General features: G+C 60.9%; 50 protein-coding genes, 2 tRNA genes and 1 pseudogene (2 of these 53 cut by a window edge). 32 read left to right on the top strand and 21 right to left on the bottom strand.

Features of this window, described 5'->3' with window-relative positions:
• Positions 1 to 304: the 3' portion of a thioesterase family protein gene (locus tag CAG44_RS09375; RefSeq protein ID WP_085691992.1), read on the top strand. The gene continues 173 nt to the left of window position 1, outside the view; only the last 304 of its 477 coding nucleotides appear in the window; its start codon lies off the left edge, out of view; the stop codon is at positions 302 to 304.
• A gap of 425 nt (positions 305 to 729) precedes the next feature.
• The gene (locus CAG44_RS09370; RefSeq protein WP_003257487.1) at positions 730 to 987 is read left to right on the top strand and encodes a hypothetical protein; all 258 of its coding nucleotides are present in this window, start codon (positions 730 to 732) and stop codon (positions 985 to 987) included.
• A gap of 121 nt (positions 988 to 1108) precedes the next feature.
• Here the strand turns inward: CAG44_RS09370 and CAG44_RS09365 are convergent, their stop codons facing one another.
• Entirely contained in the window at positions 1109 to 2215 is a 1107-nt protein-coding gene (locus CAG44_RS09365; RefSeq protein ID WP_025337376.1) for a GlxA family transcriptional regulator, read from the bottom strand.
• A gap of 498 nt (positions 2216 to 2713) precedes the next feature.
• On the bottom strand, positions 2714 to 4090 hold the full coding sequence (locus CAG44_RS09360; protein ID WP_025337375.1) for an L-serine ammonia-lyase: 1377 nt from the start codon (positions 4088 to 4090) through the stop codon (positions 2714 to 2716).
• A gap of 453 nt (positions 4091 to 4543) precedes the next feature.
• Here CAG44_RS09360 and CAG44_RS09355 point away from each other — a divergent pair, with 453 nt between their 5' ends.
• The 3 genes from CAG44_RS09355 to choV all read left to right on the top strand — a co-directional run bounded on the left by CAG44_RS09355 (position 4544) and on the right by choV (position 7596).
• Entirely contained in the window at positions 4544 to 5491 is a 948-nt protein-coding gene (locus tag CAG44_RS09355) for a choline ABC transporter substrate-binding protein (RefSeq protein ID WP_085691991.1), read from the top strand.
• 81 nt (positions 5492 to 5572) lie between these two features.
• Positions 5573 to 6421 carry a choline ABC transporter permease subunit gene (gene choW / locus CAG44_RS09350; RefSeq protein ID WP_169774667.1) on the top strand — a complete coding sequence of 283 codons (849 nt, stop codon included), beginning with the start codon at positions 5573 to 5575 and terminating at the stop codon, positions 6419 to 6421.
• On the top strand, positions 6418 to 7596 hold the full coding sequence (gene choV / locus CAG44_RS09345) for a choline ABC transporter ATP-binding protein (RefSeq protein ID WP_075044350.1): 1179 nt from the start codon (positions 6418 to 6420) through the stop codon (positions 7594 to 7596). Before choW ends, choV begins: the two co-directional genes overlap by 4 nt.
• Before the next feature lie 135 nt (positions 7597 to 7731).
• On the opposite strand, the gene hisF is transcribed toward choV, so the two are convergent.
• The 6 genes from hisF to CAG44_RS09315 form a co-directional block, all read right to left on the bottom strand.
• Positions 7732 to 8502 carry an imidazole glycerol phosphate synthase subunit HisF gene (gene hisF, locus CAG44_RS09340; protein WP_025337372.1) on the bottom strand — a complete coding sequence of 257 codons (771 nt, stop codon included), beginning with the start codon at positions 8500 to 8502 and terminating at the stop codon, positions 7732 to 7734.
• Between the two features lie 10 nt (positions 8503 to 8512).
• On the bottom strand, positions 8513 to 9250 hold the full coding sequence (gene hisA, locus CAG44_RS09335; protein ID WP_003257484.1) for a 1-(5-phosphoribosyl)-5-[(5-phosphoribosylamino)methylideneamino]imidazole-4-carboxamide isomerase: 738 nt from the start codon (positions 9248 to 9250) through the stop codon (positions 8513 to 8515).
• Between the two features lie 27 nt (positions 9251 to 9277).
• On the bottom strand, positions 9278 to 9538 hold the full coding sequence (locus tag CAG44_RS09330; protein ID WP_046614499.1) for a DUF2164 domain-containing protein: 261 nt from the start codon (positions 9536 to 9538) through the stop codon (positions 9278 to 9280).
• Positions 9539 to 10177, bottom strand: a complete 639-nt coding sequence (gene hisH, locus CAG44_RS09325; RefSeq protein ID WP_025337371.1) for an imidazole glycerol phosphate synthase subunit HisH — start codon at positions 10175 to 10177, stop codon at positions 9539 to 9541.
• Positions 10178 to 10771 (bottom strand): imidazoleglycerol-phosphate dehydratase HisB, encoded by a 594-nt coding sequence (gene hisB / locus CAG44_RS09320; protein WP_003255736.1) that lies wholly within the window; start codon positions 10769 to 10771, stop codon positions 10178 to 10180.
• A 285-nt stretch (positions 10772 to 11056) separates the two neighbouring features.
• Complete coding sequence (locus tag CAG44_RS09315; protein ID WP_015268635.1) at positions 11057 to 12718, bottom strand: OFA family MFS transporter; 1662 nt, start codon at positions 12716 to 12718, stop codon at positions 11057 to 11059.
• Between the two features lie 387 nt (positions 12719 to 13105).
• Between CAG44_RS09315 and CAG44_RS09310 the strand changes: the two genes are divergently transcribed.
• The 4 genes from CAG44_RS09310 to CAG44_RS09295 all read left to right on the top strand — a co-directional run bounded on the left by CAG44_RS09310 (position 13106) and on the right by CAG44_RS09295 (position 16851).
• Positions 13106 to 15352 carry an AsmA family protein gene (locus CAG44_RS09310; protein ID WP_085691990.1) on the top strand — a complete coding sequence of 749 codons (2247 nt, stop codon included), beginning with the start codon at positions 13106 to 13108 and terminating at the stop codon, positions 15350 to 15352.
• Positions 15349 to 16416, top strand: a complete 1068-nt coding sequence (gene mutY, locus CAG44_RS09305; protein ID WP_013970490.1) for an A/G-specific adenine glycosylase — start codon at positions 15349 to 15351, stop codon at positions 16414 to 16416. Before CAG44_RS09310 ends, mutY begins: the two co-directional genes overlap by 4 nt.
• Positions 16413 to 16685: an oxidative damage protection protein gene (locus CAG44_RS09300; RefSeq protein WP_003257478.1), complete on the top strand. Its 273-nt coding sequence runs from the start codon at positions 16413 to 16415 to the stop codon at positions 16683 to 16685. The genes mutY and CAG44_RS09300 overlap by 4 nt, the downstream gene beginning before the upstream one ends.
• A 90-nt stretch (positions 16686 to 16775) precedes the next feature.
• Positions 16776 to 16851, top strand: a tRNA-Phe gene (locus tag CAG44_RS09295).
• A 140-nt stretch (positions 16852 to 16991) separates the two neighbouring features.
• Here the strand turns inward: CAG44_RS09295 and CAG44_RS09290 are convergent.
• Positions 16992 to 17198 (bottom strand): hypothetical protein, encoded by a 207-nt coding sequence (locus CAG44_RS09290; RefSeq protein ID WP_085591894.1) that lies wholly within the window; start codon positions 17196 to 17198, stop codon positions 16992 to 16994.
• 192 nt (positions 17199 to 17390) lie between these two features.
• On the opposite strand from CAG44_RS09290, the gene ppk2 reads away from it, so the two are divergent.
• Both ppk2 and CAG44_RS09280 read left to right on the top strand, forming a co-directional pair.
• Positions 17391 to 18371 (top strand): polyphosphate kinase 2, encoded by a 981-nt coding sequence (gene ppk2, locus CAG44_RS09285; protein WP_085691989.1) that lies wholly within the window; start codon positions 17391 to 17393, stop codon positions 18369 to 18371.
• 59 nt (positions 18372 to 18430) lie between these two features.
• Positions 18431 to 18874: a hypothetical protein gene (locus CAG44_RS09280; protein ID WP_085691988.1), complete on the top strand. Its 444-nt coding sequence runs from the start codon at positions 18431 to 18433 to the stop codon at positions 18872 to 18874.
• Positions 18875 to 19054: 180 nt separating this feature from the next.
• Here the strand turns inward: CAG44_RS09280 and gabP are convergent, their stop codons facing one another.
• A complete protein-coding gene (gabP, locus tag CAG44_RS09275) occupies positions 19055 to 20440 on the bottom strand; it encodes a GABA permease (RefSeq protein WP_085691987.1) in 1386 nt (461 codons plus the stop codon).
• Positions 20441 to 21104: 664 nt separating this feature from the next.
• Here gabP and CAG44_RS09270 point away from each other — a divergent pair.
• The 5 genes from CAG44_RS09270 (at position 21105) to CAG44_RS09250 (ending at position 25412) form a co-directional block, all read left to right on the top strand.
• Entirely contained in the window at positions 21105 to 21878 is a 774-nt protein-coding gene (locus tag CAG44_RS09270) for an ABC transporter ATP-binding protein (RefSeq protein WP_003257472.1), read from the top strand.
• Positions 21879 to 21889: 11 nt separating this feature from the next.
• Positions 21890 to 22642, top strand: a complete 753-nt coding sequence (locus CAG44_RS09265) for an ABC transporter substrate-binding protein (protein WP_013970486.1) — start codon at positions 21890 to 21892, stop codon at positions 22640 to 22642.
• Between the two features lie 54 nt (positions 22643 to 22696).
• A complete protein-coding gene (locus CAG44_RS09260; RefSeq protein WP_025337363.1) occupies positions 22697 to 23389 on the top strand; it encodes an ABC transporter permease in 693 nt (230 codons plus the stop codon).
• A complete protein-coding gene (locus tag CAG44_RS09255; RefSeq protein WP_015268628.1) occupies positions 23389 to 24078 on the top strand; it encodes an ABC transporter permease in 690 nt (229 codons plus the stop codon). The genes CAG44_RS09260 and CAG44_RS09255 overlap by 1 nt, the downstream gene beginning before the upstream one ends.
• Positions 24079 to 24206: 128 nt before the next feature.
• Positions 24207 to 25412, top strand: coding sequence for a methyltransferase (locus tag CAG44_RS09250; RefSeq protein ID WP_085691986.1), 1206 nt, complete (start codon positions 24207 to 24209; stop codon positions 25410 to 25412).
• Between the two features lie 388 nt (positions 25413 to 25800).
• On the opposite strand, the gene CAG44_RS09245 is transcribed toward CAG44_RS09250, so the two are convergent.
• On the bottom strand, positions 25801 to 26076 hold the full coding sequence (locus CAG44_RS09245) for a DUF3077 domain-containing protein (protein WP_013970482.1): 276 nt from the start codon (positions 26074 to 26076) through the stop codon (positions 25801 to 25803).
• A 563-nt stretch (positions 26077 to 26639) separates the two neighbouring features.
• On the opposite strand from CAG44_RS09245, the gene CAG44_RS09240 reads away from it, so the two are divergent.
• From CAG44_RS09240 to CAG44_RS09215, 5 genes are all read left to right on the top strand, one after another.
• Positions 26640 to 26894 carry a hypothetical protein gene (locus CAG44_RS09240; protein WP_085691985.1) on the top strand — a complete coding sequence of 85 codons (255 nt, stop codon included), beginning with the start codon at positions 26640 to 26642 and terminating at the stop codon, positions 26892 to 26894.
• Positions 26895 to 26992: 98 nt separating this feature from the next.
• Positions 26993 to 27068: transfer RNA gene (locus CAG44_RS09235), tRNA-Thr, on the top strand.
• Between the two features lie 164 nt (positions 27069 to 27232).
• A complete protein-coding gene (locus tag CAG44_RS09230) occupies positions 27233 to 28561 on the top strand; it encodes an integrase arm-type DNA-binding domain-containing protein (protein WP_085691984.1) in 1329 nt (442 codons plus the stop codon).
• Positions 28562 to 29455: 894 nt separating this feature from the next.
• Positions 29456 to 30436: an integrase domain-containing protein gene (locus CAG44_RS09220; RefSeq protein WP_085691983.1), complete on the top strand. Its 981-nt coding sequence runs from the start codon at positions 29456 to 29458 to the stop codon at positions 30434 to 30436.
• Entirely contained in the window at positions 30433 to 30708 is a 276-nt protein-coding gene (locus CAG44_RS09215) for a hypothetical protein (RefSeq protein WP_085691982.1), read from the top strand. Before CAG44_RS09220 ends, CAG44_RS09215 begins: the two co-directional genes overlap by 4 nt.
• Positions 30709 to 30867: 159 nt before the next feature.
• Here the strand turns inward: CAG44_RS09215 and CAG44_RS09210 are convergent, their stop codons facing one another.
• From CAG44_RS09210 to CAG44_RS09195, 4 genes are all read right to left on the bottom strand, one after another.
• The gene (locus tag CAG44_RS09210; protein ID WP_085691981.1) at positions 30868 to 32190 is read right to left on the bottom strand and encodes a hypothetical protein; all 1323 of its coding nucleotides are present in this window, start codon (positions 32188 to 32190) and stop codon (positions 30868 to 30870) included.
• 479 nt (positions 32191 to 32669) lie between these two features.
• Positions 32670 to 33314: an HNH endonuclease gene (locus tag CAG44_RS27735; protein ID WP_143493848.1), complete on the bottom strand. Its 645-nt coding sequence runs from the start codon at positions 33312 to 33314 to the stop codon at positions 32670 to 32672.
• Positions 33311 to 34795 carry an AAA family ATPase gene (locus tag CAG44_RS09200; RefSeq protein ID WP_158091146.1) on the bottom strand — a complete coding sequence of 495 codons (1485 nt, stop codon included), beginning with the start codon at positions 34793 to 34795 and terminating at the stop codon, positions 33311 to 33313. The genes CAG44_RS27735 and CAG44_RS09200 overlap by 4 nt, the downstream gene beginning before the upstream one ends.
• 299 nt (positions 34796 to 35094) lie before the next feature.
• On the bottom strand, positions 35095 to 36888 hold the full coding sequence (locus CAG44_RS09195) for an ATP-dependent endonuclease (protein ID WP_085691978.1): 1794 nt from the start codon (positions 36886 to 36888) through the stop codon (positions 35095 to 35097).
• Between the two features lie 747 nt (positions 36889 to 37635).
• Between CAG44_RS09195 and CAG44_RS09190 the strand changes: the two are divergent.
• The 3 genes and pseudogenes from CAG44_RS09190 to CAG44_RS09180 all read left to right on the top strand — a co-directional run.
• Positions 37636 to 37824 (top strand): annotated as a pseudogene (locus CAG44_RS09190) (XRE family transcriptional regulator); the annotation flags it as partial.
• Between the two features lie 147 nt (positions 37825 to 37971).
• Positions 37972 to 38466 (top strand): hypothetical protein, encoded by a 495-nt coding sequence (locus CAG44_RS09185; protein WP_085691977.1) that lies wholly within the window; start codon positions 37972 to 37974, stop codon positions 38464 to 38466.
• Between the two features lie 121 nt (positions 38467 to 38587).
• Positions 38588 to 38794, top strand: coding sequence for a DUF3079 domain-containing protein (locus CAG44_RS09180; protein ID WP_085691976.1), 207 nt, complete (start codon positions 38588 to 38590; stop codon positions 38792 to 38794).
• Between the two features lie 594 nt (positions 38795 to 39388).
• Here CAG44_RS09180 and CAG44_RS09175 read toward each other — a convergent pair.
• A complete protein-coding gene (locus CAG44_RS09175; protein ID WP_085691975.1) occupies positions 39389 to 41686 on the bottom strand; it encodes a TonB-dependent siderophore receptor in 2298 nt (765 codons plus the stop codon).
• Positions 41687 to 41826: 140 nt separating this feature from the next.
• Between CAG44_RS09175 and CAG44_RS09170 the strand changes: the two genes are divergently transcribed.
• The 3 genes from CAG44_RS09170 (at position 41827) to CAG44_RS09160 (ending at position 45820) form a co-directional block, all read left to right on the top strand.
• Complete coding sequence (locus CAG44_RS09170) at positions 41827 to 42546, top strand: response regulator (RefSeq protein ID WP_025337347.1); 720 nt, start codon at positions 41827 to 41829, stop codon at positions 42544 to 42546.
• A 1-nt stretch (position 42547) separates the two neighbouring features.
• Positions 42548 to 43915, top strand: coding sequence for an ATP-binding protein (locus CAG44_RS09165; protein ID WP_085691974.1), 1368 nt, complete (start codon positions 42548 to 42550; stop codon positions 43913 to 43915).
• Between the two features lie 240 nt (positions 43916 to 44155).
• Positions 44156 to 45820, top strand: a complete 1665-nt coding sequence (locus CAG44_RS09160; protein WP_085691973.1) for an FMN-binding glutamate synthase family protein — start codon at positions 44156 to 44158, stop codon at positions 45818 to 45820.
• Positions 45821 to 45947: 127 nt separating this feature from the next.
• Here the strand turns inward: CAG44_RS09160 and CAG44_RS09155 are convergent, their stop codons facing one another.
• Positions 45948 to 47267 (bottom strand): OprD family porin, encoded by a 1320-nt coding sequence (locus tag CAG44_RS09155; protein ID WP_085591856.1) that lies wholly within the window; start codon positions 47265 to 47267, stop codon positions 45948 to 45950.
• A 504-nt stretch (positions 47268 to 47771) separates the two neighbouring features.
• On the opposite strand from CAG44_RS09155, the gene CAG44_RS09150 reads away from it, so the two are divergent.
• A complete protein-coding gene (locus CAG44_RS09150; RefSeq protein ID WP_085691972.1) occupies positions 47772 to 49850 on the top strand; it encodes a TonB-dependent siderophore receptor in 2079 nt (692 codons plus the stop codon).
• Positions 49851 to 49983: 133 nt separating this feature from the next.
• Here the strand turns inward: CAG44_RS09150 and CAG44_RS29090 are convergent, their stop codons facing one another.
• Both CAG44_RS29090 and aguA read right to left on the bottom strand, forming a co-directional pair.
• The gene (locus tag CAG44_RS29090; RefSeq protein ID WP_075044327.1) at positions 49984 to 50181 is read right to left on the bottom strand and encodes a hypothetical protein; all 198 of its coding nucleotides are present in this window, start codon (positions 50179 to 50181) and stop codon (positions 49984 to 49986) included.
• A 186-nt stretch (positions 50182 to 50367) separates the two neighbouring features.
• Positions 50368 to 51474: an agmatine deiminase gene (aguA, locus tag CAG44_RS09140; RefSeq protein ID WP_025337343.1), complete on the bottom strand. Its 1107-nt coding sequence runs from the start codon at positions 51472 to 51474 to the stop codon at positions 50368 to 50370.
• 279 nt (positions 51475 to 51753) lie between these two features.
• Here aguA and rfbC point away from each other — a divergent pair, with 279 nt between their 5' ends.
• Genes rfbC through CAG44_RS09120 form a run of 4 tightly spaced genes read left to right on the top strand, consistent with a single transcriptional unit; the run spans position 51754 to position 56014 of the window.
• Entirely contained in the window at positions 51754 to 52299 is a 546-nt protein-coding gene (gene rfbC, locus CAG44_RS09135) for a dTDP-4-dehydrorhamnose 3,5-epimerase (RefSeq protein WP_085691971.1), read from the top strand.
• Positions 52300 to 52341: 42 nt separating this feature from the next.
• Positions 52342 to 54156 carry an ATP-binding protein gene (locus CAG44_RS09130; RefSeq protein ID WP_025337341.1) on the top strand — a complete coding sequence of 605 codons (1815 nt, stop codon included), beginning with the start codon at positions 52342 to 52344 and terminating at the stop codon, positions 54154 to 54156.
• A complete protein-coding gene (locus tag CAG44_RS09125; protein ID WP_025337340.1) occupies positions 54153 to 55559 on the top strand; it encodes a sigma-54 dependent transcriptional regulator in 1407 nt (468 codons plus the stop codon). Before CAG44_RS09130 ends, CAG44_RS09125 begins: the two co-directional genes overlap by 4 nt.
• Positions 55559 to 56014, top strand: a complete 456-nt coding sequence (locus CAG44_RS09120; protein WP_085691970.1) for a YiiD C-terminal domain-containing protein — start codon at positions 55559 to 55561, stop codon at positions 56012 to 56014. The genes CAG44_RS09125 and CAG44_RS09120 overlap by 1 nt, the downstream gene beginning before the upstream one ends.
• A 189-nt stretch (positions 56015 to 56203) precedes the next feature.
• Here CAG44_RS09120 and cysQ read toward each other — a convergent pair whose 3' ends face one another.
• Together cysQ and nudE are read right to left on the bottom strand one after the other, a co-directional pair.
• The gene (gene cysQ / locus CAG44_RS09115) at positions 56204 to 57022 is read right to left on the bottom strand and encodes a 3'(2'),5'-bisphosphate nucleotidase CysQ (protein WP_085691969.1); all 819 of its coding nucleotides are present in this window, start codon (positions 57020 to 57022) and stop codon (positions 56204 to 56206) included.
• Positions 57019 to 57166 carry the 3' end of an ADP compounds hydrolase NudE gene (gene nudE / locus CAG44_RS09110; protein WP_015268611.1) on the bottom strand. The gene runs 419 nt beyond the window's last position, so the window shows 148 of its 567 coding nt (coding positions 420–567); its start codon lies off the right edge, out of view; it ends in the stop codon at positions 57019 to 57021. The genes cysQ and nudE overlap by 4 nt, the downstream gene beginning before the upstream one ends.

Below are 57166 nucleotides of genomic sequence, written 5' to 3'. Positions count from 1 at the left end.
CCTGGAGGCGCACATCAACTACCTGCACGAAGTGAAGCTGGGTAGCGAGGTGTGGGTGCAGACACAGATCATCGGCCTCGATCGCAAGCGCCTGCATGTCTACCACAGCCTGCACCGGGCAGGGTTCGACGAAGCGTTGGCGGCCAGTGAGCAGATGCTGCTGCATGTGGACCTGACAGGGCCGAAGTCGGCGCCGTTCAGTGAGCGTAGTGTCGGGTTGCTGCAAGGGTTGGTGGATGAGCAGCAGGACGTGCCCCCGGCTGAGTTCGTCGGCCGGGTGATGGGTTTGAACACCCGATCCTGAACAAAACTGCGTACCCTGTGGGAGCGGGTTCACCCGCGAATGCGATGGTGAAGCTACCGACGCATTCGCGGGTGAACCCGCTCCCACAGAGGGCATGCATGCCTGCAAGTATTGAGCAAGCAAGACAGTGTGCCAACAGCGGCGGCGGTGTTGCTCCGGGCAAAAAAATAACCCCGGAAAGCCGTGAGCATCCGGGGCCAAGAGCGAGCAACATCCACTGTGCACGAACGAGGGTGACCAAACCCTCCGTTGCGGTAGATGGCTTGAGTTTGCGCACTTCCCGGCAGGTGGATTTAGCCGGGAACGACCTGTTCTTAGCCAAAGCAGCCATGGCGCCATTCTGTTGTTGCGGGCATGTCGCCGGCGTCACAGAATCGGTCGTAAATCACAGCAGCACTCTCTTAGCGATAAAAGGGACAACAGCCATGATGCATGCGGATTTGATTGACCAGGACGATCTGGCAGGCCACCTGCGCGCGCGCGGGTTCGAGATTCCGGCCGGCGCTACTGCCGAGCAGGCGTGCGAAGCGGTGGTGCGTGGGCTGACCGAGCCCAATGCACGGGCGCTGAAGGGGATGGTGGAGCAGATGTATACCGGTAGCGCGACGATCCTGCCGGCGGTGCGCCAGGCCATCGACAAACAGCTGTTGCCGGCGTTGGCGCAGTTCAACAAGCGCGGCTGACAGAGTTTTCCTGCACCGGCCTCTTCGCGGGCTTGCCCGCTCCCACAGGGATTGCACAGATTTTCAAACACTGTGCAGCTCCTGTGGGAGCGGGCAACCCCGCGAAGAGGCCGGCTCCGTTTCAGAGCCTTACACTGGCAAAGGTCGACTCGTTGCGCGCCTGGCTCAGGGCCGCCATCGGCCCGCTGTGCGGCGACAGGGTCATGGCCTGAGGGATCGGCATCATCGCCACCTGCTGCGCAGTGTTGGAGCCCACGCGCTCGTCACGCGGCGGAATGCCGAAGTATTCGCGGTAGCACTTGGAGAAGTGCGGGGTAGACACGAAGCCGCACACCGACGCCACTTCGATGATCGACATCGGCGTCTGCTTCAGCAGCTGCCGGGCGCGGATCAGGCGCAGCTTCAGGTAGTAACGCGACGGCGAACAGTGCAGGTACTTCTGGAACAGGCGCTCGAGCTGCCGACGCGATACCGACACGTATACCGCCAGTTCATCCAGGTCGATCGGCTCTTCGAGGTTGGCCTCCATCAGCGCGACGATTTCCTGCAGCTTCGGCTGGTTGGTGCCAAGCATGTGCTTGAGCGGCACGCGCTGGTGATCCTGCTCGTTGCGGATGCGCTCGTAGACGAACATTTCGGAAATCGCAGCCGACAGTTCACGGCCGTGGTCGCGGCTGATCAGGTGCAGCATCATGTCCAGCGGCGCAGTGCCGCCGGAGCTGGTGAAGCGGTTACGGTCGAGGGTGAACAGGCGGGTGCTCATGTTGACCCGTGGGTAGGCCTCCTGCATGGCCGCCAGGCATTCCCAGTGCACGCTGCAATCGAAACCATCCAGCAGCCCGGCACAGGCCAAGGCCCAGCTACCGGTACATACCGCGCCCAGACGGCGCGACTGACGGGCCTGGGTTTGCAACCAGGTGACATGCTCGCGGGTAACGCTGCGCTGGATGCCCACGCCGCCACAGACAATCACGGTATCGATGGGGGGCGCACTGTGCATGGCGGCGTCAGGGGTTATCTGCAAGCCATCGCTGGCCCACACCTGTCCACCATCGGCGGTGAGGGTGTGCCAGCGGTACAGCTCGCGGCCGGACAGCTGGTTGGCCATGCGCAGCGGCTCGACGGCCGATGCCAGGGAAATGAGGGTGAAATTGTCCAGTAGGAGAAACCCGATGGACTGGGGGGCTGTGCGGTTCTGGGTTGGGTTCCCGGAGGTGTACGACGTCATCGCGATTTCTCCTCACACAAATGCAGGGTGTGCCTCAGGCGAGCACTGATTTCTTGTTATGTATGGCCCCGGTTCATGTGCAGGGGCCTTGGTGCCAATCTCAACGCAAACGCCGTGCCTGAAATTGAACGGCTATCCAAAAAAACCTGAAAACGACGCCTTTGTCAGGCAAATCAGGTGCTTTGATCGAGTTGGCCAATCTTCGTGGAACTGGCGTGCTAGGCGCTGTGCGTGTAACGGCTGAGCAATTTGGTGACATGCGCAGTGTAGGATGCCCAGAAACGACACTCTTGAGTGTCACCGACAACGCCCACACTGATAACGACACCCGACGATCGGTATGCGTCGTACTGCACCATAAAGGGGCATTGGCTTCCGTACTGCACCTGTTTCAATCTCAAGGGCCCCTTCGCAGGCACGCCCGCTCCCACAGGGATTGCACAGTTCCTGTGGGAGCGGGCGTGCCCGCGAAGAGGCCCTTGAGGTCAGATCAAGCTATCAGCACTCGATCGCACTGACCGCCAAACCACCGCGCGAGGTCTCTTTGTACTTGTCGTGCATGTCGGCCCCGGTATCGCGCATGGTGCGGATCACCTGGTCGAGGGAAATGAAGTGCTCGCCGTCACCACGCAGGGCCATCTGCACCGCGTTGATGGCCTTTACCGCGGCAATCGCGTTGCGCTCGATGCACGGCACCTGCACCAACCCGCCGACCGGGTCGCAGGTCAGGCCCAGGTTGTGCTCCAGGGCGATCTCGGCAGCGTTCTCCACCTGCGGCGGGGTGGCACCCAGCACTTCGGCAAGGCCCGCCGCGGCCATGGCGCAAGCCGAACCGACTTCACCCTGGCAACCCACTTCGGCACCGGAGATCGACGCGTTCTTCTTGCACAGGATGCCCACCGCGGCAGCACCGAGGAAGAAATCGACCACGCTGGACTCGTCCACCGCATCGCTGAAGCGCATGTAGTAGTGCAACACCGCCGGGATGATGCCCGCCGCACCGTTGGTCGGCGCGGTAACCATGCGCCCGCCGGCGGCGTTTTCTTCGTTGACCGCCAGGGCGAACAGGTTGACCCACTCCATGGCGCTCATGGTCGAGCCGATCACGTTGGGCTTGCCGATTTCCTGCAGGCTGCGGTGCAGCTTTGCGGCGCGGCGGCGCACGTTCAACCCGCCGGGCAGCGTGCCTTCGTACTTCAGGCCGTTGTTGACGCATTCCTGCATGGCTTCCCAGAGCTTGTGCAGGCCGGCGCGGATCTCTTCCTCGCTGCGCCAGACCTTCTCGTTGGCCATCATCAATTGCGACACGCTGAGGTCGTTTTGCTTGCACAGGCGCAGCAGTTCGGCGGCGCTGTTGAAGTCGTACGGCAGCACCGTCTGGTCAGCATCCAGCACGCCGCTGGCGGCCTGGGCGGCATCGACCACGAAGCCGCCACCGACCGAGTAGTAGGTGTCGCGGTGCAGCTCGCCCTGCTCACCTTCGGCAATCAGGGTCATCGCGTTGGGGTGGTACGGCAGGTTCTCGTCCAGCAGCAGCATGTCGCGGGCCCAGACGAATTCGATGGGCAGGCGGCTGTCCAGCTGCAGGGTGTTGGTTTCGCGCAGGTCGGCGATACGCGGTGCGATCTGGGTCGGGTCGATGGCGTCAGGCCATTCACCCATCAGGCCCATGATGGTGGCATTGTCGGTGCCATGCCCCACACCCGTGGCCGACAGCGAGCCATACAGGCGCACTTCGATCCGCTTCACACGTTCCAGCTCGCCGCGTTCGCGCAGGCCCTGGACGAACAGGGCGCCAGCACGCATGGGGCCGACGGTGTGGGAGCTGGAGGGCCCGACACCGATCTTGAACAGGTCGAACACGCTGATGGCCATTGTCGAATCACCTCTTGCTGGGCTTGTCTCTGCGCGCCATGCGCAGGGCGGGGTAGCTGCTAGGCTGAAGCAGCGGGCCGCCTTGAATGCACGCATCATCGGGCTTTTACCGCCCCCCTCGCCGTCTGCAACCGACGTACTTTTGTCCAGCAGCGCCGCGCTGTTTTTTACCGGGGAGCTGCCCTCGCCACGCCGCTTTCCAGCGGCCTGGTGACGTAAAAATGCGGCTGAGGGGGTGGAAAAATCCATAAGCGACATCGCCCATACTGGATACGACCCGTTCCGTACTGGTTACGACCCCACCAGTAGGCGATTGCCCAGCGCTGGAGGATTATCGAAAGCGACTCGTAAAGCACGGCCACGCATCCTGCCCTCTGCAGGCCTGGTCGACCGGACCCTGAGAAAGCCCGGCGACCCACGCGAACCCGAAGACAAAATCACAGGAGTCCATCCATGAAAGGTTCACCCTCGCTGTTGCTGGTTGCGATGCTGTCCGCGCCTTTGCTGGCCCAGGCCGCCGAGCCCGAGCAATGCCAGACGGTACGGTTCTCGGATGTCGGCTGGACCGACATCACGGTTACCACGGCGACCACCAGCGTTGTGCTCGAAGCACTGGGTTACAAGACCCACACCACCATGATCTCGGTACCGGTGACCTACAAGTCGCTGGCCGCCGGCAAGGACCTGGACGTGTTTCTCGGCAACTGGATGCCGACCATGGAGAACGACATCAAGCAGTACCGCGACGCCGGTACTGTAGAAACAGTGCGCGCCAACCTGGAAAACGCCAAGTACACCCTGGCCGTGCCCCAGGCGCTGTATGACAAGGGCCTGAAGGATTTCAGCGACATTCCCAAGTTCAAGAATGAACTCGACGGCAAGATCTACGGCATCGAGCCCGGCAACGATGGCAACCGCACCATCCAGAGCATGATCGACAAGAACGCCTTCGGCCTGAAGGACGCCGGCTTCAAGATCGTCCAGTCCAGCGAGGCCGGCATGCTGTCCCAGGTCGACCGCGCGCAGAAGCGCGGCGATGCGCTGGTGTTCCTCGGCTGGGAACCACACCCGATGAACACCCGCTTCAAGATGCAGTACCTGACCGGCGGGGACGAGTTCTTCGGCCCCGACTTCGGCAAGGCGACCGTATTGACCAACACCCGCAAGGGCTATGTGCAGGAATGCAGCAACGTTGGCCAGCTGTTGAAGAACCTGTCGTTCGAGCTCAAGGATGAAAGCACCATGATGGGCTATGTCCTGGACGACAAGATGAAACCCGAGGCGGCGGCCAAGAAGTGGCTCAAGGACAACCCTGGCAAACTGGATGCCTGGCTGGCCGGCGTAACCACCGTGGACGGCAAACCCGGCCTTGAGGCGGCCAAGGCCAAGCTGACGCAGTAACGAAATACGCAATAGCGCTACCTCGGGGCAGGCCCGTGCCTGCCCCGGGTTGATTTCAATCTATGCAGGTGGAAGCTCGCTATCATGCTTATCGATCAGAAAATACCCCTGGGCCAGTACATCGCGTCGTTCGTCGAGTGGCTGACCCAGAACGGCGCGAATTACTTCGACGCCATCGCGCAAGGCCTGGAGTTCATGATCCATGGCGTAACCAGTGCCCTGACTTTCTTCAATCCGTTCGTGCTCATCGCTCTGTTCGCCGCCTTGGCGCACTTCATCCAGCGCAAGTGGGCGCTGACCGCATTCGTTGCCCTGTCGTTCCTGCTGATCCTCAACCTGGGTTACTGGCAGGAAACCATGGAAACCCTGGCGCAGGTCACCTTCGCCACAGTGGTTTGCGTGGCCATCGGCGTGCCACTGGGCATCGTCGCCGCGCACAAACCGATGTTCTATACCGCCATGCGCCCGGTACTCGACCTGATGCAGACGGTACCTACCTTCGTCTACCTGATCCCCACCCTGACCCTGTTCGGCCTGGGTGTGGTGCCGGGGCTGATCTCGACGGTGGTGTTCGCCATCGCCGCGCCGATCCGTCTCACCTACCTGGGCATCTGCGACGTCCCGCAGGAGCTGATGGACGCCGGCAAGGCCTTTGGCTGCTCGCGGCGCCAGCTGCTCACCCGTATCGAACTGCCGCACGCGATGCCAAGCATCGCCGCCGGCGTTACCCAGTGCATCATGCTGTCGCTGTCGATGGTGGTGATTGCCGCCCTGGTCGGCGCTGACGGCCTGGGCAAACCTGTGGTCAACGCACTGAACACCGCCGATATTTCCCTGGGCTTCGAAGCGGGCCTGGCGATCGTGCTGCTGGCGATCATGCTCGACCGTATCTGCAAGCAACCGGACCTGCCGGTAAGGGGTGAAGCATGAGCATCATTCGTTTCGAAGACGTCGACGTCATCTTCTCCAACAAGCCGCGCGAAGCGCTGGCCCTGCTCGACCAGGGCCAGACCCGCGAGCAGATCCTCAAGCAGACCGGCCTGGTGGTGGGTGTCGAAAAAGCCAACCTGGATATCCAGAAGGGCGAGATCTGCGTGCTGATGGGCCTGTCCGGTTCTGGCAAGTCGAGCTTGCTGCGCTGCATCAACGGCCTGAACACCGTCAGCCGCGGCAAGCTGTTCGTCGAACACGAAGGCAAGCACATCGACATTGCCCACTGCACCCCCGCCGAGCTGAAGATGATGCGCACCAAGCGCATTGCCATGGTGTTCCAGAAATTCGCCCTGATGCCCTGGCTGACGGTGCGCGAGAACATCAGCTTTGGCCTGGAAATGCAGGGCCGCCCCGAGAAGGAACGGCGCAAGCTGGTCGACGAAAAGCTCGAGCTGGTGGGCCTGACCCAGTGGCGCAACAAGAAGCCGGACGAACTGTCTGGCGGCATGCAGCAGCGCGTGGGCCTGGCCCGGGCGCTGGCGATGGATGCCGACATCCTGCTGATGGACGAACCGTTCTCGGCACTGGACCCGCTGATCCGCCAGGGCCTGCAAGACGAGTTGCTTGGCTTGCAGGCCAAGCTGAGCAAGACCATCGTGTTCGTCAGCCATGACCTGGACGAAGCGCTGAAGCTGGGTAGCCGCATCGCCATCATGAAGGACGGGCGGATCATCCAGTACAGCAAGCCGGAAGAGATCGTGCTCAACCCGGCCGACGAGTATGTGCGTACCTTTGTCGCCCACACCAACCCGCTGAACGTGCTGTGCGGGCGCAGCCTGATGCGCAGCCTGGACAACTGCAAGCGGGTGAATGGTTCGGTGTGCCTGGACCCGGGTGGCGATTCGTGGCTGGACCTGGGCGAAGGCAACTCGATCAAGCGCGCACGCCAGGGGCAGAACGGGCTGGAGATGCAGAACTGGGCGCCGGGGCAGGATGTGGAGCTGCTGGGCCGCCGCCCAACGTTGGTAAATGCCGATATCGGCATGCGCGAGGCGCTGCAGATTCGTTATCAGACCGGCAACAAGCTGGTGTTGCAGGATAACGACAAGGTGGTGGGGATTCTTGGGGATACCGAGCTGTATCACGCATTGCTCGGCAAGAATCACGGTTGATGCCATTGGGGCCGCGTTGCGGCCCATCGCCGGCAAGCCAGCTCCCACAGTGGCAGCGCAGGCCCTGAGCCTTGTGCGGTCCCTGTGGGAGCTGGCTTGCCGGCGATGGGCTGCAAAGCAGCCCCAATTAATCGATCAGCGAACGACGATCCCGCGCGAAGCCATGTAGGCCTTGGCTTCCGGCACCGTGTACTCACCAAAGTGGAAGATACTGGCCGCCAGCACCGCACTGGCATGCCCTTCCAGAATGCCGTCAGCCAGGTGCTGCAGGTTACCCACCCCGCCCGAGGCAATCACCGGAATACCCAGCGCATCACTGATCGCACGGGTAACACCCAGGTCGAAGCCGTTCTTCATGCCGTCCTGGTCCATGCTGGTCAGCAGGATCTCGCCAGCCCCCAGGCCTTCCATCTTCTTCGCCCATTCAACGGCATCCAGCCCGGTCGGTTTGCGCCCGCCGTGGGTGAAAATCTCCCAACGCGGCTGTTCACCCGGCCCGGACACCTTCTTGGCGTCGATGGCGACAACGATGCACTGCGAACCGAAACGGTCCGCTGCCTCGCCGACAAACTCCGGGTTGAACACCGCGGCCGTGTTGATCGAGACCTTGTCGGCACCGGCATTGAGCAGGTTGCGGATGTCCTGCACGGTGCGCACGCCACCGCCCACGGTCAGCGGGATGAACACCTGGCTGGCCATGCGCTCGACGGTATGCAGGGTGGTGTCGCGGCCGTCGACGCTGGCGGTGATGTCGAGGAAGGTGATTTCATCGGCACCTTGCTCGTCGTAGCGACGGGCGATTTCCACCGGGTCGCCGGCATCACGGATGTTCTCGAACTTGACGCCCTTGACCACCCGGCCGTTGTCCACGTCCAGGCAAGGGATGATGCGCTTGGCCAGTGCCATGGTTCAGTCCTCAGCCTTGGTAGTTGTCGCAGAAGGCCTGGGCCTCGGCGACATCGAGGGTGCCTTCGTAGATGGCACGGCCGGTGATGGCACCGATGATGCCCGGGGCCTTGGCGTCCAGCAGGGCCTTGATGTCGCCCAGGTTGTGGATGCCGCCCGAGGCGATCACCGGGATCGAGGTAGCTTCTGCCAGCGCCTTGGTGAACGGCACGTTGCAGCCCTGCATCATGCCGTCCTTGGCGATGTCGGTGTAGACGATCGCCGAGACGCCGTCGGCCTCGAAACGCTTGGCCAGGTCGATGACCTGCACCGAGCTCACTTCAGCCCAGCCGTCGGTGGCGACGAAGCCATCCTTGGCGTCCAGGCCAACGATGACCTTGCCCGGGAAGGCCTTGCACGCTTCGGCGACGAACTCCGGCTGCTTGACCGCCTTGGTGCCGATGATCACGTAGCTGACGCCAGCCTTGACGTAGTGCTCGATGGTTTCCAGCGAGCGGATGCCACCGCCGATCTGGATCGGCAGGGTCGGGTAGCGCTTGGCAATGGCGGTGACCACTTCACCGTTGACCGGCTGGCCTTCGAAGGCGCCGTTGAGGTCGACCAGGTGCAGGCGGCGGCAGCCACCCTCGACCCACTTGGCGGCCATGCTCACCGGGTCGTCGGAAAATACCGTGGAGTCTTCCATGCGGCCCTGGCGCAGGCGCACGCAGGCACCGTCCTTCAGATCGATAGCGGGGATAATCAGCATCTTGGGAACCTGTCTGTTCTTGGGGTTTCAGGGCTTCTCGAGCGCCCACAGATCGCTTTCGATGCTCTCGAACCGCTCCTTGAGGTGCAGCTGAACATCGGCAATCGCCCTGTTGTAGTAATGGGGTGCAATTTCTTTGCTGAACAGCTCGAGGACTTCGGCCACTTCGAACGACCCCAGCTCCAGCTCGAAACGGTCTTCGAGAAAGCGCTTGAGCGTGTGCAGCGCTTCGCGCTCCTGCTCGGGGGCCAGGGTGATGACCGGGGCCTTTGTCTTCGACCTGCTCATTTACCAGCGCCCGTCCCAGGCGACGAAGTTCTGCAGCAGCTGCAGGCCATGGGTATGGCTCTTCTCCGGGTGGAACTGCACGGCAAAGCGCGAGCCATCGGCCAACGCAGCGGCGAAATCGACACCGTAATGGCCGCGGCCGACCACCTGGGCCGGCTTGCCGGCATTGATGTAGTAGCTGTGCACGAAGTAGAACCGCGCGCGGTCGGGGATGTCGTGCCACAGCGGGTGGTCGTTGGTCTGGCCGACTTCGTTCCAGCCCATGTGCGGCACCTTCAGGTGCTCGCCGTCTTCCTGCAGGTCTTTGCCGAAGAAGCGCACCTGGCCGGGGAACATGCCGATGCAGTCGACACCGTCGTTTTCTTCGCTGTGGTCGAGCAGTGCCTGCATACCCACGCAAATGCCGAGGAACGGGCGGTCCTGGCTCACTTCGCGCACCAGGCTGTCGAAGCCCAGGCGGCGGATTTCGGCCATGCAGTCGCGAATCGCGCCCACGCCCGGGAATACCACGCGGTCGGCTTCGCGGATGACCGTGGCATCACTGGTGACCAGCACCTTACCGGCACCTACATGCTCGAGCGCCTTGGCCACCGAGTGCAGGTTGCCCATGCCATAGTCGATTACGGCTACCGTCTGCATTTACAGGCACCCTTTGGTGGAAGGCATCTGCCCGGCCATGCGCTCGTCGAGGGTAATGGCCATGCGCAGGGCGCGACCGAAAGCCTTGAACACGGTCTCGATCTGGTGGTGGGTGTTGTGGCCACGCAGGTTGTCGATGTGCAGAGTCACCAAGGCGTGGTTGACGAAGCCCTGGAAGAACTCCTGGAACAGGTCGACATCGAAGCCACCGACGCTGGCGCGGGTGTACGGCACGTGCATCTGCAGGCCCGGGCGACCGGAGAAGTCGATGACCACGCGCGACAGCGCTTCGTCCAGCGGCACATAGGCGTGGCCGTAGCGGAAGATGCCCTTCTTGTCACCGATGGCCTGGGCGAATGCCATGCCCAGGGTGATGCCGACGTCTTCGACGGTATGGTGATCGTCGATATGCGTGTCACCCTTGCACTCGATATCCAGATCGATCAGCCCATGGCGGGCAATCTGGTCCAGCATGTGTTCAAGGAAAGGCACACCGATATCGAATCGGGCCTTGCCACTGCCATCGAGGTTGATCGAGCACTTGACCTGGGTTTCCAGGGTATTGCGCTCGACGGAAGCCTTACGTTCGACCATCACCAGCTCCGCAAAATCATTAGGCGAAAAGGGTTTCATTATAGGCCTAGAACGCGCCGGCTTGAAACGCGGATGACATATGGCAAAACGAGGAATTACGCAGGCCGGATACCGTTACAGGTCTATACAAGCGGGTGGCCTGGGGCTGCTTTGCAGCCCTATCGCCGGCAAGCCAGCTCCCACAGGGACCCTCACAATCTTCCAGGCCTGTGGCGTACCTGTGGGAGCCGGCTTGCCGGCGATAGGGCCGGTACAGCCAGCGAAGTCAGCCGGTTTTACCACTGATCAATGGAACAGCACAGCCGTCTTCTGCAGGGTAATCCAAACGCCCCAGGCCAATGGCACGACCACCACTGCCCAGGCCAGCAGCACCAGCGGCAGGCTACCCGGCGCCGCTTTCCACTCCAGCGAGCGCGCCCCGTCGGCGCCCTTGTCATGGCTCAACGCCCGCTCGGCAGCCAGTTCGGCATCGCTCATGAAATGCTTGTCGGCCACTGGTCGCACCAGCATGTTGCAGACAAAGCCCAGCACCAGCAGGCCGGCGAGGATGTACAGGGTCATGTCATAAGCAGCCGCACGCTCCACCCCGGCCGCCAACTGGTACTCGCGCAGATAGGTGATAAGCACCGGGCCCAGCACCCCCGCCGCCGCCCAGGCGGTCAGCAGGCGGCCATGAATGGCGCCGACCATCTGCGTGCCGAACAGGTCGGCCAGGTAGGCCGGTACCGTGGCAAAGCCACCACCGTACATCGACAGAATGATGCAGAACGCCGCCACGAACAGCGCCACGTTACCCAGGTGCCCCATGTTCGGCACCAGGCTGTACAAGCCCACGCCCAGGGCGAAGAAGGCGAAATAGGTGTTCTTGCGGCCAATGTAGTCCGAGAACGACGCCCAGAAGAACCGCCCGCCGATGTTGAACAGGCTCAGCAGGCCGGTGAAGCCGGCGGCGATCGCGGCAATCTGCGCCAGCTGGGCGCTGTTCAGCTCGCTGAAGCTCAGCCCGTTGCCCAGCAGCTTGCCGGCGAACACTTCCTGCAGCAACGGCGAAGCCATGCCGAGGATGCCGATACCCGCCGACACGTTCAGGCACAGTACCAGCCAGATCAGCGCGAACTGCGGGGTTTTCCAGGCCACGCTGACGTGCACGTGGCGGTCGGTGACCATGGTGTTGCCAGCTTTCTTCACCGGGGCGCTCCAGCCTTCGGGCTTCCAGCCAGTCGGCGGTACGCGATACGCCAGGGCACCGGCGGTCATGAACACGAAGTAGATCGCCGCCATGACCACGAAGCTCTGCCACACGCCCACTTCCTGCGCATTGCCGAAATGGCCCATCAGCGCGGTGGCCAGCGGCGCACCGACCATGGCCCCGCCACCGAAGCCCATGATCGCCATGCCGGTGGCCATGCCGCGCTTGTCCGGGAACCACTTGATCAGGGTCGACACCGGCGAGATGTAGCCCAGGCCCAGGCCGATACCACCGATTACGCCGGAACCCAGCCACATCAGCCACAGCTGATGGGTCTTAACGCCAATCGCCGAAATCAGCATGCCGCCGCACCAGCACAGCGCCGACACCAGGCCGGCCTTGCGCGGGCCGGCGTGTTCCAGCCAGCCACCCAGCACAGCCGCCGAGCAACCGAGGAAGACGAAGAACAGGGTGTAGATCCAGCTCAGCATGGAAATCGGCCAATCGCACTCGGCGCTGAACATACGGGCCATGAAGCCCATGTCCGCTGCGCAGGCAACCGGGGCGGTGATGCCGAGGGCTTGCGACAGCGGCAGCCAGAACACCGAGAAGCCATAGGCCATGCCGATGCACAGGTGGATGGCCAGGGCGGCCGGCGGGACCAGCCAGCGGTTGAAGCCCGGACGGGCGATGATGCGCTCCTTCGACAGGAAGCCTGGCGCACTGGCCAAGGTCCCCGCCGCGACGGTACTGCTCATGGATCAGATCCTTCTTATAGGTAGGGTGCAGGCAAAGCGGCGCAAGGGTAGCAGCATCAAGTAGCGTGAAAGCAATCTGATATCGTTAATTTTTGCTCGGCTGAAACGGTCATGTTGCCTATACCGGCCCTATCGCCGGCAAGCCAGCTCCCACAAGTATCCCACCGACCTCGGGGACAGCGGGATCCCTGTGGGAGCTGCCTTGCCGGCGATAGGGCCAGTACAGGCCACACATTTGGAACTGACAAAATCATGGCTGTCGAAAGCCGTACCATCTGCCATACACGTAGGAAATACCCTGTATCTCTGGTCGAATACGCAGGGGCAACCACTGCGGCGCTATACTCTGGCGCTTGAATTTCAAAAACGGACTACAAGGACTCGCCCATGAAAGCGTTCGGCAAAATCCTGGGACTTGGGCTTCTCGGGTTGCTGCTGATCATCGTGGCGCTGGGCTTCGCCCTGACCCACCTCTTCGATCCCAACGACTACAAAGACGAGATTCGCCAGCTGGCACGTGACAAGGCTCACGTCGAGCTGACCCTCAACGGTGACATTGGCTGGAGCCTGTTCCCGTGGCTGGGCCTGGAGTTGCACGAAGCGAGCATCGCCACCTTGAACAAACCCAAGGAGCCGTTCGCCGACCTGCAGATGCTCGGGCTTTCTGTACGTGTGCTGCCACTGCTGCGCCGCGAAGTGCAGATGAGCGACGTACGCGTCGAGGGCCTGAACCTGACCCTGGCCCGTGACGAACAGGGCCATGGCAACTGGGAAGACATCGGCAAGCCGCTGCCCGCGCAGAACGGCGCCAGCGCCGATGCGCAGGCCAGTGCTCCGGCCCAGGCACCGGCCGAACAGGCGTCGGCACCGGTCGCCAGCAACGAACGCGCCGTCAAGCTGGACATCGACAGCCTGACCGTGAACAACGCCCGCGTGCAATACACCGATGCCAAGACCGGCCAGAGCTACAGCGCCGAAAGCATCCAGCTGAGCACCGGCCCGGTCCACGAAGGGGCGAACATTCCGCTCAAGGCCAGCGCCTTCCTCAGTGCCAGCCAGCCGAACATCAAGGCCCGCACCGAACTGGCCGGCGAGCTGCGCTTCGACCGCAAGCTCAAGCGCTACAACTTCGAAGACATGCGCCTGTCGGGCGAAACCTCGGGTGAACCCACCGGCGGCAAGACCGTGACCTTCGCCGCCCAAGGCCAACTGCTGGTCGACCTGGCCGCCAATGTCGCCTCGTGGAACGGCCTGAAAGTCTCGGCCAACCAGCTGCGCGCCCTGGGCGAGCTGAACCTGCGCGACCTGGACAAGGCGCCACAGCTGAGCGGCGGCCTGTCCATCGCCCAGTTCGACCTGCGCACCTTCCTCGACAGCATCGGCCGCCCGCTGCCGGCCACCAACGACCCGGCGGCCTTCGCCAAGCTGGAGCTGGTCACCCGCCTGCAGGGAACGCCGAACAGCCTGGCCCTGGAAGACCTGGCGGTGAAACTGGACGACAGCACCTTCAGTGGCCGCGTGGCCGTCGAAGACTTCGCCAAACAGGCCCTGCGCCTGCAGCTCAAGGGCGACACCTTCAACGCCGACCGCTACCTGCCGGCCAAGAGTGAAGAGGCCAAGGGCGCCACCGCCGCGCGCCAGGCCGAGGTCAAGCAACAGGAAGCCACCGCGGTCGCCGGCCCTGGCACCACGCCGCTTCCCAACGCCCCGACCCAGGTCGCCTGGAGCGACGACAAGCTGCTGCCGGTCGACCGCCTGCGCGCCCTCGACTTGCAGGCCGACCTGGCCTTCGGCTCGCTGACCCTGGACAAACTGCCGATCGAAGACGCCCAGCTCAAGGCCATCGGCCAGGGCGGCCTGCTGACCCTGCAAACCCTGCGCGGTGAACTGTACAACGGCACCTTCGAGGCCAAGGGCACCGTCGACGTGCGCCCTGCCGTGCCGCAACTGGGCGTCAACACCAGCATCCAGCGGGTGCCGGTGGAACACTTCATCAAGACCGAGGGCAAGGAACAGACGCCACCGGTCAAAGGCCTGCTGACCTTGACCAGCGACCTGACCGCTACCGGCAACAGCCAGAAGGCCCTGGTCGACACCCTCAACGGCAACGCCAACTTCGTCATCAACGACGGCGTGCTGGTCAATGCCAACCTGGAACAGCAGCTGTGCAAGGCCATCGCCACGCTGAACCGCAAATCGCTCACCGGCGAGCCTCGCGGCAAGGACACCCCGTTCCAGGAACTGCGTGGCAGCCTGGTAGTACGCAATGGCGTCGCCAACAACCCGGACCTCAAGGCACGCATTCCGGGCCTGACCGTCAATGGCCATGGTGACCTCGACCTGCGTGTACTGGGCATGGACTACAACGTTGGCGTGGTCGTCGAAGGCGACCAGCGCGCCATGCCGGACCCGGCCTGCCAGGTCAACGAACGCTATGTGGGTGTCGAAATACCGCTGCGCTGCCGCGGCCCGCTGGAGCTGGGCGCCAAAGCCTGCCGCCTGGACCAGGACGGCCTGGGCAAGGTTGCCGCCAAGGTGGCCGGCAACCGCCTGCAAGACAAGATCGATGAAAAACTCGGAGACAAAGTGAGCCCGGAACTGAAAGACGCGCTCAAGGGGCTGTTCAAGCGATGAGCCCCGAGCAGTTCTCCAGCGCAGTGCTGGATTGGTATGACGAACACGGCCGGCACGACCTGCCCTGGCAACAGGGCATCAACCCGTACCGGGTGTGGGTGTCGGAAATCATGTTGCAGCAGACCCAGGTCAGCACCGTACTCAACTACTTCGACCGCTTCATGCAGGCCCTGCCGACCGTGCAGGCCCTGGCCGAAGCGCCGGAGGACGAGGTGCTGCACCTGTGGACGGGCCTGGGCTACTACACCCGGGCACGCAACCTGCAAAAGGCCGCGAAGATCGTGGTCGAACAGCATGGCGGCGAATTCCCGCGCAGTGTCGAGCAGCTCACCGAGCTGCCCGGCATCGGCCGCTCCACCGCCGGCGCGATCGCCAGCATCAGCATGGGCATCCGCGCACCGATCCTCGACGGCAACGTCAAGCGCGTGCTGGCCCGCTACACCGCCCAGGCCGGCTACCCCGGCGAACCCAAGGTGGCCAACCAGCTGTGGGCCACGGCCGAACGCTTTACCCCGCAGCAGCGAGCCAACCACTACACCCAGGCGATGATGGACATGGGCGCCACGCTGTGCACCCGCAGCAAGCCCAGCTGCCTGATCTGCCCGCTGCAGCGCGGCTGCGAAGCGCACCTGCACGGTGAAGAAACCCGCTACCCCGAGCCCAAGCCGCGCAAGGCACTGCCGCAACGCCGCACACTGATGCCACTGCTGGCCAACCACGAAGGCGCCATCCTGCTTTACCGCCGCCCGTCCAGCGGCCTGTGGGGTGGTTTGTGGAGCCTGCCGGAGCTGGACGACATCGCCCAGCTCGACGATCTGGCCTACCAGCACGGCCTGCGCCTGGCTGACAGCCGCGCCATGGACGGCCTGACCCATACCTTCAGCCACTTCCAGCTGGCGATCGAGCCCTGGCTGGTGCGCGTCGACCCGGTCGGCCAGCACGTGGCCGAGGCCGACTGGCTCTGGTATAACCTCGCCACCCCGCCGCGCCTGGGCCTCGCCGCCCCGGTGAAAAAGCTGCTCAAACGCGCGGCCGACGAACTGATTGCAGGAGACGCCCGATGACCCGCACCGTGATGTGCCGCAAGTACAAAGAAGAACTGCCAGGCCTGGAGCGCCCGCCCTACCCCGGCGCCAAGGGCCAGGACATCTTCGAACACATCTCGCAGAAAGCCTGGGCCGACTGGCAGAAGCACCAGACCATGCTGATCAACGAAAAGCGCCTGAACATGATGAACGCCGAGGACCGCAAATTCCTCCAGGGCGAGATGGACAAGTTTTTCGCTGGCGAAGAATACGCCCAGGCGGAAGGCTACGTTCCACCCTCGGAATGACCCCACGGAACGTAAGCGACGGAATTAATTTAAAATTTTTTCAAAAAGTCGTTGACGAGCGGTCTGAAAGTCTATTTAATTCACCTCGTCGCCCAGATAGCTCAGTCGGTAGAGCAGAGGATTGAAAATCCTCGTGTCGGCGGTTCGACTCCGTCTCTGGGCACCACCTTCAAGCTTCTGGTGGTTGCAAAGTTACCCGAAGCGACAACAAGAAACCCGCCTAGTGCGGGTTTTTTGTTGTCTGTGGTTTTTGTTCTCCAGGAAAGCCCCCGCCTCATCGAGGGGGGGGCCGCACTACAAAAACGCTTAACCCTCGAACTCACTCTGCGTCATCTGCCCCAAGTAGGAGACGCTCAACAAATGCAGCGTCTGGCCCGGGACCGAATCGGCGATTTTCTTGATGTCCGCCGCGGTCACCCGATAGTTGTCAGCGGGCAGAGTTCCCGAGCGGTAACCCACCTCCTCGCCGTCTTCGTCATAGCTGATGAAGTTCAGATAAAAGTAGTGCTTCATGTGTAACCTCCAGTTCAAGTGCCCCACACCGTGCGAGGCCTACGCAGCCTATTTGGCACTTGCAGCCGACAGCAGATGGAACCGATGACAAGGTGGCGCCAGGCCATTAGCCATTGACCCGCATCAACGAGGCAGCCGCCCACTCTCGATAGCATGGAGCATGGACATCCGAATCGACCCGCAAGGACCTCCATGAGCGAAGAATCCCCCCTCCTGCTCCCCGCCCCCAGCGCGCCCGCCACCACCCAAGCCCGCACGCGCCGCCCACGCCAGCGCAAGCCGGAACCGACGATTACCAGCATCAGCCAGCAGCCCGCAGCGCTGGAAGTCGCCACCGCCCCCAAGGGCAGCAACGAAGACAGCACCTCGGCCCGCTTGCCGACCAGCTACCCATACCACACCCGTCTGCGTCGCCAGGACTACGAGAAGGCCAAGCACGCGCTGCAGATCGAGTTGCTCAAGGTGCAGAGTTGGGTAAAGGAAACCGGCCAGCGCGTGGTGATTCTGTTCGAAGGGCGCGATGCGGCGGGCAAGGGCGGTACCATCAAGCGTTTCATGGAGCACCTCAACCCACGCGGCGCCCGCATCGTGGCCCTGGAGAAGCCTTCCGAGCAGGAAAAAGGTCAGTGGTACTTCCAGCGCTATATCCAGCATCTGCCCACGGCGGGAGAAATGGTGTTCTTCGACCGCTCCTGGTACAACCGCGCCGGGGTCGAGAAGGTGATGGATTTCTGCTCGCCACTGCAGTACCTGGAGTTCATGCGCCAGGCGCCGGAGCTGGAGCGCATGCTGTGCAACAGCGGCATCCTGCTGTTCAAGTACTGGTTCTCGGTGAACCGCGAAGAGCAGCTGCGCCGCTTCATCTCGCGCCGGGACGACCCGCTCAAGCACTGGAAGCTGTCGCCCATCGACATCAAGTCGCTGGACAAGTGGGAGGACTACACCGCAGCCAAGGAGGCGATGTTCTTCCATACCGACACGGCCGATGCACCGTGGACGGTGATCAAGTCCGATGACAAGAAGCGTGCGCGGATCAACTGCATCCGGCACTTCCTGCATTCGCTGGATTACCCGGGCAAGGACCACAGCGTGGCGCATGCCCCGGATGCGCTGCTGGTCGGGCGCGCATCGCGAGGTTTCGAGGAAGATGAGGCAGAGCCGCAGGCCAGTTGAATCGGCGTGCCTGCTGCGCTTCAATACGCGCAATTTCCGCCCCACCAAGGATTCACCCCATGGCCACCCCCACCAAGCAACAGAAACGCGCCAAGCGCGCCGCCAGCAAGGCCAAGCAGAACCGCATGGTACGCAGCGGCCAGGCAGTCAAGGCCAGCGCAGGCGACAGCACCAGCATCGAGCAGGTGTACAACAAGGCCATGGAATCGGGCAGCTACGAACCGCTGTTCAAGAAGATGAAGGAAGCCCAGGAAGGCGGCCTGGTACCGATGATTTCGGTGTTCCTGGTAGACCCGCTGCTGGCCCTGGTGCTCAAGGGGCACAAGGAAGAACACGCCACCGACTACATCGTGCTGGTGTTCAATGCCTACCGTAAATGGCTGGATGGGGCCGACGAAGAGGCCACCATGGCCTGGCTGGAGAGCGATGAGTTCCAGGCAGCCTATGTGGCGGCTTCGGAGCTGGTTGCCAAGCAGCAACAGCAGCAGAAGCAGTTTGGCTGACAGGGCTGTGTAGCCTGCCCGGGCCCTATCGCCAGCAAGCCGGCTCCCACAAGAACACCAAAGGGCCCGAAGGCAATGCCGTCCCTGTGGGAGCGGGCAAGCCCGCGAAAGGGTCGGTACAGTCAACAAAAAAGGCCGCGCCCTTCACAGGACGCGGCCTTTCATTTCAGCCAGCGCGGATCAGTTGTCCAGCGCCACCCGCCCGGCAGCTTCACGCTTGCGGTGCACCAGCAAGCCAGCCGCCACCACACCAATGCTCAGCAGTGCGGTCGCGATGATTTCGGCGCGGTGGTCCTCACGCAGCGCCATTACCACCAGGATGGCAATGATGAAGGCAATGGTCGCCCAGGTCAGGCCCGGGAACAGCCACATCTTGAAGGTGATCTTCTCGCCGCGGGCCTCACGCTGGGCGCGCATGCGCAGCTGCGACACGGCAATCACCAGGTACACCAGCAGCGCAATGGCACCAGAGCTGGCCAGCAGGAACTCGAACACCTGGGCCGGGGCCACGAAGTTGGCGAACACACAGAGGAACGCCGCTGCAGTGGACAGCAGAACCGCCACATGCGGGGTAGCCGACTTGGTGGTGCGCTGGGCAATGGCCGGGGCGTCACCACGCTTGCTCAGCGAGAACAGCATGCGCGACGAGGTGTACAGCGCCGAGTTCAGGCAGCTGGTCACGGCGATCAGCACGACGATGTCGACGATCAGCTTGGCATTCGGCACGCCGATGCGGCTCAGCACGGTCTGGTAGGAACCGGTCTCGGCCAGGGCCGGGTCATTCCACGGCACCAGGGCCACGACCAGGAGGATCGACACCAGGTAGAACAGGCAGATACGCCAGATCACCGAGTTGGTGGCGCGGCTGATCTGCTTGCCCGGGTCCTTCGACTCGGCAGCGGCAATGGTAACGATTTCGGTACCCATGAACGAGAACATGGTGGTCAGCATGGCTGCCAGCACCGCGCCCAGGCCGTTAGGCATGAAGCCCTGGGTGTCGAACAGGTGGCTGGCACCGCTTACCTGGCTGCTCGGCACAAAGCCGAACATGGCAGCACAACCCACAGCGATGAAGCCGATGATCGCCAGCACCTTGAGCAGGGCGAACCAGAACTCGAACTCGCCGTAGTTCTTCACGCTGCACAGGTTGGTCAGGGTCAGCGCCAAGGTGATGACCAGGGAGAACGCCCACAGGTCGACCGCAGGGAACCAGGCATGCAGGATGGCCGCGGCGGCGTTGGCCTCCAGCGGAATTACCAGCACCCAGAACCACCAGTACAGCCAGCCAATGGTGAAACCGGCCCAGCGCCCGATGGCGCGGTCGGCATATGTAGAGAACGAACCGGTGTCAGGCGAGGCGACAGCCATTTCACCCAGCATGCGCATGACCAGCACGACCAGCGTACCGGCGGCAGCGTAAGCCAGCAGCACGGCAGGGCCGGCAGCAGCGATGGCGTGGCCGGAGCCAACGAACAGGCCGGCACCGATGACGCCAGCGATGGACAGCATGGTCACATGCCGTTGTTTGAGCCCCTGAGCGAGGTCATTGGAATTGTTACCGCTCATTAAAACTACCTTTGTAAGGAGTGGACCACTCCGACTGCGGTTACGGAGCGCGCCTGGGGTTGACCTGGGCGTCGCTGCAATCGGCGGTTTCCTACCGGCAATAAGCGCGCCATGTGCTGAATGCATTCGTCAGAAAAGTCGGAAGGCCTTTTAGCATGCGGTTTGGAGGGCTTTCGGCCAACGGCTGACCGAAAGGCCACCAAATCATCGGATTACTGAAATACTCACTTACAAACGCACCAAAGGTGCGCCACGGTAACACCTGTGCACCGCTGCAATGCAAAAAAGTGCAACCTAGAGGTACAACCTGAAGACCTGGCCGCACCCGTTCGCGGGCATGCCCGCTCCCACAGGTCAGGTGCAACCATTTGAGCTTTTTAACGAACCTGTGGGAGCGGGCGTACCCGCGAAAGGTCTAAAACCGCTTCCATGAGCGGGCCAAAGCTGGCACCATCGCGCCTTTTTTCATCAAGGCTCTGGTGCTGGGCGACACCTTCGCGGACATCCGCGCGACGTTGCGCTGCAACGATGCGACAAACCGCCCCACCAGCGCCCCGAGTCCCCAGCGACCCTGTTGGCCGTGATAATGCCGCTATGCTAGCTTGGCGCACGCCAGGAAGGCCGCCAACAGCTGGGAACGCACCCGTACACATGAGGACCGCACATGGCTCAGGCCACGCCCGCGCTGGAAATCCGCAATCTGCACAAACGCTACGGCGAGCAGGAAATTCTCAAGGGCATTTCGCTGACCGCACGCGACGGTGACGTGATCTCCATCCTGGGGTCGTCCGGCTCCGGCAAGTCCACCCTGCTGCGCTGCATCAACCTGCTCGAGAACCCGCACCAGGGCGAAATCCTGGTCGCCGGTGAAGCCCTCAAGCTCAAGGCTGCCAAGAACGGCGACCTGGTCGCCGCCGACAACCGCCAGATCAACCGCCTGCGCAGCGAGATCGGTTTCGTCTTCCAGAACTTCAACCTGTGGCCGCACATGTCGATCCTCGACAACATCATCGAGGCGCCGCGCCGCGTGCTCGGCCAGAGCAAGGCCGAGGCCATCGAAGCCGCCGAAGCCCTGCTGAACAAGGTGGGCATCTACGACAAGCGCCACAGCTACCCCGCCCAGCTTTCCGGTGGCCAGCAACAGCGCGCCGCCATTGCCCGTACCCTGGCCATGAAGCCCAAGGTCATCCTGTTCGACGAGCCAACTTCGGCGCTCGACCCGGAAATGGTCCAGGAAGTGCTAAACGTTATCCGCGCATTGGCCGAAGAAGGCCGTACCATGCTGCTGGTGACGCACGAGATGAGCTTTGCCCGCCATGTGTCCAGTGAAGTCGTCTTCCTGCACCAGGGCCTGGTCGAAGAGCAGGGATCGCCGCAGCAGGTCTTCGAGAACCCGACCTCGGCGCGTTGCAAGCAATTCATGTCCAGCCACCGCTAACGGAGCAATACATGCACACTTACAAGAAGTTCCTCCTGGCAGCTGCTGCCACGCTGGTGATGTCGGCCAACGCCCTGGCCGCAGAAAAACTGCGCATGGGTATCGAAGCCGCCTACCCACCGTTCAACAACAAGGATGCCAGCGGTAACGTGGTCGGCTTCGACAAAGACATCGGCGACGCCCTGTGCGCCAAGATGAAAGTCGAGTGCTCGGTCGTCACTTCCGACTGGGACGGCATCATCCCGGCCCTGAACGCCAAGAAGTTCGACTTCCTGGTGTCGTCGCTGTCGATCACCGACGAGCGCAAGCAGGCCGTGGACTTCACCGAGCCGTACTACTCCAACAAGCTGCAGTTCATCGCGCCGAAAAACGTCGACTTCAAGACTGACAAACCTTCGCTGAAGGGCAAGGTCATTGGCACCCAGCGCGCAACCTTGGCTGGCACCTACCTTGAAGACAACTACCCGGATGTCGAGATCAAACTCTACGACACCCAGGAAAACGCCTACCTCGACCTGGTTTCCGGCCGCATCGACGGCATCCTGGCCGACAAGTACGTGCAGTACGAGTGGCTGAAGAGCAAAGACGGCTCGAACTTCGAGTTCAAGGGCGAGCCGGTGATGGACAGCGACAAGATCGGCATTGCCGTGCGCAAGGGTGACACCAAGCTGCGCGACGACCTGAACAAGGCCCTGGCAGAAATCAAGGCCGACGGCACGTACAAGAAGATCAACGACAAGTACTTCCCGTTCAGCATCGAATGATCCGCCCCGACCGGCGCGCCCTTGCGGCGCGCCAGTCCCTAGAATGACCTGCCCATGAATATCGACCTGCACGGATTCGGTCCGGCCATGATGGCCGGCACCCTGATGACCGTAAAACTGGCGCTTTGCGCCTTGCTGCTGGGCCTGGTCCTGGGCCTGCTCGGCGCCCTGGCCAAGACTTCCTCGATCAAGCCGCTGCAATGGCTTGGTGGCTTCTATTCGACCCTGGTTCGCGGCGTGCCCGAACTGCTGTGGGTACTGCTTATCTATTTCGGCACCGTCGGCTTGATGAACGCCCTCGGTGAAGCCCTGAACATGCCGGGCCTGGAGCTCAGCGCCTTCGCTGCGGGCGTGATCGCCCTGGGCCTGTGTTTCGGCGCCTATGCCACCGAAGTATTCCGTGGCGCCATCCTGGCGATCCCCAAGGGCCACCGTGAAGCCGGCCTGGCGCTTGGCCTGTCCAAAGGCCGCATCCTGTCGCGGATCATCCTGCCGCAGATGTGGCGCATCGCCCTGCCCGGCCTTGGCAACCTGTTCATGATCCTGATGAAGGACACCGCCCTGGTGTCGGTAATCGGCCTGGAAGAAATCATGCGCCACGCACAAATCGGCGTGACCGTGACCAAAGAGCCGTTCACCTTCTACATGGTTGCGGCCTGCATCTACCTGAGCCTGACCATCATTGCCATGACCGGCATGCACTTCATGGAAAAACGCGCCGCTCGCGGCTTTGCGAGGGCCGAATAATGAATTGGGAAGTCATCATCAAATGGCTGCCACGCCTTGCCCAGGGTGCGACCCTGACCCTGGAGCTGGTGGCCATCGCGGTGGTTGCCGGGTTGATCCTGGCCATCCCGCTGGGCATCGCCCGCTCCTCGCGCCACTGGTATGTGCGCGCGGTGCCGTTCAGCTACATCTTCTTCTTCCGTGGCACGCCGCTGCTGGTGCAGCTGTTCCTGGTCTACTACGGCCTGGCGCAGTTCGACGCGGTGCGTTCGAGTTCGCTGTGGCCGTACCTGCGCGACCCGTTCTGGTGCACCGTGCTGACCATGACCCTGCACACTGCTGCCTACATCGCCGAGATCCTGCGCGGCGCGCTGCAGTCGATCCCCAAGGGTGAGATCGAGGCGGCGCGGGCGCTGGGCATGTCGCGGGGCAAGACGCTGTTCTACATCATGCTGCCACGCGCCGCGCGTATCGGCCTGCCGGCGTACAGCAACGAAGTGATCCTGATGCTCAAGGCCAGCGCCCTGGCCAGTACCGTGACCCTGCTGGAACTGACCGGCATGGCCCGTACCATCATCGCCCGCACCTACCTGCCGGTAGAGATCTTCTTTGCCGCCGGGGTGTTCTACCTGGTGATCTCGTTCGTGCTGGTGCAGGGCTTCAAGCTGCTGGAGCGCTGGTTGCGCGTGGATGCGTGCCAGGGCCGCTGAGACCTCACTGACTGCTTCGCGGGCACGCCCGCTCCCACAGGTGTAGCGCCAACCTTGAATGTGGCGCTATACCTGTGGGAGCGGGCGTGCCCGCGAAGAGGCCCTCAAAACCACCACACATCCTTGCCATGCCCAACCACCTCCACAGCCCCCACCTAAGCACCCGCTTCCAGGCCCTCGACCAGTTCCTGATCGAGCACCAGCAGCTGTGGAAACCGCGCCCCTTCACCAGCCTGCAGCTGGCCTGGGAAACCGCCCACCCCGAGCTTGCCGCCCACCTGCGCCAATGCTCCCTGGCAGACGCCGAAACCGACACCACCGCTGCCCCGTTGCCCGCCCCGTTCCCGCAACTGGCCCAGCAAGCCCGACAGCTTTCGGCACTCGGCAACCTCCCGGAAACCGACCTGCCCCCTGCCGCGCACCGCCTCGACGTAGCCGTCCCCGGCCGCAAATGGCAACAGATCGAAGCCTTCGCCAGCCACCTGGCCTTCCGCGAACAGCCCCGTCACTGGCTGGACTGGTGCTCCGGCAAAGGCCACCTGGGCCGCCGCCTGCTGCAACCCGGCCAACACCTGACCTGCCTGGAATACGATGCCGAACTGGTCGCCGCCGGCCAGGTCCTGAGCACGCACCACCACTTGCCGGCGCAGCATGTGCACCAGGATGTGATGGCCAACGACAGCGCCCGCCACCTGGCTGGCGGCAAAAGCGTGGTAGCCCTGCACGCCTGTGGCGACCTGCATGTGCGCCTGATGCAACTGGCCAGCCAGCAAGGTTGCCGGCAACTGGCCGTGGCCCCCTGCTGCTACAACCGCATTGCGGCGCAGCAATACCAGGCGTTATCCACAGCCGCCCAAGCCTCCAGCCTGCGGCTGTCACTGGACGACCTGGGCCTGCCCTTGAGCGAAACCGTTACCGCCGGCGCCCGCGTACGACGCCAGCGCGACACCTCGATGGCCCGGCGCCTGGGCTTCGACCTGCTGCAACGCCAGCAGCGCCAGACCGACAAGTACCTGCCGACACCGTCGCTACCCGTGGCCTGGCTGGAGAAGCCCTTCAAGCAGTACTGCCGCGACCTGGCCGAACTCAAGCAATTGCAGCTGACTGGCAACCCGGACTGGGCAGCCCTGGAAGCCGCAGGCTGGCAACGCCTGGCCGAGGTCCGCAACCTGGAGCGCGTGCGCAACCTGTTCCGCCGGCCGCTGGAGCTGTGGCTGGTACTCGATCGCGCCCTGTTCCTCGAAGAACAAGGCTACAACGTGCGCCTTGGCCTGTTCTGCGACTACCCACTCACCCCGCGCAACCTGCTAATCCTTGCCGAACGCGACCGTTAGCCGCAGCACAACCTGTGGATAACTCTGTGAACAAGCTTGTGATTACCTGTTGGATCCAAGCGCTATTTCAAGCGTTTGGCTTATTCCGGCTTGCGCGTCAAGGCCAGTAAAAACAGGCGTTTGCGCAAAGACCGGCGGTGTATCGAGCCGGCATGCCTTTCGCGCAAGGCGCCGATGCCACTTGTGCATAAACATTTCTTGTGGTTGGCGACTGCGTCTAAAGCCTTACCCAGAATGGCCTGATTTACGCGGTCCCTTGTAGGAGCGGCCTTGTGTCGCGAAAGGGCTGCAACGCAGCCCCAGCGATCTCTGCAAATACGCCAAAAACGGGGGCCGCTTTGCGGCCCATCGCGACACAAGGCCGCTCCTACACTGACCGCGTGAGCCTTCAATGCGCCTTGTTCTTGGCAATCTCGATATCGTTCATCAGCGCCTTGGCCATGTCGCACAGATAATCGGCGGCGCCCAGGAATTTATGGTCATCCTCCATATCCCCCTCGCGCACCAGATGCTTGATGTAGCCCATCAGGATCGAGACATGCTCATAGGCAGCATCGACGGGGACGCCAGGCTCGACGCGTAGCAGATTGAGGGATGGGTTACCGGCTGCGAGGAAGGTTTCCACGCCTGCGGTGGTGATGGGTTCGATGATGGTTTTCTTCATGGCATAAATCCTTACTCGGGGAGGGGGCTGCCAGAAATCTTTCTCACGGATTTGGGTGGCAGCCGTACGCGGGGTGAGAAACCGGTCGAATAAGGAAGCCCGGCCAGACCGAAGTCTGCCCGCGTACGGCCACCATAAATGGGTAGCGCTTATTCGATCAGGGTTCTCACACCCGGTCGCCAGAGCGACCCGAAAACGGTATCCATGAGCCATTTCCCCGACAACAGCGATACTTCGGCGGCGCGCGTAGGATAGTTCCGAAGCCATCAAACCCTGAAGCTGTTAGCCCTAAAGTTCAGAATCTTCGTACAGCTGATGGCCCTTTCGCGGGCGCGCCCGCTCCCACAGGTACTACACAGTTTCAAGGCTTGTGGAGATCCTGTGGGAGCGGGCAAGCCCGCGAATAGGCCATCACAAGCAACACAAAGCTAATGCCCGACCGCCGCAACGGTGTATCATCCGCCCCCCAAATGATTAAAAAGTGACGTCGCGCGCTGCCCGCCAGCCCCGCGACCTTCTGGCGTTGCGCCAGAACCGACAATGGACTAACGGACCCGACCATCGTGACCCAAGCCAAGCCCCTCGCCCTGCTGACCCTCGCCCTGGCCCTGGCCCTGACCGGCTGCGCCAGCGGCACCGCTCCCCACCCCACCAGCAGCCTGGGCTGGAACCACCCCGGCATGCAGCTGGGCGGCGACAACGGCCTGCCCCTGCGCACCGAAAGCCCCTGCCGCAAGCGCGGCTGCGACAACGACAAGCTGTTCTTCAACCCGGGCAAAACCGAGCCAAGCGTCACCACCATCCATCGCGGCTGGTAGGAAAATTCTTCTTTCAGGTCGGTGACTTAGGTCATTTGCGAACATTCGCAACGAAGTGGTTTACAGGCGCCAACCGATCGTTATAATGACGCCCCATTGCCGGTATAGCTCAGATGGTAGAGCAACTGACTTGTAATCAGTAGGTCCCGGGTTCGATTCCTGGTGCCGGCACCATATCCAGCTCCATCGCATTCCACCGAATGCCTTGGAAGCCCCTAAAACCCGCCCTTTGGCGGGTTTTTTCGTTCCAGGACCCTCCGTCGGGATCCAACAAAATACCCCATCCCCGGGGGTATTTTTAGGGTACAGCGTCTTGCCTGCATGGAGAACGTACCCTTATGCCACGTCTAGCCGTTCCTCTCAGCGACCTCAAATGCCGTACGGCGAAACCTCGCGAACGTGCCTACAAGCTATTCGACGGTGGCGGCATGTACCTCTTCGTGAAACCCAACGGCGTGAAAACGTGGCGATTGCGCTACTTCAAGCCCAACGGCAAGGAGGGCACGCTGATCATCGGCAACTACCCCATCATCTCGCTGGCCGTCGCGAGAACCAAGCGCGATGAAGCCAAGGCCCTGCTACTCGACAACCTCGACCCGATGGAAGAGAAGAAGAAAGCGAAGCTAGCGGCTCAACGAGCTTCCCTGCTTTTTGAAACCGTCGCCCTGGAGTGGCACGCCGAAATGTCCCGGCGCTGGACGGAGGGACACGCCAAGACCGTCATGAGCCGGTTGCGCACCCATGTCTTCCCCCTGATCGGCCAACGCCCCATTGCTGAACTCGATACTCATGACCTGCTTGAGGTCACTCTGCGTATCAAAGATCGCGGCACCATGGACGTCGCCCTGCGCGTGCAGAACTATCTCTCCACGATCATGCGGGGCGCGAAGCGGGCGCGGCGGATCAGCCAGAATCCGGCGCTCGATCTGGCAGGGTCGATTCATGCCCCGCGTACCGTGCACCGCCCTGCCCTCTCACTCAACCGCCTCCCCGAACTACTGAACCGGATCGACAACTACAACGGCCGTGAGCTAACCAAGCTGGCTGTATTGCTGACGCTGCACGTATTCGTGCGCTCCAGCGAACTGCGCTTTGCGCGCTGGGAGGAGTTCGACCTGCAAAGGGCGATGTGGGAAATCCCCGACACCCGCAAGCCAATCGACGGCGTGCGCAATTCCACCCGTGGCACCAAGATGAGCGGAGACATACAGATGGTGCCGCTCTCTCCCCAGGTCATTGCGATCCTTGAACGGCTGCGCGGCTTGAGTCGCTTCTCCGAACTGGTGCTGCCCGGTGACCACAAGTACTGGAAGCCAATGTCGGAGAACACGGTTAACCAGGTGCTACGCAACGTTGGCTACGACACATCAAAGGAAGTATGCGGGCATGGATTCAGGACCATGGCCTGTAGCGCCTTGCTGGAGTCAGGACTGTGGACCGACGCGGCTATTGAGCGGCAGATGAGCCACAAGGAACGCAATCGCGTGCGCGCCGCCTATATCCACAAGGCCGAATTTTTGGAACAGCGCAGGCTGATCATGGCGTGGTGGAGCAATTACATCGATGCCAACAGATCGGGGCATGTCACTCCACATGAGTTCGCCCATCCAGCTGGCGACAACATCACTCCCTTGCCAAGTGGGCGTGGCGCATTCAATCGTCGATGAACCCTCCAGGACACCGTTGGCCGCTCTTTAATTCGGGTCCATCCAAACAGGGCTGCAAAGCCGCCCTGTTTGGATGGACCTAGCTTTGCAAAGCTAAAAGCCGACACAAATCCTTTGAATACCACTGATTTCCACCGGTGGATAATTTCATGCACAGCCCCAGAGGCCACGAGGATTGGGGCGTTGACCAAAATTATCCACAGGCGTAGAACTGATCGTGCAAACGCTGCCTTGGGCAGCACCCCAGGTGACCCGAGCCTTCAAGGTCACGCCGCTCTCGCGGTGGCTCTACCCAAGGGCGATTCGCATCCGGCAGCTCGCCCGGTCACTACCCATGTGATGGATGCTCTTACACATGTAGCGCTCGTGCGCCAGATACACCGTACCTCGCTGCCCTGCAGCAACCTATCCGCTTGGCCGACTACTGCGCCAACCTGTGCCCGTCTCTTTCTTCTGGAAAGAGACGGGCACTTCTACCACTGCTGCAGCCCTGATCGCACATGGCTTTGCGGCATTCCCCCTCGTGACAATCGGCGTGACAAACGCCGATGTCACCAGCAACAGCGCTGTAGATGATGGTGCCGCAGACCAAGGAATGGACTGCACCTGACTGACAGTCAGGCATGCCCCGGTCATCGCATTGCTGCTTGCACATGGCTCAGGATCTCGCGGCGCAGGTCTCGTCAGCCAGTGCTGCCTCCACCCGCCCACCGGTAACGGTGCTCAGGAGGCCAGATCATGAGATGCCCTTGCTCCCGGTCGTAAGGAGCCGCCAGTCCCGCGCAGAGGACATTCCCCACAGGTCGCAGGGGCCTTGATCCCTGATAACACTCAACATTCTTGGCGGGATGACGTGGGGCGAGGATCGGAGACCAGGCGATGAGGTGATTCGACATGGCATTGGTGGGTAGACGCGATGGCCGTAATTTCGGCTACGGCAGGCAACTGAGCTATGCAGGGCCGCAGGCGTTGAAAGACATGTTCGGCGGCGGCCACTACGGCACGGTGAAGGCACACTGTGATCGGTGGCAGGCATTCGTCAGATGGTGCCGCTCCGAACAAGGGCCCGGTATCAATGATGCGCGGCAGATTGATCGTAAGGTATTGGCGGACTATGCGGCGTACCTGCGCGATGCGGTTGAGTGCGGTAGCCTCGCCATCAGCACCGCACAAAACCGCCTATCCAGCGTTAACAGGACCATGGCGGCGCTGCGCGGTGATCAGTGTGTGAAATTGCCCAGTCCGAGCAAGGCGTTGGGAATGCAGCGCACCGGAGTTCGCCAATCGGCTCCGCAAGGCCAAGACCGCGAACAGGTTAAGCAGATCGTCGATGCGCTTTGTAGCGATCATCAGCAACGGGCCGCAGCGATTGTTCTGTTGGCGCGAGCCACCGGCATGCGCCTTCGTGAGGCCATCCTGGCTGACCTGCCACGGCTGAGCCGTGAGGCTGAAGACCTAGGCAGGATCAACATTCAAGATGGCACCAAAGGCGGTCGCGCTGGCGCCTCAGCGCCACGATGGATTGCGGTGAACCAACATGTTCAAGACGCACTTGGGTTTGCACGGCAGGTGTCGCCTGCGAGTAGCCGCAACCTGATTGCGCCAGACGAAAGCTATCTGAATGTTCTGCAGGAAATCATCCGCCCAGCGCGAGACGTCCTGCATGCACACAGGCTCAAAGGGTTCCATGAGCTACGAGCGACGTATGCATGTGAGCGCTATGAGCAAATCACTCTACACCGCGCGCCTATCATCGGCGGCCAATGCTGCCAGTTAAATCAGCACCTTGATCGCGAGGCTCGGAGGCAAATCAGCTATGAGTTGGGGCACGGTCGGATCGATGTGGTCGGGGCCTACATTGGAGGGCGCGTATGAGCAAGCCATTCGATATGGAACTGTTCTTGGCTGCGGTGCTGACGGGATCGTACGCAACGCGGCAGCGCCATTTACGGCAAGCAAAGCTCATCCAAGCGGAGATATCTGATCGCTGGCAGCTAGAAACACCTTGGAGTTGGAAGAAAAAACATGTTGCTTGGTTTCTCGACCGCCGACTAGCGAGGCGATGCAAGGCGACTCGATATTACTACCTGCTTACCGTGCCGCTACTGGCTCGCCGTTTAGAAAGAGCATGGGTCTTCAAGTGCTAAGAAGGCCTGACTTTAGCGATAGACCGACCGCGACCAACCCAAAGCTGCTGTCGGCCAAGGGCCGCTAACGACCATAGTCGGTCATCACGGTGGCCGTGCAAGACTTCAGCGAGGATTCTGCAACAACTGAATCAGCCAGCCCATTGCTTGGTCGATGTATCACGTGGCGACGACCTCGATTTTAAGGTCATAGCCACCGAGCTTATGGCCTCCCCAGCTTGTCTTCTTAACGATTATTTGTTTATCACCATGGGACTCGCAGTATGGTGCACCAAATCGCAGCGCATCTTTAGTGGAGTCAGAAATATCAATTCCGAGGCTTTTTCGGACTAAAACTCTCGACAATACGAGGAGCCTCTCATTTGCTTGACACGCGCGGCTATTGTCGTTCACGTTTAGCTTGATTTTTAATACCTTCGCAACACCTTCCACACCCTCTACGTAATATGCGAAATTATCGCAAAGTAGGTCATCTCCGACATCGTACATTTTTGAGGAAGCACACCATTGATCGGCAAAGATGAGATTATAATATCCTGTCGAAACTCCCTCACTCAAAAGAAAGTCCTTTGCAAGGTATGGCGACCATCCTTGTGAGCCGATAACTTCCGGCTTCATCTTTTCCAAATTTTTTAGCTTGCGCAAATGGGCAAAGGTACTTAACAGTTGCTTGTGCGAAACCACCTCAACCCTGGCGATGTGATCTGCCCAACGCCGGATAGCCTCGAGCCTGAAATTAAATAGCACTACCGCATACAACTTCGCAAGACGACGTAGCCTTCTGTCTTGCACGGTGAATTTAAGTCGCACGAAAACCGTCTCATAGGTCGAATATGTCATCATTGCAAACACGAAAGGCAAATACATTACTGTCAGCAGAGCAGGAACAATAAAGTCATAAAATGTCTTTTCCTGGCCAAGCTCTTTGAAATCAGTAGCGAGCATGTAAGCTGTGTAGGCCAGTGTAAAAAGCCCGAAGAAGATGACAATGCCGTTGAGAAGCTTTTTGACTTGCAGATACTTAACATCTGACTCTGAGATAGGGATCATCATACCTACCACAACCATAAATGGGACTAAGAACAATTCAGCCAGAAGTGGCAAACTGTAGATCCCGACCACGAACTGCAAGATGGCAAGCACCCTCAAATTGCCGATTACAGAGTTTTTGAAAAAGTGCGGATCATTTTTTATTTTTCCCAAATTGTAAATCGACATCAACCCCACGGAGAAAAACCAAAATACCGTATTCTTCAACTGATCAACATTCCATAGATCCCAACCCAACAAGAGATATACCATAGCGGCGGTATACACAGATGCCAACGAGAAGACTATCATCAGGGGGCGTGATTGAAATACAAATGCTAGATTTTTGAAGGCTAATCGGACCTCTCTCATCCTTTTGGCAGAGCAAATATACGCTGCGGCGAGAATCAGCCACAGCGCGATTGCGATTTCCCTGTTGTTTAAAATATCCATATAGCTGACCTTGGTGAAATGCTGGGTGAGCGGATGTTAAATGGCCTATCCCTCAATTCCAATGTGGCAGAGCACATCTGATAAAGGAAAATGGCAGCTAGCGGCCGTTAGGAGCTCATCCTGAAGGGCTGCTTTGGGTCGATTGCAGCCGTTCGCGACTGACTGCTATCGACCCAAAGCGGACGATCACGACAGGCTGATTTCGGCCAGGAGCGGACAGTGATGTCCGAGCAATAAATCTGTCCTCTCTCCTGTCGTGGCTTGGCGAAGAGCGCGGCTCAGTATGATTACGCCATTTGCGCTGTCGAATCTGTGGGTGGCTAGTCGACATTCAATTAACAGCATTTTGGCGATACGTCTCTAATACGTGAAATGGCCACCGCTAGATGGCTGCGGCGACCAAGTGGAGAAGTGAGCGACTACCTGATCGAATGCCGCTTTCAACATCGGAGAAGACTGATGTTATGGGGGAATACCGGCTATCTAAGACCATTTTTAGAAAGCTCAAGATCTATCAATTCAATTGCGAGATCAGCGAGTACTGGATCCGCCTTGGCATTGAAGGCCGCGTCTACCTCCTCTTCAAAAGACGTATCTGCTGCGCTGCCCTTCATGCCCAGAAAATTCACAGTAAACCTAAGTAGATCGCATGTGTAGATCGTGAATTTTCCCTTTTCTGAAATCGGCACGTACACGAATTTCTTGTAGGAAATATGTTGGCCATATATATCGTAATGAGGATGGACAATCTTAAAGCCTTTGGAGTCTGCTGGGTAAGTTTTTCGCCGCGGATTCACCAATACTTCTTTATCCCCTTTGCTTAAGTTGCAATCAGGGCATGAGGCAGCAAGATTTTTGGGCTCAAACATGAAGCGAGCATGTTTCGCTCGGGGTGCAATATGCTCAACGTCCCAGACTCGATGGTTTTTGGAGTTTAGGTGTTTATTGCAGTAGCAGCAGCGAACCCCCTGTTCTTCGATGTAATGATCTTTAACTCTGCTTTTGAGTCTCTCCAGAGTCTTGTCTGACCAATAATCCGGGTTTTGCTGGTGACTTTCTAGCTCTCCATATGCCGCTACAATGTCCAGGTCAGCAGCGCAATAATTGACTGCCTTTATAATCATTCTGCGGCCTCCGCTTCAGTCGCAACTTCTTGAAGATTCATAATTACTTTTGAAACGGAGGCTTCTTCTTCGAGTTTCGGAAGTAAGCTTACGAGCCATTCCACAGTCGTTTGGAATTCTTCTGACTTCACCTCACCATTTGCTGCTAACCGCAATGCTTTGATGATTTCTTGTTTTAGGTATAGATTATTTTTCCCTGGAGTCTGAAATGCCGTTGCCAAAATGTGGTCAGAGGATTTTCCAGAGATATCAATTGGCTCTATATCAGAACTATAATTTCGTTCCATTACGACCACGTTGGAGATATTGGCATCAATATCTCCAACAATGAGAGGGGAGTGAGTCGCAATAATGAAATGACATCCTTTGTAATCTGAAAAGGTCTTTAACAATAGATCGATATATCCTGACTGCCATTCTGGATGCAAGCTAACTTCTGGCTCGTCAATCAAAATCAAGCTGCCATCTTCGATGACAGACGCTAAACCTAAAAATGCCGTTACCAAACTCATCTCACCAGAGCTTGCACTTTGCAGGTCTACTTTGAGCCCGTCTTGGCGCGTGACTATAACTTCGACAGGCGTGATAACCCTGGTTTTCCGCAAAGGCTCTAATTGAGAATAAAGATTTATGTCATTTACGTGCGTATCAAAGTCGGCGCGTATGGAGATATGATTGCGACTGCTGCTGGACTCTATAAACAACTTAGCCGCTGAAGCCATTGCGTCATAGTCTATTGCAAGCTTCATGTCATTTATAGCAGCCTGGGACTCGAATGACTCCATGACCAATTGAATATTGTCTGAAGCCAACTCTTCAATTCGCTTATGGCTTGCTCTATATACAACCTCAATTTCAGGCTTGAATCCCAGAAAGCTAAAAGCTCCAGCTACTCTATCAAGCCTTTTAATTCTACCATGTGAGATATTAAACAGCCCTTCAATTGCTTTAAGTAAAGGTGCGATTGCGGAGGCCTTACCAGAGCGATCCCGTAGGCCCAAATACTCATAGCAGTTTGATGTTGCCCCAAAAACAGAGTCGCGCTTCCAGTTTGATATTTTAAACTTATCAAATGGCGTGGTTGTCAATGCAATAACTTTGCTTGGCAGAGGTACTTTATGTAGATCTTGAACTGCCGCGCCATCAACTAGTATCTTGAATTTCCCATTCAAAGACCTAATGTCAACTGTGGCACCGGCCGTGCTGTATTTTAAATTTACTTCCGCTCTACTTCTTGAACTGCTTTTGATTGGATCTTCTAGCTGCGAGAAAGTCTCAGCGATTGAGGCTAGGAATCGGCTTTTACCTATCCCGTTCCGGCCAATTAATATTGTGACCCATGAAGAATTAACTTCGGATGGCGCACTTGTTGAGAAACTTATTGAGTTCGATGATTGATCTTGGTTTAGAAGTAATTTTTTAGGCGTAAAGAAGACTGAAGCGTCAGTCAGCCGAAAACTGTGAGTCTTGCGTCCCTGCATGAGATATACCTGAAAAATTTCGGGCGGTAGCATAAGGCTACTATAGCACTAAATCGCCCCCAGTTTCCCAGTTCCTCAGAGAAACTCAGGCCTCAAGCCTGAAGCCTGAAGCCTGAAGCCTGAAGCCTCGATATTAGGTTCCAAGTGATTGTGAGGCTGTCATCATTTCGCTATTTTTTGACTACTGCGAAGGGCCGCTTTGGGTCGTTAGCAGCCTTTCGCGAATGGCCGTTAACGACCCTTAGCTGCCGGTGGACAAAGGCAGCAATTGGCCAGGAGCAGACGTTCGTCCAAGCCCCTCAAATCAATGGAGCGTAGACATTGGTTAACAGTTTTTTGAGCTGTTCTGGAACACCGTCCCAGCCTTCTCCCCAGTCAAGAGTACGCTTGTAGGCATTGAAAGGTTTTTCAGAACTTGGCGCGGCGTAACCCAGGAAGTCTTCGATGCACTCCTCTAGAAGGATCAGCTTTTCGTCATTACCCACTGCAAGCCTGATCGGCTCGTTAAATTTCTCCGCCCCTTCGGTACCTTTGTCGCGGTCATGAATGACAAAGAAGTCCACATTGAGTGCGCTCAGGTACTTAACCAATCCAATAATTGAGGCTTTACCTCTAGCCTTGACTATTTCGCTTCCCGAAAGGACTAGTGATTTCGTTTCCGGGGGCATTCTGCGAATAGCCTCTTTGATGACGACCTCTTCTGTATCACCTTCGACAACCAGTACCAGACGGGTGAAGAAGATCCGCGACACGTGATCGTCAAGCTTGATAAGCATTTTGACCTGATCCTTATCATTACTTTGCAGCTTGACGAACTCCTCGGATACCGAAAATGGAAGGACGCTGGTGTGCCCTTTTTCGTATTGAAAGCGATTGAGGACCTGCTTGGGTTTGCGGGAAAGGTCGATAAGGTAGGGAGAGTGAGTGGTGGCAACTATCTGAGAGTTCTGATCGGACAAGTCGTAAATAAGATCCCGCATCTGGTTAGCAGCACTCGGATGCAGGTAAATCTCTGGTTCTTCAAAGCCGATAATGAGTCCGCGCTCATCGTTACCTTCGCGTCGTTTCAGCCATTGCTGCCTAAACCGCAGCAGCCCGAACACCGCAGCGCGAACCATGCCAGTACCCTGGTTGGCGACACTTGTGCGTATGTTGCTGGACATTTCAATTGCGAACGTAGGGACGAGTGCATCTGGGCTAGAGAGATCAGCTGCTGCGTAAATACGAGACTCTGGGAAGACTCCGCCAAGGACAGTGTTCAACTCCCCCATCATCTTGCCAAACTCTGAGCCAGCATCGCTTGGGTCAAGCTCTTTGGCAAGCAGGCTTAGGCATGCTTGGGCATCTTTGTAATTGGCGGAGCTTTCACGCACATCCTTGAACAGCTCGTGCAGAATCTTCTGCAGCACACCACTTTTCTGATCAATTTCGTGGGATGCTGCATCCGCAGGGATAATGAGGATGGAAGGGAGTTTAGAGAGAACGACGCTACCAATGCCGCCTGGATTAAGTGCCCACTCCTCTTCTTCATTGGTTTCCCACAATTCGTCGATGAGTTCGAGTTTATCTCGGTCGCTAGCGGAAATTTTCTTGTCTAATACGGAGAAGGTCTCGGCGATCAGTTCTGGAGGGGCCCCGGCGGCGATAAAGTCGGCAGGCTTCTGTAGATCTGCAAACTCTGGTTTCATCGTTCGTTTAAGCGTCTTCAACTCGATCTTGACATCTTCGAGTACCTTGTACGTTTTTCGATAGAAAATGCTCTTCCCAGTCTCTCCGGTGTCTTGCGGATCATACGAGAAAATGCGACCCTTGAAGCCACGCCACGTGGAAGCGGTGTCAGGGACATTTCTGAACTCCGCCTCTAGGACGACAGTGTCGCAAGTGATTTTCGTCTCGCCTGTTTCTTCATCTAGCTCAGAGCAGAAACATTCGGTATCCATACGCTTGCTGTTAGACAGCAGCCATCCAATGGCTTTGAGCACTGAGCTCTTCCCCGCATTGTTAGCGCCAATCAGAAAGGTCGCATTACCAAACTCTATTTCAGCAGTGTGCAAGCGTTTGAAACCTTTAATCGAAAGCCTATGAAGACGCATAATTCTCTTCCTTGACCGATTTATGAGCTGGTCGTAATGCTTCTCAATATGTATGGCGCGTTAAGTTTTTTCACTGAGATGGCCAAACGATGGCAACCATAGACCAGAGTTTTAGGGGTGTCGAGAACTGGAGGTGAGGCGACTAGACTCTGAGTATTTCTGGAGATTTCTAGAATCAAGAGGGGAACGATCGCATTTGGCCGGTAGCTGCCTTCCGCGAATGACCGCTATGGGCCGATAGCGGTCGTCTGGAAAAGTCTGCTTCGAGGCATTTCGTGCCCCTTCCTGTCTTCAGCAGCAGACGTCCTCTCGCTAGCAGCAATCGAGAGGGCCCCCAAATTCCCCGATTCGATTCCACAGAAAGCCATAACTAGCTGATTTTTTTATAGATACCCTTTGAGGTACGTCAAAAAATCCACCAAATTCCAGTCCCGCCAAAATCGGGGCCTCACAGCCAACAACCGTTCGTCTGGTGCCGCACCATACGCAGTATCAAAAAAGGCTCACCGAAAGGTGGGCCTTTTTTGTTTTCAGGGTCGCCCAACCACATCAGCCTTGGCCTTGAGGTCGATGCGCTCGGTGTAGGAGCTGGCTTGCCTGCGATGGGCTGCGCAGCGGCCCCCAGCGATCCCAAAGAAGAGAGCAGCCAGAGACCAGACACATCTTCCAATATAAACGCTTTGACTCGCCCACCTGGCCCCGCCACGATTTATCGCAAATTTTAGATATTCCTGCTGAGGCAAGCCGATGGCGCTTCAATTTCACGAAAGCCCTTTCCACGCCACTCACGATGCAGACACGGCCAGCAAAATGGCCTTGAAAATGGACCTGTCCATTTTCATCACGGACTGCATCAAAAAAATGGGCCTCAAGCAGCATGATGCTGCGGTCAGGCTGAACGTAACCCAATCCCGAAAATCCGAGCTTGCAAATGGTTGATTCTCGATGAAGCGCGAGAGTGGGGCCAGTAATACCAGTGAGGCGATGACTGTGCCCTCGAATACGGCGCATGGGGCCCGGCATTGCGACACCTCCCCGCTCGATTACTCGCTAGAAAAACTCTGAGCGCTTGTGTCCTCTGACATGCCCCCCTCTGATCAACATGCCCGTCAGGCACTTGAGCACCTGGTCGTTCAAGCTACAAAAACCTCGCTGGACAAGCTCGACAAGGCCGTTGCCGAGACTTTTGCTCTCCTCTTCTGGTACAGAAACGAGGATATGCGCGAAGCATTGGAAAATCGCTTGAACATGCCAAGGCTCGCCCCCGTAAGGAAGCGGCGCCTGATGTATCTGGTTGACCGGCTTCGCCGTTTTCCATGCATGAAGCCGGAACAAGCCGAGCAGATGAAGAAGCTGGTCACCCGCTGGAAGGACCTGGCTCAAGATCTGAATGGAAAACAGGTAGAAAAGGCGCAAGCGGTAAACCGTTACGACAAGGTTGCTGCTACGTGGGGCGTGGCTGAGCCCGTATCCAGCCTGATGAGCCTGGTACTAGACCTGCAAACCCGGCACTTCGTAGATGCCCATGATCTGCCGAATGGCTATGCCCAGTTGGCAACGCGTCCACCTCAACACTGATCCGATAATGTGGGTCAGTTGTTTGTAGTGGCTGTACTCCTCCCCAAGATTGATCTCAATCAAGCCTGACGCCAGCACGCAGCTTAGCCTGAGATCAGTCAGCCCTTGAGGGAAGGAAACCATGGCCAAGAAATTCCCCACAAACCCCAGCCACCCGGAGCGCATCTGCTGGGGCTGCGACCTGTACTGCCCGGCCAAGTCATTGGCCTGTGGCAATGGGGCGAGTCGGACCATGCACCCGGTGGAACTGTTTGGCGAGGACTGGGACAGCTTCGAGGACCGGCTGGAGAAGTCGATTGGTCGCGAGCAAGGGACAGGGCACAGGTGAAATGGGGCCGCTTTGCGTGCCATCGCCGGCAAGCCGGGCTCCTACAGGTACAGCGCATGCCTTGAAGCCCGGTGCGGCCTCAGCGAATCAGGTGCCGCGGTGAATGGCACGGGCTTCGCCCGTATTCGCGGGCGCGCCCGCTCCCACAGGGATCGCACCACCTATCAGAAATTGGGCAAGGCAGTTGCTCCTAAAGGAGTGCGCCGGGCTCAAGGCATGCGCTGTACCTGTGGGAGCGGCTTTAGCCGCGAACACCGGCGCAGCCGGTGCCATACACCGTGTTGGATTCTTCGCGGCTAAAGCCGCTCCCACAGGGTACGCGGATTGCTTGCAATTTCAGTTATCTACGCGACAGCGCAGCCCAAAGGGCTGGGCCATCTACCACAGGTACAGCGCATGGTTTGAGCCTGGCGCCGACCCAGCGAATCAGGTGCTGCGGTGGATGGCACGGGCTTCGCCCGTGTTCGCGGGCGCGCCCGCTCCCACAGGGATCGCGCCACCTGTTAGAAATTGAGCAAGGCAGTTGCTACCAAAATACCTGTGGGAGCCCGGTTTGCCGGCGATGGGCTGCGCAGCAGCCCCAGGTGCGGTTGGTCAGAACGCTGTGCTGACCGTCAGCGACAGGTTGCGTGGGTCACCATAAATTGCCCCGGCATAGAACCCGTAACGGGTGTAGTAGTGCTTGTCGAACAGGTTGTTGGCGTTGAGGCTGACGCTGGTGTCGTCGGTCAGCTGGTACTTGGCCATGGCATTCCAGATGGCATAACCGGACCAGTTCACGTCAGTGGCACCGTTGCTCACACCATTGCTCGGCTGGCCCGCCGGGCTGGAGATCGCGCGGATGTTGCTCTGCGCAGTAACCCCGGCGCCTAGAGTCAGGCGGTCGAGCGGGCCGGAAAGGCGGTAGGTGGTCGAGGCCTTGAACAGGTGCGATGGGTCGCTGCGGCCGTCGCTGTCGACGCGGCGGAAGTGCAGGTAGGTGTAGCCGGCGTACACGTTCCAGCTGGGGGTCAGGGCGCCGGCGATTTCCAGGTCGATACCGTCGGTTTCCTGGCCGGAACCGGCCTTGTAGGCGTCGCCACCGGTCGGGGTGGTCAGGTCGCCGTCGAGCACTGCCTTGTTTTCCTGCTTGGTGCGGAAGTACGCCGCCGAAGCGTTCAGGCGGCCATCGAACCACTCACCCTTGATACCCGTCTCGTAGCTTTGCCCGCGAATCGGCTCGACCTTGCTGCCGCTGCTGGTTTCGGCGGTTTGCGGGGTGAAGATGTCGGTGTAGCTGGCGTACAGCGAGTAGTTGTCGTTGAGGTCGTACACGGCGCCCAGGTACGGGGTGACGATGCCGTTCTCTTCCTGGCTGGTACGTGCGCCAGCCACACTGCGCGTGGTGGCCGAGTAGTTGCTGGTGCGCACGCCGAGGATGACCGACAGCGGGTCGGTGATGCTCAGGCGGGTTGCCGCGTACATGCCCTGCAGGCGGGTGGTGGTCTTGCTGTGGCGGCCGGTGCGCGAGGCGATGATGTTGTAGTCGTCATCCACGCCATTGCGCCAGTCGGTCAGCGGGAAGCCGTTGTTGGCGCGGAACTGGCAACCCAGCGCAGGCGCACTGGCCATGCCGTCGCCGACCATGGTGCAGGTGTATTCCGGCGACCAGGCCACGGTGCGGCTGTCGTTGTAGCCAACCATCGCCTGGTGGGTACGGCCAAACAGTTGGAACGGGCCGGACAGGTCGATCTGCGCCGACTGCTGGGTGGTGTCGGTGGAGCTGTGCAGGCCGTTGAGCACGGCGCCGCTGCCATCCTGGTCCCAGTAGCCGCCGTAGCTGCCACGGCCCGCCGAGTTGACCTTGGCCAGGCCGCGGTGGTTGAGGGTTTCGGCGGTGCTCTGGGCGGCTTTCAGGTCCAGCGTCCAGTCGTTGTCGAAGCGGTGCTCCAGCGAGCCGAACGCAGTGCGGGTGGTGTACTCGCCAAAGCTCCAGCTGGGTACCACGTTGGTGCTGCGCGGCAGGTCGGTCTTGCTGCCATCGCGATACCAGATCGGGATGTTCGCACCCCAGCCACCGCCGACAATCTTGTTGTACTCGTACTGGTAGCCGGCACCAAGGGTGGTGGCGTCGTCCAGGTCGAACTCGAAGTTGGCCAGCGCGGCGCGGGAGCGTTCGGACTGGTTGTCGCGGAATGAGTTGGCGTCCTGCTGGGTCATCACGAAGCGCGAACGCAGGCGGCCGTCTTCGGACAGCGGCAGGTTGAGGTCGGCGCCCAGGCGGCGCTTGTCCCAGCTGCCGTAGGTGGCATAGGCGCTACCGCCGAACGTCCTGGTCGGTGCCTTGCGGATCAGGTTGACGGTGGCCGACGGGTCGCCGGTACCACCCAGCAGGCCGTTGGCGCCGCGCACGATGTCGATGCGCTCGTACAGGTCCATGTTCAGTGCGTTGCCGCCGCCACTGAAGTCGGAGCCGCCCTGGAACTGCAGGCCATCGACCTTCCAGTTGCTGATCGAGTAACCACGGGCACGGTAGTCGGTACGCCCGCCCACTTCGGACTTGCTCGCGGTCACGCCTGGGGTGGTTTCCAGCGCTTGCTCGATGGTGTGGATGTCGCGGTCATCCATCTGCTGGCGGGTAATGGTGGTGACCGACTGCGGCGTCTGGCGCGGCGTCAGGGCCAGGCCGGTGGAGCTGCGGGTGCTTTCGACCGTGTAACCCAGCTGGCCGGCTTCGTCGGCAGGCAGCAGAGCGCTGTCTTCGATCTGCGTGGCCTCCAGTTCCAGGGGCTTGCTGTCGGCAGCCATCGCGCCACCGCTGACGGCCACGGCAATGAACAGGGCCAGCGGTTTGAGGCGCGTGCCGCCTCGGCTGATGGAGGGGAAGGCGTTCGGGGTGCTCTCGGAGTTCATTTGGGAAGGCTTCGTATTTGCAGATGATTTTTTGTTAGGATTCTAGGGATCGGCCCCCCGGGCTCCAGACCCGGCTTGTACGGGGATGTAATTGAACGTAACGAGCGCCACCGGCCCTCACCGAACAGGTGTTTTTCTGCATGAGCACAACTTTGCTTGTTGTCGACGATGACGACGAGATCCGCGAACTTCTTTGTGATTACCTGACGGATGCCGGCTATAATGTGCTGGCAGCGGCTGACGGGGAGCAGATGCGCGAACAACTGGCCCGGCACAAGGTGGAGCTGGTGGTGCTGGACCTGATGCTGCCGGGCGAAGACGGCCTGAGCCTGTGCCGCCAGCTGCAAGCCACGCCGGGGCTGGCGGTGATCATGCTGTCGGCCAAGGGCAGCACGCTGGACCGCATCATCGGCCTGGAGGTGGGTGCCGATGACTACCTGGCCAAGCCCTTCGAGCCACGCGAGCTGATCGCCCGGATCAAGGCCGTGCTGCGTCGTCCGCAACGCCTGGATGCGCCCGCCGAAGAGCCGGTAGAAGATGCGCAGCTGTTCGCCGGCTTCCGCCTGGAACACGTGAAACGCCTGCTCACCCGCCCCGATGGCGAGACCCTGACCCTGCCCCGCTCCGACTACCGCGTACTGCGCGAGCTGCTGGAAGCCAACAACCGCGTGGTGTCCCGCGACCAGCTGACGCGCAGTGCGTTCGGCCGCGACCACCTGCCCGACGACCGTTCGGTGGACATGTGCGTCAGCCGCCTGCGCCAGCACCTGCGCCACGCGCCCGCGGGTGCTGCGCAAATTCTCACTATCCGCAACGAAGGCTATTTGCTGAGCATCGCCGCCAACGGGGCCGATACCTGACATGCGCTGGCTGCGCCGGCTGTGGCCACGCACGTTGTTCGGCCAGTTGCTGCTGATCATGGTCAGCGGCACCGTGCTGATCCAGTTGATGTCCAGCAGCATCTGGTTCGATGTGCGTTTTGCCCAGGTTCTCGAGGCCCCTGTCCGGCTGATTGCCGCACGCAGCGCGCCGTTGATCGCCCAGGCCGACTGCCGTGCCGGTGCACTGCAGGCGCCAGCGCATTACCAACTGCGTTGCAGCGAAGCCCTGCCCACGCCGGTGCAGGACGAGCGCCGCGGGCGCAGGCGTGTCGAGCTATTGCTGCACCAGGCCCTCGAGTACGAATTGGGGCATCCCCAGGACGTGCGCCTGATGAAGGTGCAGCTGACCGACGAACAGGGCCAGCCGATCGTCTGGCGCAGCCTGTTCGGCCTGCGCACGGCCCAGGCGCATTTGCAGTTCGCGGTGCCGTTGGCCGATGGGTACTGGCTGACCATCGAGGGCCAGGAACTGCAAGGCTGGAGCGGTGAGTCGGCCTGGGTGCTGATCAGCGATTACCTGTTGCGGGTGTACGCGCTGCGCATCGTCGCGGTATTGCTGGTGTGCCTGATAGCCGTGCGCCTGTGCCTGCGCCCGCTGCGGCGCCTGGCCGATGCCGCGCGCGGCCTGGGCAGCAACCTCGAGCAGCCGCCCTTGGCGCTGGATGGCCCGGAGGAAGTGCGCCAGGCGGCCCAGGCCTTCAACGCCATGCAGCAGCGGCTGATCGCGATGGTCAACGACAAGGCCTACTTCCTGGCCGCCGTGTCCCACGACCTGCGCACCCCGTTGACGCGCATGCGCCTGCGCCTGGAGCGCCTGCCGGACGACGAAAACCGGCAGCGCCTGCGGCAGAACATTGCACAGATGGACAACATGATCGGCCAGGTGCTCGATTACCTGCGCGCGGGGGAGCAACAGAACTTGCAGCAGATGGACCTGGACCGGCTGGTGGTGCGCCAGTGCGCGGAGTTGGCCACTGCCGAAGAGCCACTGCCAGTGCATGGCCAGGCAGGCAGCCTGCGGGCCGATGCCCTGCTGCTGCAGCGCTGCCTGCAGAACCTGCTGGTCAATGCATTGCGTTATGCCAAGGAGGTTTCGGTCACGCTGGAGCAGGCGACCACGGGGGTGTTCATCCATATCGATGACCGCGGCCCGGGGATTGCTCCGAGCCTGCTGGCAACCATCATCGACCCGTTCGTGCGCGGTGAAGGGTCGCGCAACCAGGCGTCCGGGGGGTATGGGCTGGGGTTGAGCATCGCCCAGCGGATTGCTGCCAGCCATGGGGGCGAGTTGCTGCTGGCGAACCGCGAGGGGGGTGGGTTGCGGGTCAGCGTGTTGTTGCCTCGCTAACACTTTTGCGGGGGAGGAACTGTACCGCCTGTGCGGGCCTCATCGCCGGCAAGCCAGCTCCCACAGGTACTGCGCATGGCTTGAAATCGGTGCGGTCGAGGTGGGAGCCGGCTTGCCGGCGATGAGGCCAGGACAGGCAACACAACCACAATCAGGTAACAGTCTTTTACCGATTACCCAGGTTTTCCCCTCCCCGCCTTTGCCTATCCTATGCCCGGTCATCCTGCCTGCGATGGACCCATGAAACACTCTCTACCCAGCCGCTACGCCTGCCTCGCCCTCTGCCTGCTGTTCACCTTCGCCAGCCTGCCGCTGCTACCCCAGCATGCCTGGATGTGGCCGTTCACATTGATCACCGCGCTGCTCAGCCTGGTCGGCCTGAATGACCTGCGGCAAAGCCACCACGCCGTGCGCCGCAACTACCCGATCCTGGGCAACATCCGCTACCTGATCGAAACCATCCGCCCGGAAATCCGCCAGTACCTGATCGAGGGCGACGACGACAAGCTGCCGTTCTCCCGCTCGCAGCGTTCGCTGGTCTACGCCCGGGCCAAGAACGAAAGCGCCGAGAAGGCCTTCGGCACCCTCAACGATGCCTACAAGCCCGGCTTCGAGTTCATCAGCCATTCCATGCTGCCAGTGGCCACGCCAGACCCGGCATCGTTCCGCATCGCCATTGGCGGGCCGCAATGCCGCCTGCCCTACTCGGCATCGATCTTCAATATCTCGGCCATGAGCTTCGGCGCCCTCAGTGCCAACGCCATCGCTGCCCTGAACCGCGGTGCACGCATGGGCCGTTTTGCCCATGACACCGGCGAAGGCAGCATCAGCCCGTACCACCGCGAACATGGCGGGGACCTGATCTGGGAAATTGGCAGTGGCTACTTCGGCTGCCGCACCGAGGACGGGCGCTTCGACCCACAGCGCTTCGCCGAGCAGGCACGCTCGCCGCAGGTGAAGATGATCGAGATCAAGCTCAGCCAGGGCGCCAAGCCGGGCCACGGCGGCATCCTGCCCGGGCACAAGGTCAGCCCCGAGATTGCCGCAACCCGTGGCGTGCGCGTGGGCGAGGATTGCATCTCGCCGGCGGCGCACAGTGCCTTCCGCACGCCGGTCGAGTTGCTGCAGTTCGTTGCCAGCCTGCGCGAGCTGTCGGGTGGCAAGCCGGTGGGGTTTAAATTCTGCCTGGGCCACCCTTGGGAGTTCATGGGCATTGCCAAGGCCATGCTGGCCACTGGCATCACTCCGGACTTCATCGTCGTCGATGGCAAGGAAGGCGGCACCGGGGCGGCGCCACGCGAGTTCAGCGACAACATGGGCGTGCCGATGCGCGAGGGCCTGATGTTCGTGCACAACACCCTGGTCGGCCTGAACCTGCGCGCCAGTATCCGCATTGGCGCGGCAGGCAAGATCGTCAGCGCCTTCGACATCGCCAGCGTGCTGGCCATCGGGGCGGACTGGGTCAACTCCGCGCGCGGCTTCATGTTCGCCATCGGCTGCATCCAGTCGCAGAGCTGCCATACCAACAAATGCCCGACCGGCGTGGCCACGCAAGACCCGCTGCGCCAGCGCGCCCTGGTGGTGCCGGACAAGGCCGAGCGGGTGGCCAGCTTCCACCGCAACACGCTGCATACGTTGGCCGAAATGTTGGCTGCCGCAGGCCTGGAACACCCTTCGGAGCTCAAGCCCAAGCACCTGGCGCGGCGTATCAGCCCTAGCGAAATCGGGCTGTTCTCGGACCTGCACACGTTCCTCAAGCCGGGCGAATTGCTCAGTGGCTCGATTGAAAGCGAGTTTTATGCGCGGATGTGGCGGATGGCGCGTAGTGACAGCTTTGCGCCGGAGACTGGGGAGGGAGAGGTGAAGGTTGCTGGGGTGCGGCGCAGGGAAGTGGAGCCTGCGTGAAAGCCGGGGGCCGCTTTGCGGCCCTTTCGCGACACAAGGCCGCTCCTACAGGAGTACGCAATCTCATGTAGGAGCGGCCTTGTGTCGCGATGGGCTGCAAAGCAGCCCCTAGGCCATCAGATCAGGATCAGAAGATGCTGATCGGGTACTCGACGAATACGCGGACTTCGTTGCCGTCGTCGTTGTAACCGTTCTGCTGCACGGCGTTGTTGGTACGCACGAACGAGCTACGCAGCTTGATCGACAGGTCCTTGGCCGGGCCGTCCTGCACCACGTAACGGATCTGGTTGAAGATTTCGCGCTCTTTACCTTCACCGAAGCCCTGCGGGTTGTCGACGTTGCGGGTGTTGATGTTGTCACCCACCACGTAGGCCAGCTTGTAGGTCAGGCCCGGGATGCCGTAGGCACCGAAGTCCAGGCCGTAGCCCAGCTGCCAGGAGCGCTCGTCTTCGGCGTTGAAGTCGGACCAGTACGAGTTGGCCAGGTAGATGGTCGAACCGCCGTCACCCACGCCACCCTCGTTCTGGTACCAGCCGTAGTTGTAGCCGGTGCTGCCGGTGCTGCGCTGGTGGGCGATGGTGAACGAGTGCGCACCGTACGCGTAAGTAGCTGCCAGGCTCCAGATGGTGTTGGAGTCGCCGTTGAGTTTGGCGCTCTTGACGAACTTGTTGTCGATGTCCGACTTGTAGCCGTTGAAGTCCAGGGTCAGGGACTGGTCGTTGGCGATCGGGAAGACGTAGTTCAGGCCCAGGTAGTGCTTCTTCATCACGTCTTCGTTGTCGGCGGTGTACAGCGAAGCGGTGAAGTTGTCGGTGAACTTGTAGCTACCACCAAGCACGTTGATCGACTTCAGGCCACCACCGTCACGGCGCTCGGCGCTCTTGCGCGCTTCCTGGGTGAAGCGGCCGGCGTTCAGTTCCAGGCCCTGGATCTCTTTGGAGGTGATCAGGGTACCGGTGAAGCTTTCTGGCAGCAGACGGGCGTCGTCGTACTGCAGCACTGGCAGTGCCGGCATCTGGTCACCGTACTTGAGCACGGTGTTGGAGATGCGGAACTTCACTGCAGCGCCACCACGGGCCAGGTTGTGCGGCGAGTTGGCGTTGCCGTTCTCGTCCTTGAAGTCCGAAGGCTTGAAGAAGTCGACACCGGCGCCACCGTTGTGGCCCTTGCCGCCGTCCAGACGCACGGCGTACAGGCCGAATGCATCGACGCCGACACCGACGGTGCCCTGGGTGAAGCCGGAGGAGAAGTTGGCGATGACGCCCTGGCCCCATTCGATCTGGTCGTCGGTGCCGTGCTTCTTGTCACGATTGATGTAGGCGTTACGCAGCAGGACGTTGGCGTGGCTGTCCTCGATGAAGCCTTTGCTGTCGGCCTGATCATTGGCCTGTGCCTGGGTCGCGGCGATCATCGCCAGGGCGACCAGGCTGATCCTGGTTTTCAACATGTTGTTTTCCTTATTTCTTAATCAAAAACGCTCTGCAATATGACGCCAGGAACCAACGCCCCTTCGTAGGTTCGACGCTATGCGGATCCAGACTGGAAGGCCTGCCGGTAATCACACGGCGGCCTCTGGCAGCAGCATGGCCAAGATCATGGCCAGCAGGCGTTGGCCGAATCCTAGCCGTGTGCGATTACAAATGTCAAAAAGTCGTGAAATGCAGGTTGATATAACCAAAATTTCCTGTGGGTCTGGTGCATTTCCATGCAGGTTTGCGCTATCAGCGGACAATTTATCTTGTGTAGGAAATAGCCTTTTGATCGAACGGACAATTTCCGGTGAGGGCGCTTTCGCAGCACAAGGCTGCTCCTGCACGGAAACGCGGCGCAGCAGCGACCGTAACAAACTGACACAGATGTAATGACAACCCTTTACAAATACTCAAGCAATAGCAAATAACAAGCATTACCATCCGCACCTCTTTTTCACCTGCTCGATCCGGATGTGCCCATGCTTGTACCCTGCCGTCTTTCACCCCTGACGCTTGGCCTGTCGCTGCTGTTCGGCGCCGGCCTGGCCAGTGCCGCCACCACCACCCTGCCGGAACTGTCGGTAACCGCCGACAGTGAGCGCGAAGAGGACAACCCGCGGGTCAAGGAGGTAAGCACCGCGACCCGCACCTCGACGCCGGTACGTTATGTGCCGCAGGCCATCGACACGGTGAAGACCGTCAACGTGCTGGATTACGGCAGCAACACCCTGGGCAAGGCGCTGGAAGGCATCCCCAACGTCAGCAGCGGTGCCGACACCCGCTTCGACAGCGTGCGCATCCGCGGCTTCGAGGCCAGCAACGACTTCTACCTGGACGGCATTCGCGACGACAGCCAGTACATCCGCGACCTGCATAACATCGAGCGGGTCGAAGTGCTCAAGGGGCCGGCAGCGGTGCTTTATGGCCGTGGCAGCCAGGGCGGTATCGTCAACCGGGTGAGCAAGGCGCCGGAGCACGGCCGCCGTTCGAGCATCGAGGCGCAGGCCGGCAGCGAAGACCTGCGCAGCCTGTATGCCGACCTCAGTGCCGACCCCAGCGACACCGTCAGCCTGCGCCTGAACATGGGCAACCAGGACAACAACAGCTTCCGCGACGGCATCGACGGCAGCCGCCAGCTGTTCGCCCCGTCGATCAGCTGGCAGGTCACCCCCGACCTGAACTGGCTGGTGCAATACGAATACAGCCGCTACAACCGCACCCCGGACCGTGGCATCCCCGGGGTCAACGGCCGCCCGGCAGATGTCAGTCGCAGCACCACCTATGGCGACACCCAGCGCGACTACATCGACGACCGCGCTCAGTCGCTGCGCTCGCGCCTTAACTACCAGCTGAACGAAGCCTGGCAGTTGCGCCATACCTTGGGCCTGTTCAAGCTCGACAGTGAGTTCGACAACACCTACGTCACGGGCTACGACGCCAGCACCGACACCTTGACCCGCCAGCGCTGGCAGCAGGACCTGAACACCCGCAACCTGTTCAACAACCTGGAGGCCGAGGGCGACTTCGACACCCTGGGCCTGGAGCACAAGCTGTTGCTGGGCCTGGAGTTCGGCAACCAGAAGCGCGACCCGGTGCTGTACAAAGCGGTCGACCAGAAACTGCAGGGCCTGGGCAAGCCCGGCCGCGACCAGCAGCTCAATGACCCGATGACGGTGTTTAGTGACAACCATACCGTGGTCGATAGCCGCGGCCTTTATCTGCAAGACCAGATCCGCTTGAACGATCAGTGGCAAATCCTGGCTGGCGTGCGCTTCGACCAGTTTGAAGTGGAAACCACCAACAAGGATGGCGTGCGCGAAACACAGGACAGCAACAGCACCAGCCCACGCCTGGGTGTGGTCTACACGCCTTGGCGCGACCATTCGTTCTACGCCTCGTGGAGCAAGACCTTCTCGCCGGTTGGCGGCGGTCTGATCGGCATCACCCCGGGCGCAAAGGGCAACGGTAACGATGCCAAGCCGGAAGAAACCCGCCAAAAGGAAATCGGCGTAAAAAGCGACTGGCTGGACCAGCGCCTGACCACCACCCTGGCCATCTACGAGCTGGAACTGTACAACCGCCGCACCCGCGACCCGCTTGTCCCGGAAAACATCTTGCTCAGCGGCATGCAGCGTTCGCGCGGTATCGAGCTGACCGCCACCGGCAACATCGTTGGCAACTGGTACGTGCGCGGGGGCATCGGCCTGCAGGACGCAACCATCGTCAAGGACAACAACGGCCAGGAAGGCAACCGCATCAATGACGTGGCCAAGCGCAACGGCAGCCTGTTCGTGACCTGGAAACCGGAACTGGGCTGGTACGCCGAAACCGGCCTGACGCTGGTGGGCGAGCGTTATGCGGACAACCAGAACACCACGGTGCTGCCGGGGTATGGCCGCTGGGATGCATTGGCGGGGTACCGCACGCATGACTGGGATGTGCGGGCGGCGCTGAGCAACATTGCCGACAAGACCTACTACAGCTCGGCGACCAGTGCGGCGCAGATCCAGGTGGGTGACCCGCGTAGCCTGGTGGTGACTGGCAGCTACAGCTTCTGATCTCTAGCGCCTGTGCCGGCCTCTTCGCGGGCTCGCCCGCTCCCACAGGGGCACCACATGCCTCGAAGCCTGTGAAGTACCTGTGGGAGCGGGCATGCCCGCGAAGAGGCCGGTACAGGTAATACCGATTCGATCAGTGCCACACCGCCATCAGCGCCTGCATTTCTGCTTCGCTGATCAGCCCTTGGGGATATCGTCCGGCAAGCAGACGTTGTGGGTCGGTCGTCCTGACCCTGATGCATCCATGGTGTTTCAACCACTTCGCCACAAGCCTGAGCGATTGGTGATTCACTGCCGATGGGCGCAAAGCCGACTCACTTGCTGCGTTCATCTCTACACGTACTCCCTGGCCCGTGAGCGGCTAATCTACGTAAGGATTGTTACAGATCCGAGAGCGCGGCATGGCCGAGCTATCTGACTGAAAACAATACAAAACATATGCCAGCACAGGCCTGCGGACGGCCCCCGGAAACAAAAAAGGCCCGTCATCTGACGGGCCCCTTCATTCACCGTGCGCTCAACGCTTGACCGGTGCCGGCTGCTGCTGGGTCAGGCAATGGATGTTGCCACCGCCCAACAACAACTCGCGACCTGGGATCATCACCACCTCGTGGTCGGGGAAGATCTTCGCCAGAATCGCTCTGGCCTCGGCATCTGCCGGGTCGTCGAAGCTTGGCGCGATGATGCCGCCGTTGACGATCAGGAAGTTCACGTACGAGCCGGCCAGGCGCACCGACGGGTCACGCTCCTGGCTGCCGGCCACCTGATCGACACCGGCACACTCTTCGGCGGTGGCGAACAGCGGGCCCGGGATCGGCATCTTGTGCACGATGAATTCACGGCCCTTGGCATCGCGGGTGTTCTTCAGCACCTCCATGGCGGCATGGCAGCGTGCATAGTTGGGGTCGTTGGAATCATCGGTCCAGGCCAGTAACACTTCGCCCGGGCGCACGTAACAGCAGAAGTTGTCGACATGGCCATCGGTCTCGTCGTTGTACAGGCCATCCGGCAGCCAGACCACGGTGTCCACCGCCAGCTGGTCGCGCAGCACCGCTTCGATCTGCTCGCGGTTCAGGTGCGGGTTGCGGTTGCGATTGAGCAAGCATTCTTCGGTGGTGATCACGGTGCCTTCGCCGTCCACGTGGATCGAGCCGCCCTCGAGCACGAAACCTTCGGTGTGGTAGCGCTGGCAGCGCTCCATTTCCAGGACCTTGGCTGCCAGCTCCTCGTCGCGGTTCCACGGTGCGTACAGGCCGCCGTCGAAGCCGCCCCAGGCATTGAAGCCCCAGTCCACGCCACGCACTTCACCCTGGTCGTTGATGACGAAGGTCGGGCCGGTGTCACGCACCCAGGCGTCGTCGTTGCTGATCTCGACCACGCGGATGTTCGGCTGGTCGAGCTGGCGACGGGCATTTTCGTACTGGCCAGCGGAAACCGCGACGGTTACCGGCTCGAAGCGGGCAATGGCCTTGGCCAGGGTCACATGGGCAGCCTGCGCCGGCTTGCCGCCCAGGCGCCAGTTGTCCGGCCGCTCCGGCCAGACCATCCACACCTGGGTTTGCGGGGCCCACTCGGCGGGCATGTGGAAACCATCGGCACGGGGAGTGGAGTTGAGGGTTTTCATGGTTGACCTCTGTGATGGCCCTGAGCCGGACTGTGCTGGGGCGTTTGTCAATTTATAACCGATATATATCGATATTTGAAGCCCGATAATCGGGAAAATCATGAGCGCTCAAGGACATTAAATCGATAACAATCGATACATCCCCAACCTTGGCCGAGAACCAAAGCGGCACGACCTCTACCATAGACAGCCCTTGTGAATGCCGTTGAAGCCCAAGGCGGAAAAAACGGCCAGACCGGCTAGGGTCAATACATGAGCAGAACGGGCCAGCGAACCGCCATGAACATCATCCCTACCGCGATCCCTGAAGTACTGATCATCGAGCCAAAGATTTTTAGTGACAGCCGTGGTTTTTTCTTCGAGGCGTTCAACGCCCGTGAGTTCGCCCGGCAAACCGGCGTGAATGTCGAGTTCGTTCAGGACAACCACTCGCGCTCCATCAAGGGTGTGCTGCGTGGCCTGCACTACCAGGTGGAAAACACCCAAGGCAAGCTGGTGCGCGTGGTGCAGGGGGAAATCCGTGATATTGCCGTGGACGTGCGCAAGAGCTCGCCAACCTTCGGCCAATGGGTCGCGGTGCAGCTGTCGGCCGACAACCATCGCCAGTTGTGGATTCCGCCCGGCTTCGCCCATGGCTTTGCGGTGATAAGCGAGTCGGCCGAGTTTCTCTACAAGACCACCGACTACTACAACCCGGGCGCCGACCGCTGCATCCGCTGGGATGACCTGACGCTGGCCATCGACTGGGGGCTGCAGCAGCCACCGGTGCTGTCGGACAAGGACAAGCTCGGCCTGCAACTGGCAGAGGCGGAACTGCTGCCTTAACTAGCGCATAATTGCGGCAGACTTTTCTGGCGCCTTTACGTGATGATTGCAAAACCCACGCCCCCACGCCGTCCCCGCTGGCGCAGCCTGGCCCTGTTGGCCCTGTGCCTGGCCCCGTTACTGTGGCCCCTGCATCACCTGGCCGAACGTTACTACCAGGAAGAACTGGCCTCGCAGAACCGCCAGACTCTCGACCTGTACGTCGCCAACCTGCTCGGTACCCTGCACCGCTACGAAACCTTGCCGCAGATTCTCGGCGACCTGCCGGCGCTGCGCGGGGTGCTGGCCGACCCGTTCCGCCTGGAAGCGGTGACCAATGCCAACCGCCTGCTCAAGGACATCGTCCAACAGACTGGCGCCGAGGTGATGTACCTGATGGACGTCAGCGGCAACACCCTGGCCGCCTCCAACTGGGACAAGCGCGACAGCTTCGTCGGCCGCAACTTCGCCTTCCGCCCCTACTTCAACGAAGCCATGGCCGGCCGCCTGGGGCGCTTCTTCGGCCAGGGCACCACGTCGGCCAAGCGCGGTTACTTCTTCGCCGCCGCCGTGCGAGACCGTGAACGCATCGTTGGCGTACTGGTGGTCAAGGTCGACCTCGACCACACCGAAACCCTATGGGGCCGCACCCCCGAGCAACTGTTGCTGACCGACCACAATGGCGTGGTCATCCTGACCTCGCGGCCCGACTGGCGCTTCCGCGCGACCCGCGCGCTGACCGAGGCCGAGCGCCAGGCAATCATCGCCATCCAGCCCTACCCGACCCAGGCCCCGCAACCGCTGGTGCTCAACCAGGACGCCTGGATCAGCCAGACCCGCGACATCAAGGAAACCGGCTGGCAGGTCAGCATCCTCGCCCCGCGCATGCTGGTCGACCGTTCGGTGCAAACCGTGATGGCCATCGGCGCTGGCACCCTGCTGGTGCTGATGCTGCTGGCCGGCCTGGTGATGCAGCGGCGCCGTCACTACATCGACCGCATCGACTTCGAGGCACGTGGCCGCCAGGAACTGGAAAAACGCGTGGCCGAGCGCACCGCCGACCTCGAAGGCCTGAACACCCGGCTCAAGAGCGCCGTGCTGGAGCGCGAGAACGCCCAACAGGAGGCCGTGCGCGCCCAGGATGAACTGGTGCAGGCCGGCAAGCTGTCGGTGCTCGGCACCATGTCGGCCAGCATCAGCCACGAACTCAACCAGCCGCTGGCCGCCATCCGCAGCTACGCGGAAAACGCCGAGATCCTGCTAGACCACCAGCGTACCGAAGACGCCCGCGGCAACCTCAAGCTGATCGGCGAGCTGACCGGGCGCATGGCCTCGATCATCGCCCACCTGCGCGCCTTCGCCCGCCGTGACCGCCATGCCCCGGAGAGCGTGGCCCTGCAGCCAGCCCTGGACGATGCCCTGGCGCTGCTGGCCAAGCGCCGCCGGGCGATGGCCGTGGAGCTGATCCGCGACCTGCCGGAAGCCACCTTGTGGGTACAGGCCGGCGAGACCCGCCTGCGCCAGGTGCTCGGCAACCTGCTGGCCAATGCCCTCGATGCCCTGACCGAAAAGGCCAACCCGCGCCGCCTGTGGCTAAGTGCCGAGCAGCGCGATGACTGCGTCTACCTGTACATTCGCGACAACGGCCCCGGCTTCAGCCGCCAGGCCCTGGAGCACGCCAAGGAGCCGTTCTTCACCACCAAGACCCGCACCCAGGGCCTGGGCCTGGGCCTGGCCATCTGCGAAAGCCTGATGCGCGCCCTGGGCGGTGAACTGCTGCTGGCCAACCACCCGGAAGGTGGCGCTCTGCTGACTCTGCAGCTGCGTGTGGCCGCGCCTGGCGCTACTTTGCCCAATTCGGAGGACCCCTCGGCATGACCACCGAGACACTGATCGACAGCCGAGCCCAGGTCATCCTGGTCGATGATGACCCGCACCTGCGCCAGGCCCTGAGCCAGACCCTGGACCTGGCCGGCCTCAAGGTGGTCGCCCTCGCCGATGCCCAGGGCCTGGCCGAACGCATCGAGGCCGACTGGCCCGGGGTGGTGGTCAGCGACATCCGCATGCCGGGCATCGATGGCCTGCAACTGCTGGAACAACTGCACGGTCGTGACAACGAGCTGCCGGTGCTGCTGATCACCGGCCACGGCGATGTACCGCTGGCGGTGCAGGCGATGCGCGCCGGCGCCTATGACTTCCTGGAAAAACCCTTTGCCAGCGACGCCCTGCTGGACAGCGTGCGCCGCGCCCTGGCCCTGCGCCGCCTGGTACTGGACAACCGCAGCTTGCGCCTGGCCCTGAGCGACCGTCAGCAATTGGCCACCCGCCTGGTGGGCCAGTCGCCGTCCATGCAGCGCCTGCGCGAGCAGATCGGCGCCCTGGCCGGCACCCGCGCCGATGTGCTGATCCTGGGTGAGACCGGTGCCGGCAAAGAGGTGGTAGCCCGCGCCCTGCACGACCTGTCCAGCCGCCGCGACGGGCCGTTCGTGGCGATCAACGCCGGCGCACTGGCCGAGTCGGTGGTCGAAAGCGAGCTGTTCGGCCATGAGCCTGGGGCGTTCACCGGTGCGCAGAAACGCCGCATCGGCAAGTTCGAGTTCGCCAACGGTGGCACGCTGTTCCTCGACGAAATCGAGAGCATGAGCCTGGATGTGCAGGTGAAACTGCTGCGCATGTTGCAGGAACGGGTGGTCGAGCGTCTGGGTGGCAACCAGCTGATCCCGCTGGACATCCGCATCATCGCCGCGACCAAGGAAGACCTGCGCCAGTCGGCCGACCAGGGGCGTTTCCGCGCCGACCTGTATTACCGCCTGAACGTGGCACCGCTGCGTATTCCACCGCTGCGCGAACGCGGCGATGACATCCTGGTGCTGTTCCAGCACTTCGCCGACGCCGCCAGCCAGCGCCATGGCCTGCCGCCACACGCCCTGCAGCCGGCCCAGCGCGCCATGCTGCTGCGTCACGACTGGCCCGGTAACGTACGCGAGCTGCAGAACGCCGCCGAGCGTTTCGCCCTTGGCCTGGAACTGGCCCTGGACGGCCAGGCGCCACCTGCGGCAATGCCTGCGGTACCGATGCCGAGCGGCAACCTCAGCGAACAGGTCGAGCAGTTCGAACGCTCGCTGATCGCTGCCGAACTGGCCCAGCCACACAGCTCCATGCGCAGCCTGGCCGAGGCGCTGGGCATCCCCCGCAAGACCCTCCACGACAAGCTGCGCAAGCATGGCTTGAGCTTCGACGGCGGTAGCGGCGGGCATGACGATCAAGAGGACAACCGTTAATGAACACCGATAGCCAGTACCTGCAGTCCGTCCTGCACGGCGACATCCCCCTGACCCGCGAAATGGGCCTGGAAGTGCTCGATTGGCAGCAGCACACCCTTCGCCTGCAATTGCCGCTGGCGGCCAACGTCAACCACAAAAGCACCATGTTCGGCGGCAGCCTGTACTGCGCCGCGGTGCTGGTGGGTTGGGGCTGGCTGCACCTGCGCCTGCGCGAGTTGGGGATCGATGACGGGCATATCGTCATCCAGGAAGGGCAGATCAGTTATCCGCTGCCGGTTACCGGGGCGGCGGTGGCGCGCTGTGCGGCGCCGGATGAAAAGACCTGGGAGCGGTTCTTGACCATGTACCAGCGCCGCGGGAGGGCACGGTTGACGCTGGCGACCACGGTGAGCAATGCCGGTGGTGACGAGCCTGCTGTAACCTTCAGCGGCCAGTACGTGCTGCACCGCTGACCGCGGGCAAGTACTGATGCCAGTCAGTTAGTGCTGTTGGGTCTGCTGCGCAGCCCATCGCCGGCAAGCCAGCTCCCACAGGTGCAGCGCCATGCTGAAGGTCCGCGCAGTACTTGTGGGAGCTGGCTTGCCGGCGATGGGCCGCAAAGCGGCCCCGGCGATATAGGCGGCGAAGCTCAAGTCCTGACGTCAGATCAGGCTCAGGAAGGCTTGGCGCCACGCAGCATTTGCCGGCAACGCCAGGAAATGCGGGTTGAGCAACGACTCCCGCGCCGGGTACCGGAATGGCAAGCCATCCAGCCCGATTACCTCCCCACCAGCCCCTTCCACCACGCCCTGCGCCGCCGCGGTATCCCACTGCGAGGTCGGTGCCAGGCGCGGATAGCAATCGGCGCTGCCCTCGGCCAACAGGCAGAACTTCAACGAACTGCCGATATTGGCCAGCTCCAGCTCACCCACCGCAGCTCCCAACCCGGCCAACAAGGCTTCCTGTTCCGGGCTGGAATGGCGACGGCTGGCAACCACGGTGAAACGCCCACCCGTCGGCGGCGCATTACGTACCTGGATCGCCTGGGCGGCCTCACCCGCTTCCGCACGCCAGGCGCCCAACCCGCGACCACCGAAGTAGCAGCGCCCGTTGGTCGGCATGGAAACCACGCCAAACACCACCTCGCCGTTTTCGACCAGGGCGATGTTGACCGTGAACTCTTCGCTGCCGGCAATGAATTCCTTGGTGCCGTCCAGCGGGTCGACCAGCCACCAGCGGCTCCAGCCCTGACGCTCGGCCAGCGGAATGTTGCAGTCCTCTTCGGACAGCACCGGGATCTGCGGCGCCAGCGCCAGCAGGCCATCGGCAATCACCCGGTGCGCCGCCAGGTCGGCGGCGGTGACCGGCGAATCGTCGGCCTTGTTGGTCACGGCCACATCGGCGCGCCAGAACGGCAAGATCGCCTCGCCTGCCAACAGGGCCAGCTTGACCACTTCGTGCATCAATTGCAGGTCGTTCATGCTTCCAGCAGCCCCCGCTGAATCAGCAGGTCACGCGCCAGGTACAGCGCCGCCAGGGCACGCCCCTCGGTGAACTGTGGGTGCATGGCCAGGGCCGAGAGTTCGCGCAGGTTGACCTTGTCGACCCGCATCGGCTCCGGCTCG

Source organism: Pseudomonas sp. B13(2017) (assembly GCF_002113245.1).
Taxonomy (GTDB): Bacteria; Pseudomonadota; Gammaproteobacteria; order Pseudomonadales; family Pseudomonadaceae; genus Aquipseudomonas; species Aquipseudomonas putida_Z.
Note: the sequence above shows the minus strand (reverse complement) of the source record. Positions and strands in the feature narration are given on the sequence as shown.

Bases quoted from the DNA above. Each gene is read 5' to 3' on its own strand.
- CAG44_RS09315 (WP_015268635.1), bottom strand. From the start codon at position 12,718: ATGAGCAGTACCGTCGCGGCGGGGACCTTGGCCAGTGCGCCAGGCTTC.
- CAG44_RS09260 (WP_025337363.1), top strand. From the start codon at position 22,697: ATGAATATCGACCTGCACGGATTCGGTCCGGCCATGATGGCCGGCACC.
- CAG44_RS27735 (WP_143493848.1), bottom strand. From the start codon at position 33,314: ATGATTATAAAGGCAGTCAATTATTGCGCTGCTGACCTGGACATTGTA.
- CAG44_RS09150 (WP_085691972.1), top strand. From the start codon at position 47,772: ATGCTTGTACCCTGCCGTCTTTCACCCCTGACGCTTGGCCTGTCGCTG.
- CAG44_RS09250 (WP_085691986.1), top strand. From the start codon at position 24,207: ATGCCCAACCACCTCCACAGCCCCCACCTAAGCACCCGCTTCCAGGCC.
- choV (WP_075044350.1), top strand. From the start codon at position 6,418: ATGAGCATCATTCGTTTCGAAGACGTCGACGTCATCTTCTCCAACAAG.
- CAG44_RS09220 (WP_085691983.1), top strand. From the start codon at position 29,456: ATGGCATTGGTGGGTAGACGCGATGGCCGTAATTTCGGCTACGGCAGG.
- hisF (WP_025337372.1), bottom strand. From the start codon at position 8,502: ATGGCACTGGCCAAGCGCATCATCCCTTGCCTGGACGTGGACAACGGC.
- CAG44_RS09170 (WP_025337347.1), top strand. From the start codon at position 41,827: ATGAGCACAACTTTGCTTGTTGTCGACGATGACGACGAGATCCGCGAA.
- CAG44_RS09255 (WP_015268628.1), top strand. From the start codon at position 23,389: ATGAATTGGGAAGTCATCATCAAATGGCTGCCACGCCTTGCCCAGGGT.
- CAG44_RS09290 (WP_085591894.1), bottom strand. From the start codon at position 17,198: ATGAAGCACTACTTTTATCTGAACTTCATCAGCTATGACGAAGACGGC.
- CAG44_RS09200 (WP_158091146.1), bottom strand. From the start codon at position 34,795: ATGCAGGGACGCAAGACTCACAGTTTTCGGCTGACTGACGCTTCAGTC.
- CAG44_RS29090 (WP_075044327.1), bottom strand. From the start codon at position 50,181: ATGAACGCAGCAAGTGAGTCGGCTTTGCGCCCATCGGCAGTGAATCAC.
- CAG44_RS09175 (WP_085691975.1), bottom strand. From the start codon at position 41,686: ATGAACTCCGAGAGCACCCCGAACGCCTTCCCCTCCATCAGCCGAGGC.
- CAG44_RS09130 (WP_025337341.1), top strand. From the start codon at position 52,342: ATGATTGCAAAACCCACGCCCCCACGCCGTCCCCGCTGGCGCAGCCTG.
- CAG44_RS09160 (WP_085691973.1), top strand. From the start codon at position 44,156: ATGAAACACTCTCTACCCAGCCGCTACGCCTGCCTCGCCCTCTGCCTG.
- CAG44_RS09370 (WP_003257487.1), top strand. From the start codon at position 730: ATGATGCATGCGGATTTGATTGACCAGGACGATCTGGCAGGCCACCTG.
- CAG44_RS09330 (WP_046614499.1), bottom strand. From the start codon at position 9,538: ATGAGCAGGTCGAAGACAAAGGCCCCGGTCATCACCCTGGCCCCCGAG.
- CAG44_RS09120 (WP_085691970.1), top strand. From the start codon at position 55,559: ATGAACACCGATAGCCAGTACCTGCAGTCCGTCCTGCACGGCGACATC.
- CAG44_RS09355 (WP_085691991.1), top strand. From the start codon at position 4,544: ATGAAAGGTTCACCCTCGCTGTTGCTGGTTGCGATGCTGTCCGCGCCT.
- CAG44_RS09360 (WP_025337375.1), bottom strand. From the start codon at position 4,090: ATGGCCATCAGCGTGTTCGACCTGTTCAAGATCGGTGTCGGGCCCTCC.
- CAG44_RS09310 (WP_085691990.1), top strand. From the start codon at position 13,106: ATGAAAGCGTTCGGCAAAATCCTGGGACTTGGGCTTCTCGGGTTGCTG.
- hisH (WP_025337371.1), bottom strand. From the start codon at position 10,177: ATGCAGACGGTAGCCGTAATCGACTATGGCATGGGCAACCTGCACTCG.
- gabP (WP_085691987.1), bottom strand. From the start codon at position 20,440: ATGAGCGGTAACAATTCCAATGACCTCGCTCAGGGGCTCAAACAACGG.
- CAG44_RS09165 (WP_085691974.1), top strand. From the start codon at position 42,548: ATGCGCTGGCTGCGCCGGCTGTGGCCACGCACGTTGTTCGGCCAGTTG.
- hisB (WP_003255736.1), bottom strand. From the start codon at position 10,771: ATGGTCGAACGTAAGGCTTCCGTCGAGCGCAATACCCTGGAAACCCAG.
- mutY (WP_013970490.1), top strand. From the start codon at position 15,349: ATGAGCCCCGAGCAGTTCTCCAGCGCAGTGCTGGATTGGTATGACGAA.
- CAG44_RS09300 (WP_003257478.1), top strand. From the start codon at position 16,413: ATGACCCGCACCGTGATGTGCCGCAAGTACAAAGAAGAACTGCCAGGC.
- CAG44_RS09125 (WP_025337340.1), top strand. From the start codon at position 54,153: ATGACCACCGAGACACTGATCGACAGCCGAGCCCAGGTCATCCTGGTC.
- CAG44_RS09195 (WP_085691978.1), bottom strand. From the start codon at position 36,888: ATGCGTCTTCATAGGCTTTCGATTAAAGGTTTCAAACGCTTGCACACT.
- CAG44_RS09280 (WP_085691988.1), top strand. From the start codon at position 18,431: ATGGCCACCCCCACCAAGCAACAGAAACGCGCCAAGCGCGCCGCCAGC.
- cysQ (WP_085691969.1), bottom strand. From the start codon at position 57,022: ATGAACGACCTGCAATTGATGCACGAAGTGGTCAAGCTGGCCCTGTTG.
- CAG44_RS09155 (WP_085591856.1), bottom strand. From the start codon at position 47,267: ATGTTGAAAACCAGGATCAGCCTGGTCGCCCTGGCGATGATCGCCGCG.
- CAG44_RS09215 (WP_085691982.1), top strand. From the start codon at position 30,433: ATGAGCAAGCCATTCGATATGGAACTGTTCTTGGCTGCGGTGCTGACG.
- CAG44_RS09230 (WP_085691984.1), top strand. From the start codon at position 27,233: ATGCCACGTCTAGCCGTTCCTCTCAGCGACCTCAAATGCCGTACGGCG.
- CAG44_RS09245 (WP_013970482.1), bottom strand. From the start codon at position 26,076: ATGAAGAAAACCATCATCGAACCCATCACCACCGCAGGCGTGGAAACC.
- CAG44_RS09265 (WP_013970486.1), top strand. From the start codon at position 21,890: ATGCACACTTACAAGAAGTTCCTCCTGGCAGCTGCTGCCACGCTGGTG.
- hisA (WP_003257484.1), bottom strand. From the start codon at position 9,250: ATGCTGATTATCCCCGCTATCGATCTGAAGGACGGTGCCTGCGTGCGC.
- CAG44_RS09180 (WP_085691976.1), top strand. From the start codon at position 38,588: ATGGCCAAGAAATTCCCCACAAACCCCAGCCACCCGGAGCGCATCTGC.
- CAG44_RS09365 (WP_025337376.1), bottom strand. From the start codon at position 2,215: ATGACGTCGTACACCTCCGGGAACCCAACCCAGAACCGCACAGCCCCC.
- aguA (WP_025337343.1), bottom strand. From the start codon at position 51,474: ATGAAAACCCTCAACTCCACTCCCCGTGCCGATGGTTTCCACATGCCC.
- ppk2 (WP_085691989.1), top strand. From the start codon at position 17,391: ATGAGCGAAGAATCCCCCCTCCTGCTCCCCGCCCCCAGCGCGCCCGCC.
- CAG44_RS09270 (WP_003257472.1), top strand. From the start codon at position 21,105: ATGGCTCAGGCCACGCCCGCGCTGGAAATCCGCAATCTGCACAAACGC.
- CAG44_RS09210 (WP_085691981.1), bottom strand. From the start codon at position 32,190: ATGGATATTTTAAACAACAGGGAAATCGCAATCGCGCTGTGGCTGATT.
- rfbC (WP_085691971.1), top strand. From the start codon at position 51,754: ATGAACATCATCCCTACCGCGATCCCTGAAGTACTGATCATCGAGCCA.
- CAG44_RS09185 (WP_085691977.1), top strand. From the start codon at position 37,972: ATGCCCCCCTCTGATCAACATGCCCGTCAGGCACTTGAGCACCTGGTC.